Annotated in this window: 56 protein-coding genes (1 of these 56 running past the window's edge); 33 read left to right on the top strand and 23 right to left on the bottom strand. The window is 48.9% G+C overall.

Translation table 11 applies throughout. From position 1 onward, the window contains the following. The 12 genes from yceD to LAT77_RS00225 form a co-directional block, all read left to right on the top strand. On the top strand, nucleotides 1-412 hold the 3' portion of the coding sequence (gene yceD / locus LAT77_RS00280; protein ID WP_290562536.1) for a 23S rRNA accumulation protein YceD. The gene continues 107 nt to the left of window position 1, outside the view; 412 of the gene's 519 nt are visible here — the last part of the coding sequence; its start codon lies off the left edge, out of view; it ends in the stop codon at nucleotides 410-412. A gap of 21 nt (nucleotides 413-433) precedes the next feature. After that, nucleotides 434-601, top strand: a complete 168-nt coding sequence (gene rpmF / locus LAT77_RS00275) for a 50S ribosomal protein L32 (RefSeq protein ID WP_126790799.1) — start codon at nucleotides 434-436, stop codon at nucleotides 599-601. Nucleotides 602-606: 5 nt separating this feature from the next. Then, nucleotides 607-1644, top strand: coding sequence for a phosphate acyltransferase PlsX (gene plsX / locus LAT77_RS00270; RefSeq protein WP_290562535.1), 1038 nt, complete (start codon nucleotides 607-609; stop codon nucleotides 1642-1644). A 45-nt stretch (nucleotides 1645-1689) separates the two neighbouring features. Further along, on the top strand, nucleotides 1690-2682 hold the full coding sequence (locus LAT77_RS00265) for a beta-ketoacyl-ACP synthase III (RefSeq protein ID WP_290562534.1): 993 nt from the start codon (nucleotides 1690-1692) through the stop codon (nucleotides 2680-2682). 35 nt (nucleotides 2683-2717) lie between these two features. Next, the gene (fabD, locus tag LAT77_RS00260) at nucleotides 2718-3644 is read left to right on the top strand and encodes an ACP S-malonyltransferase (protein WP_290562533.1); all 927 of its coding nucleotides are present in this window, start codon (nucleotides 2718-2720) and stop codon (nucleotides 3642-3644) included. A gap of 52 nt (nucleotides 3645-3696) precedes the next feature. Beyond that, on the top strand, nucleotides 3697-4446 hold the full coding sequence (gene fabG, locus LAT77_RS00255; protein WP_290562532.1) for a 3-oxoacyl-ACP reductase FabG: 750 nt from the start codon (nucleotides 3697-3699) through the stop codon (nucleotides 4444-4446). Between the two features lie 132 nt (nucleotides 4447-4578). Continuing rightward, entirely contained in the window at nucleotides 4579-4815 is a 237-nt protein-coding gene (gene acpP / locus LAT77_RS00250; RefSeq protein WP_126790791.1) for an acyl carrier protein, read from the top strand. 164 nt (nucleotides 4816-4979) lie between these two features. After that, a complete protein-coding gene (pabC, locus tag LAT77_RS00245) occupies nucleotides 4980-5813 on the top strand; it encodes an aminodeoxychorismate lyase (RefSeq protein WP_290562531.1) in 834 nt (277 codons plus the stop codon). Next, complete coding sequence (gene mltG, locus LAT77_RS00240; RefSeq protein WP_290562530.1) at nucleotides 5810-6823, top strand: endolytic transglycosylase MltG; 1014 nt, start codon at nucleotides 5810-5812, stop codon at nucleotides 6821-6823. Before pabC ends, mltG begins: the two co-directional genes overlap by 4 nt. After that, entirely contained in the window at nucleotides 6820-7446 is a 627-nt protein-coding gene (gene tmk, locus LAT77_RS00235; protein ID WP_290562529.1) for a dTMP kinase, read from the top strand. The genes mltG and tmk overlap by 4 nt, the downstream gene beginning before the upstream one ends. Next, the gene (locus LAT77_RS00230) at nucleotides 7436-8404 is read left to right on the top strand and encodes a DNA polymerase III subunit delta' (protein ID WP_290562528.1); all 969 of its coding nucleotides are present in this window, start codon (nucleotides 7436-7438) and stop codon (nucleotides 8402-8404) included. Before tmk ends, LAT77_RS00230 begins: the two co-directional genes overlap by 11 nt. Nucleotides 8405-8443: 39 nt before the next feature. Continuing rightward, nucleotides 8444-9229 (top strand): TatD family hydrolase, encoded by a 786-nt coding sequence (locus LAT77_RS00225; protein WP_290562527.1) that lies wholly within the window; start codon nucleotides 8444-8446, stop codon nucleotides 9227-9229. A gap of 317 nt (nucleotides 9230-9546) precedes the next feature. Here the strand turns inward: LAT77_RS00225 and ansA are convergent, their stop codons facing one another. Together ansA and sppA are read right to left on the bottom strand one after the other, a co-directional pair. Further along, nucleotides 9547-10566: an asparaginase gene (gene ansA, locus LAT77_RS00220; protein ID WP_290562526.1), complete on the bottom strand. Its 1020-nt coding sequence runs from the start codon at nucleotides 10564-10566 to the stop codon at nucleotides 9547-9549. Further along, nucleotides 10566-12422 (bottom strand): signal peptide peptidase SppA, encoded by a 1857-nt coding sequence (gene sppA / locus LAT77_RS00215; RefSeq protein ID WP_290562525.1) that lies wholly within the window; start codon nucleotides 12420-12422, stop codon nucleotides 10566-10568. Before sppA ends, ansA begins: the two co-directional genes overlap by 1 nt. Before the next feature lie 162 nt (nucleotides 12423-12584). Between sppA and LAT77_RS00210 the strand changes: the two genes are divergently transcribed. From LAT77_RS00210 to argH, 6 genes are all read left to right on the top strand, one after another. Then, complete coding sequence (locus LAT77_RS00210; RefSeq protein WP_290562524.1) at nucleotides 12585-13130, top strand: nitroreductase family protein; 546 nt, start codon at nucleotides 12585-12587, stop codon at nucleotides 13128-13130. 103 nt (nucleotides 13131-13233) lie between these two features. Further along, nucleotides 13234-14301, top strand: coding sequence for an N-acetyl-gamma-glutamyl-phosphate reductase (gene argC / locus LAT77_RS00205; RefSeq protein WP_290562523.1), 1068 nt, complete (start codon nucleotides 13234-13236; stop codon nucleotides 14299-14301). Further along, nucleotides 14301-15092 carry an acetylglutamate kinase gene (gene argB, locus LAT77_RS00200; RefSeq protein WP_290562522.1) on the top strand — a complete coding sequence of 264 codons (792 nt, stop codon included), beginning with the start codon at nucleotides 14301-14303 and terminating at the stop codon, nucleotides 15090-15092. The genes argC and argB overlap by 1 nt, the downstream gene beginning before the upstream one ends. Nucleotides 15093-15134: 42 nt before the next feature. Next, complete coding sequence (gene argF / locus LAT77_RS00195; RefSeq protein WP_290562826.1) at nucleotides 15135-16049, top strand: ornithine carbamoyltransferase; 915 nt, start codon at nucleotides 15135-15137, stop codon at nucleotides 16047-16049. Beyond that, nucleotides 16046-17269 carry an argininosuccinate synthase gene (locus LAT77_RS00190; protein WP_290562521.1) on the top strand — a complete coding sequence of 408 codons (1224 nt, stop codon included), beginning with the start codon at nucleotides 16046-16048 and terminating at the stop codon, nucleotides 17267-17269. Before argF ends, LAT77_RS00190 begins: the two co-directional genes overlap by 4 nt. Beyond that, entirely contained in the window at nucleotides 17266-19107 is a 1842-nt protein-coding gene (argH, locus tag LAT77_RS00185; RefSeq protein ID WP_290562520.1) for an argininosuccinate lyase, read from the top strand. Before LAT77_RS00190 ends, argH begins: the two co-directional genes overlap by 4 nt. A gap of 64 nt (nucleotides 19108-19171) precedes the next feature. Here argH and asnS read toward each other — a convergent pair whose 3' ends face one another. Both asnS and bioA read right to left on the bottom strand, forming a co-directional pair. Further along, entirely contained in the window at nucleotides 19172-20572 is a 1401-nt protein-coding gene (gene asnS / locus LAT77_RS00180; protein ID WP_290562519.1) for an asparagine--tRNA ligase, read from the bottom strand. A gap of 134 nt (nucleotides 20573-20706) precedes the next feature. Next, a complete protein-coding gene (bioA, locus tag LAT77_RS00175; protein WP_290562518.1) occupies nucleotides 20707-22002 on the bottom strand; it encodes an adenosylmethionine--8-amino-7-oxononanoate transaminase in 1296 nt (431 codons plus the stop codon). Nucleotides 22003-22105: 103 nt separating this feature from the next. On the opposite strand from bioA, the gene bioB reads away from it, so the two are divergent. Genes bioB through bioD form a run of 4 tightly spaced genes read left to right on the top strand, consistent with a single transcriptional unit; the run spans nucleotide 22106 to nucleotide 25892 of the window. Further along, entirely contained in the window at nucleotides 22106-23134 is a 1029-nt protein-coding gene (gene bioB / locus LAT77_RS00170; protein ID WP_290562517.1) for a biotin synthase BioB, read from the top strand. 12 nt (nucleotides 23135-23146) lie between these two features. After that, on the top strand, nucleotides 23147-24292 hold the full coding sequence (locus LAT77_RS00165) for an 8-amino-7-oxononanoate synthase (RefSeq protein WP_290562516.1): 1146 nt from the start codon (nucleotides 23147-23149) through the stop codon (nucleotides 24290-24292). Next, nucleotides 24273-25094, top strand: a complete 822-nt coding sequence (gene bioC, locus LAT77_RS00160; RefSeq protein WP_290562825.1) for a malonyl-ACP O-methyltransferase BioC — start codon at nucleotides 24273-24275, stop codon at nucleotides 25092-25094. Before LAT77_RS00165 ends, bioC begins: the two co-directional genes overlap by 20 nt. Nucleotides 25095-25145: 51 nt before the next feature. After that, on the top strand, nucleotides 25146-25892 hold the full coding sequence (gene bioD / locus LAT77_RS00155) for a dethiobiotin synthase (RefSeq protein ID WP_290562515.1): 747 nt from the start codon (nucleotides 25146-25148) through the stop codon (nucleotides 25890-25892). A gap of 21 nt (nucleotides 25893-25913) precedes the next feature. Here the strand turns inward: bioD and pepE are convergent, their stop codons facing one another. Continuing rightward, entirely contained in the window at nucleotides 25914-26627 is a 714-nt protein-coding gene (pepE, locus tag LAT77_RS00150; protein ID WP_290562514.1) for a dipeptidase PepE, read from the bottom strand. Between the two features lie 102 nt (nucleotides 26628-26729). Between pepE and htpX the strand changes: the two genes are divergently transcribed. The 3 genes from htpX (at nucleotide 26730) to LAT77_RS00135 (ending at nucleotide 29743) form a co-directional block, all read left to right on the top strand. Then, complete coding sequence (htpX, locus tag LAT77_RS00145; protein ID WP_290562513.1) at nucleotides 26730-27608, top strand: protease HtpX; 879 nt, start codon at nucleotides 26730-26732, stop codon at nucleotides 27606-27608. Then, nucleotides 27605-28243 (top strand): flavin reductase family protein, encoded by a 639-nt coding sequence (locus LAT77_RS00140; protein WP_290562512.1) that lies wholly within the window; start codon nucleotides 27605-27607, stop codon nucleotides 28241-28243. Before htpX ends, LAT77_RS00140 begins: the two co-directional genes overlap by 4 nt. A gap of 144 nt (nucleotides 28244-28387) precedes the next feature. Then, the gene (locus tag LAT77_RS00135; RefSeq protein ID WP_290562511.1) at nucleotides 28388-29743 is read left to right on the top strand and encodes a class II 3-deoxy-7-phosphoheptulonate synthase; all 1356 of its coding nucleotides are present in this window, start codon (nucleotides 28388-28390) and stop codon (nucleotides 29741-29743) included. Nucleotides 29744-29781: 38 nt separating this feature from the next. Here the strand turns inward: LAT77_RS00135 and LAT77_RS00130 are convergent, their stop codons facing one another. Further along, nucleotides 29782-30588 carry a pyruvate, water dikinase regulatory protein gene (locus tag LAT77_RS00130; RefSeq protein WP_290562510.1) on the bottom strand — a complete coding sequence of 269 codons (807 nt, stop codon included), beginning with the start codon at nucleotides 30586-30588 and terminating at the stop codon, nucleotides 29782-29784. Between the two features lie 99 nt (nucleotides 30589-30687). On the opposite strand from LAT77_RS00130, the gene ppsA reads away from it, so the two are divergent. Both ppsA and LAT77_RS00120 read left to right on the top strand, forming a co-directional pair. Beyond that, complete coding sequence (gene ppsA, locus LAT77_RS00125; RefSeq protein ID WP_290562509.1) at nucleotides 30688-33066, top strand: phosphoenolpyruvate synthase; 2379 nt, start codon at nucleotides 30688-30690, stop codon at nucleotides 33064-33066. Nucleotides 33067-33088: 22 nt separating this feature from the next. Beyond that, complete coding sequence (locus LAT77_RS00120) at nucleotides 33089-36151, top strand: FAD-binding and (Fe-S)-binding domain-containing protein (RefSeq protein WP_290562508.1); 3063 nt, start codon at nucleotides 33089-33091, stop codon at nucleotides 36149-36151. Nucleotides 36152-36209: 58 nt separating this feature from the next. On the opposite strand, the gene LAT77_RS00115 is transcribed toward LAT77_RS00120, so the two are convergent. Continuing rightward, a complete protein-coding gene (locus LAT77_RS00115; RefSeq protein ID WP_290562507.1) occupies nucleotides 36210-37259 on the bottom strand; it encodes a Glu/Leu/Phe/Val dehydrogenase dimerization domain-containing protein in 1050 nt (349 codons plus the stop codon). Between the two features lie 337 nt (nucleotides 37260-37596). Between LAT77_RS00115 and LAT77_RS00110 the strand changes: the two genes are divergently transcribed. Next, nucleotides 37597-38019, top strand: a complete 423-nt coding sequence (locus LAT77_RS00110; RefSeq protein WP_290562506.1) for a DUF4826 family protein — start codon at nucleotides 37597-37599, stop codon at nucleotides 38017-38019. 58 nt (nucleotides 38020-38077) lie between these two features. Here LAT77_RS00110 and LAT77_RS00105 read toward each other — a convergent pair whose 3' ends face one another. From LAT77_RS00105 to LAT77_RS00085, 5 genes are all read right to left on the bottom strand, one after another. Then, on the bottom strand, nucleotides 38078-39274 hold the full coding sequence (locus LAT77_RS00105) for a cupin domain-containing protein (protein ID WP_290562505.1): 1197 nt from the start codon (nucleotides 39272-39274) through the stop codon (nucleotides 38078-38080). A 21-nt stretch (nucleotides 39275-39295) separates the two neighbouring features. Further along, nucleotides 39296-40690 (bottom strand): adenylosuccinate lyase, encoded by a 1395-nt coding sequence (gene purB / locus LAT77_RS00100; protein ID WP_290562504.1) that lies wholly within the window; start codon nucleotides 40688-40690, stop codon nucleotides 39296-39298. A 79-nt stretch (nucleotides 40691-40769) separates the two neighbouring features. Next, nucleotides 40770-41396 (bottom strand): high frequency lysogenization protein HflD, encoded by a 627-nt coding sequence (hflD, locus tag LAT77_RS00095; RefSeq protein ID WP_290562503.1) that lies wholly within the window; start codon nucleotides 41394-41396, stop codon nucleotides 40770-40772. Beyond that, on the bottom strand, nucleotides 41393-42532 hold the full coding sequence (gene mnmA, locus LAT77_RS00090) for a tRNA 2-thiouridine(34) synthase MnmA (RefSeq protein WP_290562502.1): 1140 nt from the start codon (nucleotides 42530-42532) through the stop codon (nucleotides 41393-41395). Before mnmA ends, hflD begins: the two co-directional genes overlap by 4 nt. A 154-nt stretch (nucleotides 42533-42686) precedes the next feature. After that, nucleotides 42687-43277: a pseudouridine synthase gene (locus LAT77_RS00085; RefSeq protein ID WP_290562824.1), complete on the bottom strand. Its 591-nt coding sequence runs from the start codon at nucleotides 43275-43277 to the stop codon at nucleotides 42687-42689. A gap of 140 nt (nucleotides 43278-43417) precedes the next feature. Here LAT77_RS00085 and LAT77_RS00080 point away from each other — a divergent pair, with 140 nt between their 5' ends. Continuing rightward, nucleotides 43418-44329: a hypothetical protein gene (locus tag LAT77_RS00080; RefSeq protein ID WP_290562501.1), complete on the top strand. Its 912-nt coding sequence runs from the start codon at nucleotides 43418-43420 to the stop codon at nucleotides 44327-44329. Nucleotides 44330-44338: 9 nt separating this feature from the next. Then, entirely contained in the window at nucleotides 44339-45202 is an 864-nt protein-coding gene (locus LAT77_RS00075; RefSeq protein ID WP_290562500.1) for a glucosaminidase domain-containing protein, read from the top strand. A gap of 53 nt (nucleotides 45203-45255) precedes the next feature. Here the strand turns inward: LAT77_RS00075 and ttcA are convergent, their stop codons facing one another. The 11 genes from ttcA to ccoN all read right to left on the bottom strand — a co-directional run bounded on the left by ttcA (nucleotide 45256) and on the right by ccoN (nucleotide 55214). Then, on the bottom strand, nucleotides 45256-46212 hold the full coding sequence (gene ttcA / locus LAT77_RS00070; protein WP_290562499.1) for a tRNA 2-thiocytidine(32) synthetase TtcA: 957 nt from the start codon (nucleotides 46210-46212) through the stop codon (nucleotides 45256-45258). Between the two features lie 84 nt (nucleotides 46213-46296). Beyond that, entirely contained in the window at nucleotides 46297-47220 is a 924-nt protein-coding gene (uspE, locus tag LAT77_RS00065; protein ID WP_290562498.1) for a universal stress protein UspE, read from the bottom strand. Nucleotides 47221-47336: 116 nt separating this feature from the next. Further along, on the bottom strand, nucleotides 47337-48074 hold the full coding sequence (gene fnr, locus LAT77_RS00060) for a fumarate/nitrate reduction transcriptional regulator Fnr (protein ID WP_290562497.1): 738 nt from the start codon (nucleotides 48072-48074) through the stop codon (nucleotides 47337-47339). A 72-nt stretch (nucleotides 48075-48146) separates the two neighbouring features. Further along, entirely contained in the window at nucleotides 48147-48809 is a 663-nt protein-coding gene (locus tag LAT77_RS00055) for a sulfite exporter TauE/SafE family protein (protein ID WP_290562496.1), read from the bottom strand. Further along, entirely contained in the window at nucleotides 48806-49006 is a 201-nt protein-coding gene (ccoS, locus tag LAT77_RS00050; RefSeq protein ID WP_290562495.1) for a cbb3-type cytochrome oxidase assembly protein CcoS, read from the bottom strand. The genes LAT77_RS00055 and ccoS overlap by 4 nt, the downstream gene beginning before the upstream one ends. Before the next feature lie 10 nt (nucleotides 49007-49016). Next, a complete protein-coding gene (locus LAT77_RS00045) occupies nucleotides 49017-51407 on the bottom strand; it encodes a heavy metal translocating P-type ATPase (protein ID WP_290562494.1) in 2391 nt (796 codons plus the stop codon). Between the two features lie 28 nt (nucleotides 51408-51435). Beyond that, on the bottom strand, nucleotides 51436-51966 hold the full coding sequence (locus LAT77_RS00040) for a FixH family protein (RefSeq protein ID WP_290562493.1): 531 nt from the start codon (nucleotides 51964-51966) through the stop codon (nucleotides 51436-51438). 67 nt (nucleotides 51967-52033) lie between these two features. Then, entirely contained in the window at nucleotides 52034-52981 is a 948-nt protein-coding gene (gene ccoP, locus LAT77_RS00035; protein WP_290562492.1) for a cytochrome-c oxidase, cbb3-type subunit III, read from the bottom strand. Further along, a complete protein-coding gene (locus LAT77_RS00030) occupies nucleotides 52974-53156 on the bottom strand; it encodes a cbb3-type cytochrome c oxidase subunit 3 (protein WP_290562491.1) in 183 nt (60 codons plus the stop codon). Before LAT77_RS00030 ends, ccoP begins: the two co-directional genes overlap by 8 nt. A 2-nt stretch (nucleotides 53157-53158) precedes the next feature. Next, a complete protein-coding gene (gene ccoO, locus LAT77_RS00025) occupies nucleotides 53159-53767 on the bottom strand; it encodes a cytochrome-c oxidase, cbb3-type subunit II (RefSeq protein ID WP_290562490.1) in 609 nt (202 codons plus the stop codon). Between the two features lie 13 nt (nucleotides 53768-53780). Continuing rightward, on the bottom strand, nucleotides 53781-55214 hold the full coding sequence (gene ccoN, locus LAT77_RS00020) for a cytochrome-c oxidase, cbb3-type subunit I (RefSeq protein WP_290562489.1): 1434 nt from the start codon (nucleotides 55212-55214) through the stop codon (nucleotides 53781-53783). A gap of 247 nt (nucleotides 55215-55461) precedes the next feature. Between ccoN and LAT77_RS00015 the strand changes: the two genes are divergently transcribed. The 3 genes from LAT77_RS00015 to LAT77_RS00005 all read left to right on the top strand — a co-directional run bounded on the left by LAT77_RS00015 (nucleotide 55462) and on the right by LAT77_RS00005 (nucleotide 57504). After that, a complete protein-coding gene (locus LAT77_RS00015; protein WP_290562488.1) occupies nucleotides 55462-55932 on the top strand; it encodes a hypothetical protein in 471 nt (156 codons plus the stop codon). A 7-nt stretch (nucleotides 55933-55939) separates the two neighbouring features. After that, on the top strand, nucleotides 55940-56821 hold the full coding sequence (locus LAT77_RS00010; RefSeq protein WP_290562487.1) for an ABC transporter substrate-binding protein: 882 nt from the start codon (nucleotides 55940-55942) through the stop codon (nucleotides 56819-56821). Between the two features lie 122 nt (nucleotides 56822-56943). Then, a complete protein-coding gene (locus LAT77_RS00005; protein WP_290562486.1) occupies nucleotides 56944-57504 on the top strand; it encodes a fasciclin domain-containing protein in 561 nt (186 codons plus the stop codon). The last annotated feature ends 167 nt before the right edge of the window (nucleotides 57505-57671 follow it).

The following is a 57671-nucleotide window of genomic DNA, read 5'->3' as shown; positions in this document are numbered from 1 at the left end:
AGTGCTGGCATCACCCTGTACCGATGTAGAGGTCACGCTAACATTCGATACAGATGAGCAAAAGATTCACTATTTTCGTGGTCAGGCGAAAGCATCCGTCGAACTAGTGTGCCAACGTTGTGGCGATGCCATGCCATGGCAACTAGAGACAGAGTTTCAATATGCCCCGGTGACAAAGCGGCGTTCCGCTGAGGATATGCCGGAGCATTACGAAGCAGTCGAATTGAATGAACTAGGCGAGGTACTGCTCCATCCTCTAGTTGAAGACGAACTGCTATTGGCATTGCCGATTGTGGCAAAGCATGTCGAGCAGGACTGTAAGATTAAGAGTGATGCAATGAAATGGGGTGAGCTACCTGCGGAAGCAGAAAAGCAAAATCCGTTCGCTGTATTGCAAAAGCTTAAGAAATAAACGATTCAGGAGACGAGTCAAATGGCTGTACAAAAAAACCGCAAAACCCGTTCTAAGCGCGGTATGCGTCGTTCACATGATGCGTTGAGTGGTGCTGCATTGTCTGTTGATCAGACAAGTGGTGAAACTCACCTTCGTCATCACGTAACCGCTGACGGTTACTACAAAGGTAAGAAAGTCATCGCTTAAGGCGTATGACAAACTTTACTCTTGTAATCGATGCGATGGGTGGTGACCGTGGTCCCTCCATTGTAATTGCAGCGCTCGCCCGAGCGCTGCAGTCGTTTCCGGATGTCAATTTTATTGTCACTGGCGACGAACCGCGACTGAAAGCGCTCTTTGCTCGTGAGTGTAAGGTCGATAAATCCCTCGATAGTAGTCGCGTCCAATTTCATCATACAACGCAAATTGTCCACATGGACGATAAGCCCGGCCAATGTTTGCGAAAAAAAACCGACTCGTCCATGCGTGTCGCCATCGACTATATTGCTGAAGGTCGTGCTGATGCCTGTGTCAGTGCCGGGAATACTGGTGCACTCATGGCGATGGCCTACCTGCACATCAAAACCTTACCTGGAGTGCTACGACCTGCATTAGTCGCCCCTATACCAACCGCTGGTGGTTCTCAAGGATACCTCCTTGACCTTGGCGCAAATCCGGTGTGTGATGCCGAGACTTTATTTCAATTTGGGGTGATGGGTTCGGTACTCGCGCATGAAATGAGCGGTGTTGAAAAGCCAAAAATCGCGCTGTTGAACATGGGCACAGAAGAGATTAAAGGCCCAGACGTAGTCAAGCAAGCGGGCCTATTGCTCGCCCAGTCCGCCTCTCTGAATTACCGTGGTTTTATCGAAGGTTCTGATTTATTTACCGGCAAGGCTGATGTTGTGGTCTGTGATGGTTTTACCGGTAATATCGCTTTAAAAAGCTGTGAGGGCATGGCCAAATTGGTTTATGAGCACTTTCAGGCGAGTATGAAAGACCATTGGTTGAGCAAAGCGCTGGCTTGGTTGCTGGTAAAACGACAACGAAAATCTTGGCAATGGCTGAACCCCGACCAGTATAACGGCGCAAGTTTGATAGGATTGCGCGGAGTTGTCGTGAAGAGCCATGGAAACGCAAGTGCAAATGCATTTTTCAGTGCCATTACTCACGCCATCAAAGAAGCTCAAATTAAACTTCCCGAGCGTATTCAAGCCCAGGTCGAAACAGTATTGAGTGAACAACAATAAGCTCCCGCTCGCGATAGTCGGGAGAACCGGCACATGAGGGGATTTATGTCTGTTCGGCAAACAGCCACAGTACAAACATGCTACGCTCGTTTATCAGGAACGGGGCATTTTCTTCCCGCTACGACGTTAACGAATGCTGAATTAGAACAACGTGTTGATACCACCGACAGCTGGATTCGCGAACGTACAGGCATTCAAACTCGCCATATCGCAAGTACGGATGAGTCGGTGGTTACCATGGGAACAGAAGCAGCCAAGCGCGCGCTCGATGCAGCAGGACTCGGAGCTGCTGACCTCGACTTAATTGTAATGGCGACGACATCGGCAGATCGCGCATTTCCCAGTGCCGCTTGTGAAGTACAGCATGCGTTGGGTGTGACCGATATTCCAGCATTCGACGTTGCCGCAGCTTGCTCTGGTTTTATCTTTGCGCTTTCCGTAGCCGAAAAATATATTATTAGTGGTGCTGCCAAACACGTGTTAGTTATTGGCAGCGATACGTTGTCGCGCTTGTGCCGTCCAGACGATCGCAATACTATCGTGTTATTCGGTGATGGTGCCGGCGCTGCTGTGTTGTCCGCGGCCGACAGCCCAGGTATTTTGTCGACGCATATTTATAGTGCAGGGGAGTTTGCTTCGTTATTGGGTGCGGATCATCCGAATCGCGACGATGAAGCGTTGCAGCAAGAAGCGTGGCTGTACATGCGCGGACGCGAAGTGTTCAAAGTTGCGGTGGAAAAGTTGGCGAGTCTGGTTGAAGATACATTGAGTTTTCACGACATGACGGCGCAGGAATTAGACTGGCTGATCCCTCACCAAGCCAATTTTCGGATCATTCAGGCAACCGCAAAAAAGCTCGGGCTACCCCTTGAGCAAGTGGTGATGACGTTAGCAGAAACCGGCAACACATCAGCTGCGTCAGTGCCGATTGCACTCGATTGGGCGATTCGAGATGGACGTATCCAACGCGGTCAGACACTATTATTAGAAGCATTTGGTGGCGGATTCGCATGGGGCTCAGCCCTGATTCGCTATTAGCCACCCTGATATTGATCAATAGAGAGAGATGACTCATGAGTCAACATGTAGCATTCGTTTTCCCAGGACAAGGCTCACAAGCGGTCGGCATGTTGGCCGACCTAGCAGAACAATTCCCACAAGTCGCGGCGACATTCGCTGAAGCCTCAGAGGTATTGGGCTACGACCTCTGGGATGTTGTCCAATACGACCCTGACGGTCGTTTGAATTCAACCGAAGTGACTCAGCCAGCATTATTGGCAGCGAGCGTCGCTATTTGGCGTTGTCTTGCCGACGGTCCAGCGCCGGCAATTCTAGCTGGACACTCGCTTGGCGAATATTCAGCACTGGTTTGTGCCGGTGCGATTGATTTTGCCGACGCTATTCGTCTCGTTGAACTTCGTGGCAAAGCAATGCAAGAAGCTGTTCCGGCTGGCTTAGGCTCGATGGCCGCAGTCATTGGCCTTGACGATGACAAAATTGCTGCGGCTTGCAAGCAAGCAGCACAGGACGATATTGTTGCGCCGGTTAATTATAATTCACCTGGACAGGTCGTGATTGCCGGTGAGAAAAATGCAGTAGACCGCGCTGCGGTGCTGCTGAAAGAAGCCGGTGCAAAGCGTGTGTTGCCACTGCCAGTGAGTGTACCGTCCCATTGTGCTTTGATGTTACCCGCTGCGGAAGTGCTTGCTGAAGCGTTGGAACATATCGAAATTCAGATGCCACAAATTCCAGTGTTACACAATGTAAACGTAGCCGAAGCGACATCACCGGAGACGTTACGTGAGGCGCTGGTCGCTCAGCTTTATTCGCCGGTTCGCTGGACCGAAACTGTGCTTGAAATGAAATCACGGGGCGTGACCCACATCTACGAGATCGGGCCCGGTAAGGTCTTAACAGGTCTCGCGAAACGAATTGACGGTGATCTTGTCGGTATAGCTGTGAACGATGCCGAGACAGTGCAAAGTATCCGCCAAGTTTAAATGTGATCATGATCGATCACGACAAATAACAGCAAGAACGAAGGAAAAATACATGACACAAGCTTATGCAGGTCAAGTCGCTTTAGTTACCGGCGCAACGCGTGGTATTGGCAGAGCGATCGCCGAGGTTCTCGCCAGTGGTGGGGCTACTGTGATAGGTACAGCCACAAGTGACAGCGGTGCGCAGACCATTTCTGAGTATTTAAACGCACAGGGTAATACCGGCCGTGGACTGGTATTGAATGTCACGACTGACGGCGCGATTGATGAATTGGTGAGTCAGGTACAGGCTGAATTCGGCAAAATTGATATTCTCGTGAATAATGCCGGAATTACCCGTGACAACTTATTGATGCGAATGAAAGACGATGAGTGGCAAAGTGTCCTCGACACTAACCTGACTGCCGTGTATAAGATGTGTAAGGCAGTCATGCGCGGTATGATGAAGAATCGCTACGGACGCATTATTAATATCGGATCGGTCGTCGGTACAACAGGTAACCCGGGTCAAGCAAACTATTGTGCAGCAAAAGCAGGGCTGATTGGTTTCACCAAGGCATTAGCGAAAGAAATCGCGTCACGGGGTGTCACAGTCAATGCAGTCGCTCCAGGGTTTATTGATACGGATATGACCAAAGCATTAACCGACGACCAACGCGCTCGAATTTTTGAAACCATTCCAGCTGCGCGTTTGGGTAAACCGGAAGAAATTGCCGCAGCTGTTGGCTTTTTGGCTTCAGAACAGGCAGGATATATCACCGGTGAAACAATTCACGTCAACGGTGGCATGAGCATGGTGTAAACGTTTTTGCCGAAATTAGCAGCAATACGAGGTAAGACCTCATATAAATCTGCAATTTTTGCTTTAATCGTGTCGGCTGATTGACTACACTACACGCAAATTAATAAAGATACCTTGAATTGAGGGTTAGACATGAGCACTATCGAAGAACGCGTAAAGAAAATTATCATTGAACAACTAGGTGTTAAAGAAGAAGAAGTAAAGCCAGAAGCTTCTTTTGAAAATGACCTTGGTGCTGACTCGTTGGATACCGTTGAGTTAGTTATGGCGCTGGAAGAAGAGTTTGAAACTGAGATTCCAGACGAAGAAGCGGAAAAAATCCGTACTGTTCAAGCAGCGATTGATTATATCAACAAGCACTCTGCTTAATCGCTTAAAAACAGGTTAGTCTTTTCGAAAGGCGGAATGAAAATTCCGCCTTTTTCTATATGTGCGGATGACTAACGTATCGTTGGCAGGATGAGAGACCGGTTTTCGTGCTGGAAATTTTCAGGCACAATGGTTGGACAATCAGTAAGCCATGATGGAATAACGTGACCAAGCAAAACCTTCCAATTCAAAGTGTCGACGGGAACATTACTGACACATTGGCGTTAACTGACCGCAGTTGGCAGTTTGCCGATGGTTGCTTTACGACGATTGCGATGAGCCAAGGTCAATTGCAGCTATGGCCACTGCACTGGTCTCGTTTGCAGCAGTGCGCGCAGCGTTTAGGCTTGGGCCAGATTTCAGAGTCCGAAATAATTGCCGATTGGGAAGAGCTACGTCAGTCGTTGGCGCCCGAGTATTTAACCAAAGCAGTGGTTAAAATCGTGCTGACTCGAGGTGACGGCGGCAGGGGATATACGCCACCGGCATCTACGATAGTTCGTCGTATCCTGACCGTTTCTGAGTTCCCGTCACACTATGAGGCTTGGCAAGAAGAGGGCATCGCGATGGGCCGGGCCCAACTTAAGCTCGGCCGCCAACCTGCCTTAGCCGGTTTGAAAACCCTGAATCGCCTTGAGCAAGTTCTGTTGAAACAAGAGCTTGCACAAGACGAAACACTCGATGATCTTGTCGTTTTCGATAGCGATGATTATATTGTCGAAGCGACGGCCGCAAACTTGTTTTGGCGGCAGGGCGACAAGTGGTATACGCCTGCGCTTGATCAAGCAGGAGTCGCTGGTGTTGCCCGCGAACAATTATTGAAGGTAAACCCGCAGGTTAAGATTGGTCACTATCGTTGGCAATCGCTGCAACAAGCGGATGAACTATTGATCTGTAACGCCTTGATGGGGCTTGTGCCTGTGCGCCAATTGGACGGCAAACCATTGGCACAATGTCGACACTATCCGCAACAACTGCAAAGCGTATTACAACCATGATCAAATTAGTCCTTCGTATCGGTCTTATTTTAGCGCTGCTTTGTGCCGTAACTCTGGGTAGTGCCTATGGTGGTTTGTACTATTGGTTTCATCATGGCGGGCAGCTGAGCAACCTCGAACAACCGACGCTTTTTGAAGTGCCGCGTGGCAGTCATGCACGGCGATTGGCAGTTGTGCTGCATGAGCAAGGCTTTCTCGAGCAGCCACAGCTGTTCGCATGGTCGTTACGACTGTTTCATCGAGGTGAAACCATTCAAGCAGGGGTCTATGAGTTACGTCCGAATGAGCACTTAGTTGATCTCTGGGGACGTTTTCATCGCGGTGAACAACATCTATTTTCGATCACTTTTGTCGAAGGAACTGAATTTCGTCAATGGCAACAGCAACTGGCTGTCCATCCGTATGTACGCAGTGGCCTTGCCGCCGAGGAACCTGCAGAGCTAATGGCGCAACTCGGTAGTGAGTTTACTCATCCAGAAGGATTACTCTTTCCAGATACCTACCGATTTTATGCAGGTACGAGCGATCTACAGCTTTATCGCCAAGCGTATCAACGCATGCAGCGTGTTGTTACTGAACTCTGGTCGCAACGCGATCGCTCGGTGCCATTGACCGACTGGTATCAGGCACTGATTCTGGCATCGATCGTGGAGAAAGAAACGGGCGCTGAACATGAACGCGACTTAGTCGCTTCCGTTTTCGTTAACCGTTTGCACACAGGAATGCGCTTGCAATCGGATCCGACCATCATTTACGGTTTGGGTGAGCGTTATCGTGGCGTTATCTATCGGTCTGACATTCGAGAGCATACACCGTATAATACGTATCGAATTGATGGCCTTCCGCCAACGCCAATCGCTATGCCAGGGCGAGCCGCGATTGCTGCCACATTAATGCCAGCATCGTCTGAATACTTTTATTTTGTTAGCCGTAACGATGGCACACACGTGTTTTCGCGCACACTGGAAGAGCATAATCGAGCGGTAAACCGCTATCAGAGGAATCGATGAAAGGTCAGTTTATTGTCATAGAAGGGCTCGAAGGTGCAGGGAAAAGCACCGCGGTGCAAACAGTCAGCGACTGGATTGCCGCACAACAACAGTCCTATATTCAGGTACGAGAACCCGGTGGCACACCATTCGCCGAAGCCTTGCGGGATCTTGTTAAACGCGACTGGGACGAAAGGGTTACAGCAGAGGCAGAACTGTTGTTAATGTATGCGGCGCGGGTTCAACTGGTCGAAAATGTGATTAAACCAGCATTAGCGACTGGCCAGTGGGTCGTCGGTGACCGCCATGACTTGTCGTCGCGCGCTTATCAAGGCGGCGGCCGCGAGTTAGGCGATGAAATGCTACAAACCCTGCGGGGAATTACACTCAAAGACTTTCAGCCAGATTTAACGCTTTATCTTGATATTGATCCAGTACTCGGCCTTCAACGTGCACAAACACGAGGCTCGCTGGATAGGATTGAGAAGCAAGCGATCGCATTTTTTCAACGCACACGCGCCCGTTATTTAGACATTGCCCGTCAAGATCCGAATATAGTGATCATCAATGCAGGAAATGAACTAAGCGACGTTCAACAACAAATTCAGCGTGCCTTAGCAATCCGGTGGCCGCATGACGACTGAACAATTTCCGCAGGGCAGTTTTCCTTGGCTGCGACGGCTCTGGTTGCAACTGCTGACGAGTTTCAAACAACAGCGCCTTGCCCATGGCCTCGGTTTTAGTGATGCTGCGGAATTAGGCAGTGAAGTTCTACGCTTACGCTTAGAACAGTTTTTACTTTGTGAGCAAAACCAAATACGCAACCAAGCGTGCGGTGAATGTAAGAGCTGTAAGCTTTACCTTGCGGGTACTCATCCGGATCTGATTGTTTTGCAGCCTGAGGGACAAAAGCAAATTGGCGTCGATGCGGTCCGACAGGCAGTTCAACAAGTTCAGAAGACGGCAGGGCAAGGTGGCAACAAAGTCATTAGCATTTTGTCTGCAGACCAGATGTCGTTGCAAGCAGCCAATGCGTTGTTAAAAACGTTAGAAGAGCCACCGCAAGCAACTTATTTCTGTTTGTATGCGAAACAATACAGTCAACTATTGCCGACGATTCGTAGCCGCATCGCTAGCTACCCTTTACCTCGGCCCAGCGTAGATGAGTTAAACGATTGGCTGACACCTTTGAGCCAAATCCCGTTATCTCCCGACCAACTTGAGCGCGCGCAGCGCCAGCCCCTCTCTGTTTTAGCGGAGTTGCAAACAGGGCAAATTGCCGAAGACAAAGAATTAAAGGGGCTTCTGCGTGGTCAGCTGCCAACGAGTTCTGACCCTATCGAGCTCCAGTCGTGGCTTGAACGCGTGCTCGCGAGTCTCCAACAAGTTTGTCGTGATGCGGCGGAGAATAAGGTACATCCTCTTTTTGCGGCCGTCGCACCGGCGAATATCAGCGCTCAACGTTGCTATGAGATTGCCAATGCGAGCTATCGTCGCGCCTTGGAAATACGCCAACAAGCGCGTCAGTCGGGCATTAACTTACCGTTATTGTTGCAAGCCTGGAACAGTGAGCTCATGTTGCAGATTTATCGTAAGGTCTAATCGCGGGCACTGTATACAGCAAGTAAGGTAAAATCGAATATGTTTGTAGATTCACATTGTCATCTTGATAAACTGAAAGTTACCGCTGAACTTGGTGTTGAGCAGGTCATCCAAGATGCCCAAGCCGCCGGCGTCGAGCATTTGCTCTGTATTGGTGTTGCCCTCGATGATTTCGAGCAGATGCAAGGTATTGTCGGCCGCCACGAACGGGTTAGCTATTCCTGTGGCATTCATCCTTTATATGTCGCCAAACATGGCTTTAACGCTCCTTTGCTCGCAACCATGTGCGCACGCGACGATGTCGTTGCGGTCGGTGAAACCGGGCTTGATTATTACTATGACAAGGAGCACATTGCTGAACAACAAGCGAGTTTTGCGAAGCACATTGAGATTGCCAATCAGGTCGACAAACCGCTGATTATTCATACCCGTGACGCGCGCGAAGACACAATTGCGATGTTACGTGAAGGTCAAGCAGATCGTTGCCGTGGCGTTATGCACTGCTTTACAGAGTCATTGGAAATGGCGGAGCAGGCACTTGATTTGGGTTTCTATATCTCGATATCCGGCATTGTTACTTTCCGCTCCGCGACCGAATTGCGTGAGGTCGTTGAACGTGTGCCTATCGAACGTTTGTTAATCGAAACTGATGCACCTTGGCTTGCACCCGTTCCTCATCGTGGCGAAGAAAACCATCCACAATATGTGAAGCACGTGGCGGAAACGGTCGCCCGCTTAAAAGGATTAGATGTAGAAGAAGTCGCGGCGAAAACACGAGAAAATTTCTACAATTTATTTCGTATTGAACGCACCGCTTTAGTTTAATTCGAAATAAAGAAAAGCTCGAAACTAAGGGGGGCGTTTCGAGCTTAGGGGAAGTGTCTAGCAAAGGGTGTTCGCTAAACATTGCGCAAAGCATCTGTTCGTTGCTGGCCGCAAGAGAAATTGTTCCTGTTCGTCATCGTCAGGGACAACAAAAATCGAGCTTGCCGAACACAGACGATTTAACCAAACTGCGAACAGTGTGCCCAAAAAACAATCAAGGGTTAATTTAAGAATAGACAATTTGCCAAGGTTGTCCAGTTTTACCTCATAAAATTAGAGATTCCGACTATTCAAGCTCCTAAATCTTTGATTGTTAGTTAGTTATTACTAAGTTCGCCACGAATATTTTTAGCCAGTTGCGCTTTAACTTCGGCCAAATTTGCCTGTGTGCTCAAGAGATAATGTAATTTCGTAAGCGCAGCTTCAATCGTCATATCGTGACCGCTAATGACACCAATGTCGGCGAGGCCATTGCCCGTCGCATAGCCTTGCATGTTGACAGTGCCTTTGAAGCATTGAGTGCAATTTAAGACGATGATGTTGGCCTCAATTGCTCGTTTTAATGCTTTAATTAGCGCACCAGACTGCGGTGCGTTACCAACCCCATAACTCTGTAAAATAATCGCTTTCACCGGGTGCTGTACGAGATTATCAATCAGTTCCGCACGCATTCCTGGATACAAGGTTACGACACCAATTTCTTGGGCCGTAATTGGCGATAAGACTAAGGGTTGGTTGCGGATGGGTTCAACATCGCCGGCGATTAATTCAATCTCGATACCCGCAGCAAGTAGCGGCGGAAAATTCGGCGATGCGAAGGCATCGAAGCCATCAGCATCGGCTTTGGTGGCTCGATTACCACGGAACAGTCGATTATTAAAGAATAATGTCACCTCATGAATGGGGTAATGTGCTGCCAAAAACAATGCATTCAGCAGATTTGTTTGACCGTCAGAACGCAATGCAGCAAGCGGGATTTGCGAGCCTGTCACGATGACAGGCTTGCCAAGGTTCTCAAACATAAAGGATAGCGCTGACGCTGTGTAAGCCATGGTATCCGTACCATGGAGTACAACAAAACCGTCGTAATCATCGTAATGCCGATGAATGTCTTCAGCGATTCGCTGCCAATCTGCCGGCGTCATGTCCGACGAGTCCATCAGAGGCGAGTATTCGCATAACGTAAACTCTGGCATTTCCGGTCGATAAAACTCCGGCATACCTTGCATACTTTCAGCAAGGAAGCCCGGCGCCGGCACATATCCATGTGCCGAACGCATCATGCCAATGGTTCCGCCTGTATAGGCGATATAAATTCTCTTTTTTCGTTCTGCCACTAATAGACCTTACACTCTAAACAACGTGCATAAATATAATTAGGGTCGTTAAACTCGTTTAACGCCTCAACCTCGCGGCGTAATTCTAACACTTTTTGCTCGAGCAACGTCGGCGATTTCGTTTTAAACAGGTTTGGCGCAAACTTCACGCTGGTGTCGAAAATCTGAGCCAACAAGGCTTCCATCCCCGTGAGCTCGACCGTCGGGAAGGTGACCTGGTAATCCTCAAGCTCGGCGCGCGCAGCGACGGCGATGACCGCATCCTCTAATTCACCTAAGGCGTCGACAAGACCTAATTCAAGAGCACGACTACCTGTCCAGACACGACCTTGCGCGACCTCATGGACTTCCGCCACGGTCATATTGCGAGCCTCAGCAACTAGACTTAAGAATTCGTCATAAATCCGGTCAACGCCACGTTGAATCGCTTCCTGCGCGGCATCATTGAGATCGCGTTCGATGCTTATGTAGGGGAACTCAGTGGAGGATACGCCATCGGTATACACACCCACTTGCGCTAATGTTTCCTGCAACGACAAGAACATGCCAAAGACACCAATTGAACCCGTGATTGTTGCAGGCGTTGCATAAATCTCATCGGCACCAGCAGCAATCCAATAGCCACCTGAGGCAGCGACAGAACTCATAGAAGCGACCACAGGTTTCCCGGCTTCGCGTAACTGGAGGACTTCCTGACGAATTTGCTCTGACGCAAATGCACTGCCGCCTGGGCTATCAATCCGTAAGACAACGGCTTTTACATTGTCATCAAGGCGTGCGCGGCGAAGTTCCGCCGAGAGGCTTTCTCCGCCAACCGTGCCACGTGGCTGGCGACCATCTAAAATAGTACCGGCAGCAAATACGACACGAACTTCTGGGCGAGTGTCCGGCTTCTTGATAACGTTCTCGCGATCGATCACGCGCATATAATCACGCCAAGTAATATGCCGATAGCTGTTACCATTGCCATTATCATTCGCGCCACCGATTTCGATCAGCGCGTTGCGGATTGCTTCTGCATGCGCTAATTCATCCACTAAACCAGCATCCAATGCCATTTGTGCCTGGCTATTGTCAGCTGCTGCAAACAAACGCAGGTAGTCGTCCATTTGGCCACTTAGCAATTCAGGAGCGATGTCACGATGACGGGTGATGCCAGCAAGGTAAAGTTGCCATTGACCGTCAATCCACTCTTGATTGGCTTCCTTTGCTTCTTCTGACATATCCATACGGCTGTAGGGTTCAACTGCAGATTTAAAATCACCGACGCGGAAGATGTACGGTTTTACATGGAGCTTGTCAAACAAGCCTTTGAAGTAAGTTTGATAGGCGTGAAAACCTTCCACACTGACAGCACCTTGCGGATTTAGATATATCGTATCGGCCTGACTTGCAAGAAAGTACTGCGACTGACCAAAGGAATTGCCGTGGGCAATAATGGGTTTACCGGCCGCGCGAACGAGTTCAAGTTGTTCCGCCACTTTTTCCATCTTGCTAATACCACCGCCCCAGAAATAGCGCAGGTCGAGGACAACACCGGCCACGCGGTCGTCGTTGGCGGCGTGTTCAATTACCGCAAGAAAATCATGCAGACTGGTTTCTGGAATTGGTGAATTGCCGAGTGCTTCGGCTAAAAAGCGATCACTCGGTGACAAATAGGACGCTTCTTCAACGAGGATGCCAAATGGATTGAGCACCAACAAGCCACCATCGGGAACTGTTGGTTCTTTGTCACCACTGAAGAGGGCGACACCAATGATGATGACCAGAACAAAGAAAATAAAGTTAAGAATAATACGGCGCACCGTATTGATGAAGTTCCAAATAGGGCGAAGTATGCGGGCTAGAAATTTCATTTTTATGGGTCCACGCTGTTGTTGTTTGGTGATAGTTTAACCATTTAAACGCTTTATGCGAAGCGGTCTTTTGTAACAATTCTATTCCAATGCTAATGTATCGATGCTGTGATAGCCGACGTTGCTAACAGCAACTCTATTTTGTTAGTTGTGGAACTGATTATGAAAGCAGTAGAACTTCTGTTAAACCGTTCGTCTATGCCGCGTCTGGTCGCACCTGGACCCACTCAAGATCAGCTTGCCTTGCTTGAGGCGGCTGCTTTACGTGTGCCCGATCATATGAATCTAACGCCGTATGAATGTCATGTATTTCAGCACGAAGCATTACACACACTCAGTGAGATTTTCGTTGCCGTGGCGAATCTGGAAGGATTAAGTGAAGCCGAGCAGACGAGGGCAGCGCAATTACCGTTGCGATCGCCGTGCTTAATTGTTGTCACAACACGTTATTGTGATGAGCCGAAAGTACCAAGACAGGAACAATATGCCAGTGCGGCTTGTGCAACCATGGCGATGCAGCAAATGGCGTTTGCGCAAGGACTTGGTGCAATTTGGCGAACTGGAGTTTATGCTGAATCTGATCACATGAAACAAGCACTCGGAATTTCAATCGACAACGATATTGTTGGCTTTCTTTATGTCGGCACACCTGCGGTACCGACTCCGATTAAACCGAAGAAAGATAAAAGCATCTTCATTCAACGCTAATAATGAATAAATAATCATTTTATACGCATAACTATATTGACTAATTCGACTCGCTTACGATATTCTAAGCGGGTCGTTAGTTATCGTAGTTGAATGATTATTCATGTATAAAGCAGAGTCCTCGCAGCAATTCAATACTAAACCGGAGTCTCCATTACGCGTCGCTGTATTTGGCGCCAGTGGCTATAGCGGTTCCGAATTGTTGGCATTATTACAACATCATGAACACTTTACGGTGGTCAAAGCTTACGCCTCTGAACGTGCACAAACGGTTGCTTGGGCAGCGCTTGCACCACAACTCGCTGGGCGTTCAAACCTGCTCATCGAGCCTTTTCTCGGCGACTTTACCGCATTGAACGACATCGATGTTGCCTTTTTAGCGCTCCCACATGAAGCCAGTGCAGAACTTGCCAAAGTGCTGATTGGACAAAATATAAAGGTATTCGATCTATCCGGCGCTTTTCGCTTCAAAGACGCGGCACAGTTTGCGGCAACCTATGGTTTTACGCATCCGGCACCAGAACTTCTACCATTGGCGAATTATATGCTCGCCGAGTTTCCGCAAGAACTCAGTCAGCTACCGCTCTTTAGCATTCCCGGATGCTACCCAACAGCAGCGAGTTTAGCCTTATTACCCGTCTGTGAGAGCGGTCTGCTTGCACCAGCATCTGTGCCCGTGATCACTGCGATCAGTGGCGTATCAGGTGCTGGTCGAGCGGCCAACTTACGCACGTCATTTTGCGAAGTGAGTGTGCAACCTTATGGTGTGTTTCAACATCGCCACCGGCCGGAAATTGCCAATAACTTAGAGCGAGATGTGGTTTTTACCCCCCTAATTGGTCCATACCCACGTGGAATTGTTGCAACGTGCGTGGCGCAGTTACGCCCGCAGGTCAACGCCGAGCAAGTTCATGCGGTTTATCAAAAAGCTTATGCGCAACAGCCTTTCGTTCGTCTTGTCGCGCAACCTCCGGCTGTACAGCATGTGGCACACACACCGTTTTGCGATATTTTTGTCGCCGTTGAGGAGCAACAACTGATTGTCATCGCGGCCTTAGACAATCTATTGAAAGGTGCGGCAAGTCAGGCGGTGCAGGCGGCAAACCGGGTATGTGGCTTAGCTGTCAATGCCGGCTTTGAACGCCACCTTGGCTTGAGTGGAGGTGCCTGATGTTATCGTCCTCTAAAGCCGTTAAGGTGATTAAAGTTGGCGGTGCGATTCTTGAAAATCAAACCGCATTGGCGAACTTTTTAGCGGCCGTAAAAGCCAGTGGAGAATTGGTTGTGATCGTTCATGGCGGTGGCAATGCTGTCGATCAGCAGTTACACCAAGCCGGACTCAGCAGCACTAAGATTGATGGTCAGCGCGTCACTTCAGCCGAGCAAATCGATCTTATTGTTGGTGCCCTTGCCGGTACTACCAATAAAGCCTTGGTTGCCGCGGCGCAGAAAGCAGGTATTTCTGCTGTTGGTTTGAGCCTCGCTGACGGTCCATTGTGTGGGTTAGAGCCGGTACCGAGCCTCGGTTTAGTAGGTGAACCGAAAACAGAAGCCACTGAGAACACGACCGGTGAGGCGTTAATCCATTGTCTTTTAACCCAAGGCTTTTGCCCGGTCATCAGCTCGATTGGCATCGATGATCAGTTTCAACTGCGTAACGTTAATGCAGATTATGCAGCAGCGGCTATTGCCATGTTGTTGCAAGCTGAACTGTTCTTATTCAGTGACGTACCCGCAATTCTTGATCTTCAGCAGAATCCGATCAACGAACTATCACTCGTTGAAGCACGCGTCCTGTTGACTGAACCCTTCATAAAAGGTGGTATGCAGGTGAAACTGAAAGCTGCCATTCTTGCGGCCGAGCGTTCACGACGAAGCACCGCGATTGCTGGGTGGGCTGATGCTCAGACTGTAATCGCTTTGTTGCGGGGTGAGCGTTTAGGCACCCATATACGCGTTTAAACTCATTCTAAATCTATCGTTCGAACCCATTCGAAGAGAACTATTATGCATTTATTGTCTTTATTTGATCTGACGGCCGAGCAGATCCGCCACGCATTGACCTTAGCAGGCTATATGAAAGCGCATCCCGCAAGTTTTCAATATAGTTTGAAGAGCAAGTCAATCGCCATGTTGTTTGAAAAACCGAGCTTGCGCACACGGGTGAGTTTTGAGGTGGGAATTAATCAACTCGGTGCACAACCCTTGTATCTTGATGCGCAAATGGTGCAGCCGGGGCAACGTGAATCAGTGGAAGATATTGCCCGCAATTTAGCCTGCTGGACACACGGTATTGTTGCGCGTGTATTCAAGCACGAAACGCTGCATGCGTTAACCGCCGCAAATATTCCAGTCATTAACGCACTATGTGACCAACACCACCCGTGCCAAAGTTTAGCGGACTTGTTAACTATTCAGGAGCGTTACCCGATAGACATGAAAGTCGTCGATATTCTCTACGTTGGCGAAGGAAATAACGTCTGCCAAAGCTTCATGGTCGGCGCGGCCGCACTGGATTTGAAACTCACGGTCATCTGCCCGCAAGGGTTTGGCCCGCAAGCTGAGTTTTTAAGCGAACTTAATCAGCGCTATCCAGCACATAAAATTCAGCTGGGTACTGATCTGAATGCCGTTCCACACGCTGATGTTATTTACACCGATACCTGGCTATCGATGGGCGATAGTCGCGACTATGCGGAGACAAAGCGCATTTTTAGTGCCTATCAAGTGAATCAACAATTAGTCGAACGATTACAAGCAACAACCGTGATGCATTGTCTACCGGCTCATCGCAATGACGAGATTACCGATGAAGTTATGGACGGTCCTATCAGTGCCGTGTTGCAGCAAGCAGAAAATCGGTTATATGTACAAAAAGCAGTTATTCATCATCTATTCGAGGAGTCTAGCCACTCATGAGCAAATTAAATACTAGCGTTAAAAAAGTTGTTTTGGCCTATTCAGGTGGGCTCGACACCTCGGCAATTATTCCTTGGTTGAAAGAGAATTACGATTGCGAAGTCGTCGCCTTTGTCGCTGACGTCGGACAAGGTGACGAAGAACTCGTAGGCATTGAAGAAAAAGCCTTAAAGTCAGGTGCGTCGGCGTGTTATGTCGTCGATTTAAAAGATAAGTTCGTCAATGAATTGATCTCTCCGGCGATGCAGGCTGGTGCGATTTATGAAGAACAATACCTTCTCGGCACTGCCTTGGCGCGTCCAGTCATTGCTGAAGCACAAGTGCAAGTCGCGCTTGAGGTTGGCGCCGATGCTGTGTGTCACGGCTGTACCGGCAAGGGCAACGACCAAGTCCGTTTTGAAAGCACGTTTGCTGCCTTAGCGCCGCACCTGACAATTATTGCACCGTGGCGGGAATGGCACATGCGCTCGCGCCAAGAACTATTGGATTACCTTGCAGAACGCGATATTAAAACATCGGCGTCGGCGACAAAAATCTATAGCCGTGATGCGAATTTATGGCACATCTCCCATGAAGGCGGCGAGCTAGAAGATCCATGGCAACAACCGAGTGAGCAAGTGTGGACGTTAAGTAATTCACCGCAACAGGCGCCGGATAAAGAAGAAGTTGTTGAACTTAAATTTAACTCTGGAGAACTTGTCGCGATTAATGGCACTGGCGTCTCACAAACGGAAGCGCTGATCGTGCTCAATACCATCGGTGCTGAGCATGGTGTCGGCCGAATCGACATTGTTGAAAACCGTCTTGTTGGCATGAAATCACGTGGCTGCTATGAAACACCCGGTGGTGCAATTTGGTATCAGGCATTGCGTGGCCTTGAAGAATTAGTCCATGACCGTCCCTGTCAACGCTTACGTCATCAGCTCGGTCAGCAACTTGCAGATTTACTTTATGATGGCCAGTGGTTCACACCCGTGCGCGAAGCCTTGCTTGCATCTGTCGCCGTGCTCGCGAGTAAATTGACCGGTACGGTGCGCGTTGGACTGTATAAAGGCAATATTACCGTCTTGGGGCGTCAATCACCTTATAGCCTATATTCAGAAGCATTTGCGACCTTTGAACAAGATGAAGTCTACCAACAAAAAGATGCGGCAGGTTTCATCCGGCTGTTTAGCTTAGCTAGCCGGATCCGTGCATTGAAACAAGGGGGTTTAGCATGAGTATGTGGGGCGGCCGCTTCGAGCAGGGCAGTGCTGCTGAGTTTCGTGACTTTAACGATTCACTAAAATTTGACTATGTGCTTGCACCTTATGACATTCAAGCCAGTCAGGCGTGGGTGAATGCGTTAGCAGGTGAGGGGTTGTTGTCGTCGGAAGAACAGCAGCATTTACTGCATGGCCTTGATGAACTGGCGAAGGACGTGGCGCTGAATCCAAAATTGCCGCTTCAATCTAACGCAGAAGATATTCATAGCTGGGTAGAGGCGGAGCTGCAGGAGCGAATTGGACGCGTGGCGAGAAAGTTACATACCGGACGATCGCGCAACGATCTTGTGGCGACAGATTTACGCTTATGGGCGATCGCCAAAGCAAAATTAATCGGTGAACAGATCCTTGCAGCGATCAATACCTTGATCGAGTTTGCTGAGCGCTATGAAAATGCGGTGATGCCAGGGTACACCCATTTACAGCGGGCTCAGCCGGTATTGATTGCCCATTGGGCGTTAGCCTATGTTGAAATGCTTGAGCGTGATTTTGATCGCCTATCGCAAGCAAGCGATCGCGCCATGATCGCGCCGTTGGGTTGTGGCGCGTTAGCGGGATCCGGAATTGCGATCGATCGATCAGCGATTGCGAAAGAGCTTGATCTTCGTGAACCCGCAAGAAACAGTTTAGATGCGGTTTCTGATCGTGACTTTGTACTTGAATTGCTGTCGGTTGCGAGTATCGGCATGGTGCATCTATCACGTTTGTCCGAGGATATCGTCTTTTATACGTCGGGCGAAGCCGGATTCTTTTTGTTAGGTGACCAGATCTCCAGTGGCTCCTCGCTCATGCCACAAAAGAAAAACCCCGATGTGTTTGAGCTGATTCGCGGTAAAACTGGGCGTGTAGCGGGTCATTTACAAGCGATGTTAATGACGGTCAAAGGCCTGCCATTGGCGTACAACAAAGACATGCAAGAAGACAAAGAAGGCTTTTTCGATGCACTTGAGCAATGGCAACGCTGCTTAGCGATTGCCGCGTACGCCATTCCCTATTTAAGTGTTGATTTGGCCAAAGCTGAAGCGGCCGCGATGCTTGGTTATAGTAACGCTACCGATCTTGCCGATTACATGGTGAGTAAAGGGATTCCGTTTCGTGATGCGCATGATTTGAGTGGTCAACTCGTGTTACGGGCGATCAGTCAGCAATGCGCGCTGGAAGCACTGCCACTGGCCACCATGCAGGCGGTTTGTCAGGCGATTGATGAGGATGTTTATCCGGCACTCGCATTGACTGCGGGGATGAATCGTCGCAGTGCGTTAGGCGGCACAGCACCGGTTCGTGTCCAAGGTGCAATACGACGCGCTCGTTTGCGCTATCAAGCGCATGCAGCGGCGCTGACCCATATCCGCCAAGCTCGCTTAACTGATGTTCCAGCGATTGCAGATCTGATTCGCTATTGGGCGGGCAAAGGCGAGCATTTACCGCGCCAAGAACAAGACATTATGCAAGCGATTCATACCTTCGCAGTTGCGGAGATCGATGGCAACGTCGTCGGTTGTGGTGCACTGTACGTGTATGGCACAGGTTTAGCTGAAGTGCGATCCTTAGGATTGCGAGAAGGGTTGCAGGGCAAGGGCCTCGGTGCTGAAATTGTTCAGTTCTTGCTCGACCAAGCGCGTAATCTCGGTATTGCGCGAGTGATTGCGTTAACCCGTTCACCGGCTTTCTTCGCTAAACTTGGCTTTGAAATTGCGGATAAAAGTCGCTGGCCAGAAAAAGTCATGAAAGACTGCGAATTCTGCCCACGGAAACATGCCTGCGACGAGACGGGTTTAGAAATTCGTCTGTAAAATGGTTACCCGATCAAAAAAAATCCCCGGTGCTAAGCCGGGGATTTTTTTTGATAGGTGCCTATTAGAATTCTGCGTTGTTCGGCGAACGCGGGAATGGAATCACGTCACGAATATTCTGAACACCGGTCACATATGCGACCAAACGTTCGAAACCTAAACCAAAACCAGCATGCGGCACGGTGCCGTAGCGGCGTAAATCGCGATACCAGCTATATTCTTCTTTCGGCAATTGCATTTCTTCAAGGCGTCGATCAAGTAAGTCTAAACGTTCTTCCCGAGCGCTACCGCCAATGATTTCACCAATTCCGGGGGCGAGCACGTCCATCGCGGCAACGGTTTTACCATCACTATTCTGACGCATGTAGAAGGCTTTGATGTCACGCGGGTAGTTCTTCAAGATAACCGGTGCACCAACGTGTTCTTCTGCTAAATAACGTTCGTGTTCAGATTGCAAATCAGTACCCCATTCCACGGGATAGTTGAAGGTTTTCCCACAGTTTTTCAAGATTTCTACCGCGTCGGTGTAATCCATGTGGACGAAATCATTGTCGATCACGTGTTGCAGACGATTCATTGCTTCTTTGTCAATGCGCTCAGCAAAGAATGCCATGTCGTCAGCTCGTTCGGCTAAAACGGCTTTGAACACGTATTTGAGCATTTCTTCAGCCAGCTTAGCGACATCTTCCAAATCGGCAAATGCGACTTCCGGTTCAATCATCCAGAATTCCGCTAAATGACGACTGGTATTCGAGTTCTCAGCACGAAACGTAGGGCCGAAGGTATACACGTTGGACAGGGCGCAGGCATAAGTTTCAACGTTTAACTGACCACTCACGGTCAAGAACGCTTCTTTACCAAAGAAGTCTTCTTTAAAGTTGACGCGGCCTTCATCAGTTAAAGGCAAATTCATCAAATCGAGCGTCGACACACGGAATAACTCACCCGCGCCTTCAGCGTCGCTGGTGGTAATAATTGGCGTGCTAATCCAATAGAAGCCGCGTTCATGGAAGAAACGGTGAACTGCTTGCGCTAAACAGTGACGAACCCGGGTTACGGCGCCGGTGATATTGGTCCGCGCACGCAGATGAGCAAACTCGCGCAAATATTCCATACTGTGACGCTTTGGTGCCATCGGATAGGTGTCCGGATCTTCGACCCAGCCGACCACTTCAACGTTGTCAGCTTGCAGTTCAAACGCTTGCCCTTGACCCGCCGACTCGGCAACTTGCCCTGAGATAATCACAGAACAACCCGTCGTCAATTTCACCACTTCCGCACTATAATTCGGTAAATTGTTAGGGACAACTGCTTGGACAGCATCAAAACATGAACCATCATGCACGTTAATAAAGGAAATTCCTGCTTTCGAGTCGCGCCGGGTACGCACCCAGCCGCGGACTGTCACTGTGTCGCCGACCGCATAGTTGCCGCCGAGAACATCTTTAATCACCGCAATTGTCATGTAACAAATTCTCCGAAACGAGCCTGTGAGGCTAAACAGTGCGAAAAAAGCTTCGCAAACGTCGCCTTTATTAAAGATAAAATCAGCCGCTAATCTTACTTGCTTGCGGCAATCAGCGCAACGGCTGCAGACGATTAATCGAGCTCGCATTGATCGACAAATGCGGCCATCGCAGCGGTCAATTGGCTGAGTTCGTTAGGTTCGATGCAGTAGGGCGGCATGATATATAAAAGCTTGCCGAATGGTCGGATCCAAACGCCGCGTTGGACAAATCCGAGTTGTGCTTTGGCAACATCAATCGTGTCTTCCATTTCGACGACGCCAATTGCGCCAAATACACGGGCATTGCGCACGCCAACGCGACCGTTGAGCGGTAAGAGCTCAGCGCGCAGCTGCTGCTCTATGCGACTCACTTGTTGCTGCCACGCGCCGCCGGCCACTAGCTGTAAACTTGCATGGGCGACTGCGCAGGCGAGGGGATTGGCCATAAATGTTGGGCCGTGCATTAAATGACCACCACCGGGGCCTTGTCCTATGGTATTTGCTACATGGCGTGTGGTCAGCGTTGCCGCAAGCGTCATATACCCGCCGGTGAGTGCTTTGCCGACACACAAAATGTCCGGTGCGATGTTGGCGTGGTCACACGCGAACAGCTTGCCGGTGCGACCAAATCCAGTTGCAATCTCATCAGCTATCAAAAGTATATCGTAGCGATCACAAAGCTCGCGGATACCACGCAAATAATTCGGGTGGTAAAAGCGCATGCCACCGGCGCCTTGCACGCAGGGTTCGAGAATAAACGCAGCTATTGTTTGGTGTTGAGTGGATAACAATTGGCGAGCAGCATCAAGTTCACGATCACACCAATCTTGGTCGGGCCGAATTTCGGGGCTAGGAAGAAAATAATGTTCGGCGAGAATGCCACGAAACAATTCGTGCATGCCGTTGATCGGATCACAAACCGACATGGCAGCGAAGGTATCGCCGTGATAGCCCTGACGTATGGTGGCAAGTTTTGTTTTTTTCGGCAAACCACGACTGACCTGAAATTGAATCGCCATTTTAATTGCGACTTCGACCGCAATTGAACCTGAGTCAGCAAGAAATACAGCATCGAGTGGCTCAGGTGTTAACGCAACTAACGCTTTGCCGAGCTCGACTGCTGGCGCATGGGTGAGGCCACCAAACATCACGTGCGCGAGTGTGTCCACTTGCTGATGTAACGCGGCATTCAAATGCGGATGATTGTAGCCATGAATCGTTGACCACCACGAAGCCATGCCATCAATCAGCTGTTCACCTGTTTCGAGGTACAGATAAACGCCAGAAGCGCTCGTTACCGGATAGGTGGGTAGAGGGTTCGTCAATGAGGTGTAAGGATGCCATAAATGACGTTGGTCAAATTCGAGATCAACTGAAGCGGTGTTCATATAATAGCCAAATGTAAACTTTGTAATTGAATTTATATTGACAGTTTACGTGGCCGAATTAAGCTAGTCGACATCTTTTCAGGCAAATGTTGGACTTTAGCTCATGACTTCTGCGCAAAACTCAATCAAAAAATGGCAACGACAAGAAATTGAAGCGCTTTTTGCGTTGCCATTATTCGCGCTTCTTCACCAAGCGCATACCACCCATCGCAAGCATTTTGACCCGACACAGGTGCAAGTCAGTACCTTGCTGTCGATTAAAACCGGAGCCTGTCCTGAAGATTGTAAATATTGCCCGCAAAGCGCTCGCTATGACACGGGTTTAGAAAAAGAAGCGCTGGCTGAGGTTGAGCAGGTATTAAGCGCCGCTCAGCAAGCGAAAGAAACTGGTGCCACGCGCTTTTGCATGGGCGCGGCATGGCGGAATCCGAAAGCGCGTGACATGCCGAAGCTCAATGCCATGATTCAAGGCGTTCGAGCGCTTGGTATGGAAACCTGCATGACGCTTGGCATGCTTTCTTCAGAGCAAGCAGCTGAACTTGCAGCTGCAGGATTAGACTATTACAACCATAACCTCGATACCTCCGCTGAATTCTACGGCGATATCATTACCACGCGCACTTACCAAGATCGATTGGACACGCTTCAGCATGTTCGCTCGGCGGGTATGAAAGTATGCTCTGGTGGGATTGTTGGCATGGGTGAAGAACAATCGGATCGCGTAGGACTATTGCAACAGTTGGCCAATTTACCAATTCCGCCGGAAAGTGTTCCGATCAATCAGTTAGTCAAAGTCGACGGAACACCGTTAGCTGAAGTTGATGATTTAGACCCGTTTGAGTTTGTTCGTTGTATCGCCGTTGCACGGATTTTAATGCCCACCTCCTATGTTCGACTATCGGCCGGGCGCGAGACCATGAACGATGAGCTACAAGCACTCTGTTTTTATGCCGGTGCCAACTCTATTTTTCACGGTGAAAAGCTCCTGACTACTGGAAATCCCGAAGCAAACCATGATTTAGCGCTTTTTGCCCGTTTAGGTTTGCGGCCAGAAGCAGCCAAGCCGCTCTATTATGATGCGACAGCAAAAGAGTCACAGGCGGCTCTGGCTGATGCGAATTTGCACGTGTAGGTGTTGAGTCAAATGTATCGTGAAGCTATTCGGCAAACACTTGAGCAGGCTGATATACAGCAGCGGCGTCGACAATTGCAACAAGTCGACAGGGGGCGGTTGGACTTTTGCAGCAACGATTATTTGGGATTGAGCCAAGATACAGAGGTACTTGCAGCATATCAGCAGGGCTTAAAACAATGGGGTTGTGGCGCAACTGCGAGCCCCTTGGTGCGGGGTTATAGCACCGCACATCATGCCTTAGCAGAGTATCTTGCGGATTGGCTGGATATGGAGCGTGTGCTTTTATTTAATTCAGGGTTTGCAGCGAATAGTGGCGTATTACAAGCACTACAAACGGTAAATTTGTACCCGGTACTCGATCGTCTTGCTCATGCATCGCTCTATGATGCGGTACAGGCGGGGCGCTCGAGTCGTTTTCGTCATAACGACTACGCCCATTTGCAATCGCTACTTGCACAGCAAGCTGAAGCAACCGTCGTCGTGACGGAAAGCGTTTTTAGTATGGACGGCGATGGTGTTTCTCTCGCCGAAATCACCCCAATTACAAAGCGGTTTGGCAGCGTCTTATTGGTTGATGACGCTCATGGCTTTGGTATTCTCGGCGACGGTGGTCGTGGCGTGCGCGATGACGTCCATGGCCAACACATCGATATACTGACAGCAACGTTCGGCAAGGCATGCGGCATCGGCGGCGCTTTTATTGGAGCGAGCGCAGACGTAGCGAATTTGTGCCTGCAGCGTTGTTCGCATTTCATCTACAGCACTGCGTTTTCTGCCGCGCAAGCGGTCGCAATCCTGGCTGCAATTGAGCGTTTCAGGTCTACTCCGGAACTGCGCCTGCAGCTGCAAAAAAACGTGAGCGAGTATCAACGCATGTTACGAGACGCTGGACTCACGCCTTGTACCCATAATCATCCTATTCAACCCTTGATTGTTGGGCAAAATGACCATGCGCTGCGTTTAGCCGTGGCTTTGCAACAACAGGGGATTGACTGCATCGCTATTCGACCGCCCACCGTGCCGCAGGGCACCGCCCGTCTGCGGGTATCCATTCGGGCAAATCACAGCAGTTCTGACTTAGATCGATTTATCAGCTGTTTGGTTAACTGTTTGCACAACGATCGAGAACTTGCTGATGTTATGTATCGACAATAAAACGGCAGTGGCAAACCGCTTTAGTCGCGCTGCCGCACGCTACCAAAACCATTGTCAGGTGCAGGATCAGGTGGCAGAGCGCTTGTTGACGTTGGCCGCTCGCCACGGCACCTTGCAGCAGCCGCTGCGATTGCTGGACTTAGGTTGTGGTCCAGGCAGCCAGCAACATCGTCTGCACGAGCATTTTGGTTTCGGACCAACAAGTCATTATATTGGCGTCGACATAGCCGCTGCTATGCTGGACGTCGCTCAACAGCGAATCGAGAACATTGCTCCGCCATGTTCGCGGGACTTTATTTGCGCGGATGCTGAGCAATTGCCACTTGCGGCGGCGCAGGTTGATGTTATTTACTCCAATATGGCGTTGCAATGGTGCCAAAACCCTGATGCGGTGTTGCGCGAATGTGCCCGTGTCTTATCTCCAAATGGGTATGCTTTGGTATCGGTTGTGTTACCGCAAAGTCTACAGCCCTTGCGTCAACTCATGGGGCGTGAACAGAGCCGCCATCCCGAGTTTGCAACGTGGCAGCGAGCGGTTTCGAATTGCGGATTAAAGTCGTTAGCGTGCACGGTAGAGCAGGTGACCAGCTATTATCCCGATGTGAACGCCGTGGTAAAAAGCATCAGCGGCGTCGGTGCTGACGCTCATGCGCAGCCGGTAACGAACAATGCTCATGGGCAAAGTTCGCGGCTTAATCGCAGTAATCTGATGAAATTGCGTCAGGATTACGAAGGCTTTCGAACCTCTAAGGGATTACCCCTTCATTATCATATCGGTTTCTTCGTTCTTACCGCAGAATAAGAATGTCGGCACAGCGCTATTCATCGGCCTGTTCATAAGTGAGTTAATGTTATGTCAAGATGCTTTTTTATCACCGGGACCGATACCGATTGCGGGAAAACATCGGTCACCGAGCTATTACTCGAACTGTTTGCACGTGCGGGCTTGCAAACTATTGCGATGAAACCCGTGGCTGCCGGATGTGAAATTACCGCAGAAGGACTGCGCAATAGTGATGCCTTAAAGTTACAAGCCGCTGCGACCATAAAGCTTCCGTATGAAGAAGTGAATCCAGTAGCCCTAGCGCCCGCAATAGCACCGCATATTGCCGCGGAACAGTTCGGCGTGAATGTTACTGTGGCGGAACTTGCTAAGCACTGGCATGCGCTTAAAAAACAAAAAAGTGACGTATTTTTGACCGAAGGCGCAGGAGGTTGGTGTGTTCCGTTGAATGCAACTGAGTCATTTCCTGATTTTGTGCAACAAACCCAGCAAGAAGTAATCCTTGTCGTGGGTATGAAGCTTGGGTGCCTCAATCACGCTTTGCTGACTGAGCAAGCCATTCGCGCAGCGGGTTTAAAGTTACGTGGCTGGATAGCAAACAAACCGACGTCTGCACCCATGATGGCCTACCGCGCGAACCTAAAAGCACTTGAACAACGGATACAAGCGCCGTTATTAGCCGAGTTGCCTTATTTAACCTGTTTGGGTGACCGCGAAGTTTGGTTACGACAATCAAATTTAGTCCAATTGTTGAATTTAACGCCTGCAGACCTACACAATTCTGCCGAACGGACTGTGCAGGTCGCAGGCAGCTGATTGACCAGCGCGAGTACGCTATCACAACATAAAGCTGCAATCGGACTGGCTGTTGAGTTCCCTTGCGCGGCTATCACGAAAATACATTGCCGGAGCATCGCCAAGTAGCTGTGCTCGCGAACCTTCGACCGCCAGTGCAGTTCCTTCGCGCAAACCGAGAATACTTGTTGCTGGGTGCAGTTGCATAAACTCGGCTAGTCTTTGCGCGCGCGTTTCACCATGAAAACCTAGTGGATGTTGATCGAAGTAGTGCGGGTTCAATTGCATATTGACGAGACGCAGGGCCGTAAACGAGGGTGGTTGGACAATCGGCATGTCATTTGTAGTTTTAATGGATAAACCTGCGATATTTGCGCCCGCGCTCCAGCCAGCATAGGGCGTTCCGTTTATGACCTGTTTGCGAATCAAATCGAGCAAGCCAAGTTCATAGAGTTTTTGCAGTAACACAAACGTATTGCCGCCGCCGACTAAAATGCCCTTAGCATTGCGTATCGCAGCGCGAGGGTCCGCATAACCTTCAATACCGCGAATGGTTAATCCAGCTGGCGCAAGTGCGTGGCTGACTTTTTCGCTGTAAGCCTGTGCTGTCATGGTGACACCAGCATAAGGAAGGAATAGTATTTCAGAACCAGATGACGTCTGCTCACGAAAATGCTCCAAAAGCCACGGGCGACTGTGCTCCAAATAGCCCGTATCTGCGTATTTTGAACTACTCATCAATAATAATTTGCGCATGATCGCGTTTTTCCCTCTAATGTCGTGGTAAAGCGCTTGAATTACTAAGCCTTTCTCCCCATATCATAACGTAAATCGTGGCAGTCTGTTGAGAGGTAATGTATGAAACGAGTGGTTCTTTTTTTGGCGACAAACTTAGCAGTGATTGTCGTCCTCAGCATTGTGCTGAATATTATTATGGCCGTGTTTGGCGTTGATTTCGGCAGCTATCAAGGTTTACTCATCTTTGCTGCGCTATTTGGATTTGGCGGGGCGTTTATTTCGTTGTGGATTTCGAAATGGATGGCCAAACGCTCGACAGGTGCGCAAGTGATTACCCAACCGCGTAATGATGCAGAACGTTGGTTAGTGGAAACGGTGGCACGCCAAGCCAAACAAGCGGGTATTAAAATGCCGGAAGTTGCTATCTACGATTCACCGGAACCGAACGCGTTCGCCACTGGGCCGAGCAAGAGTGATTCACTCGTCGCGGTTTCCACCGGATTGCTGCGGAATATGACTAAAGACGAAGTCGAAGCCGTGCTTGCTCATGAAGTGAGCCATGTTGCAAATGGCGATATGGTGACCCTCACCTTGATACAAGGTGTCGTCAATACCTTTGTTATTTTCCTTGCTCGGGTAGTTGCTGGGTTAGTTAACAATGCCTTACGGGGTAATCAACAGGGTGGTGCAGGTCGTGGCTTTGCCTATTTTGGTTTAGTGATTCTCTTTGAAATTATTTTTGGTGCATTAGCGAGCCTCATTGTCTTTTATTTCTCACGCCAACGCGAATATCGCGCTGACGCAGGAGCTGCTCGCCTTGTCGGCGCGCCGAAAATGATTGCTGCGCTGCAACGATTATCGCAAGGGCGCGAGTCGCAACTGGATGATCGGCTGCTCGCATTTGGGATTAAAGGCAAATTAGCGAAAGGTGAACTCATGATGACGCATCCACCTTTAGAAAAACGCATTCAAGCGCTAAGAGAAGGTAAGTTTAAATGATTATTCCGTTTGCTGAGGAAAGTGGCACCGCAATTTATCATCTAATGACACAAACCTTGATCCCACGCCCTGTGGCGTGGGTATTGTCGAAACATGCGCATGGGCACTTCAACCTTGCGCCGTTTTCCTATTTCACCGCAGTGTCGTCAAAGCCACCTTTAATCATGTTTTCAGTCGGTGACAAAGCGCCAGGTTTAGGCAAAGACACCAAGGTCAACATTGATCAAGAACCATACTTCGTGGTGCATATTGCTTCAGCCGCACAGGCTACAGACGTAACAGAGAGTTCGCGCAGTTTACCTGCTGAAGAATCAGAGTTAACGACCGCTAATTTAGTTACCGTTCCGTTTGGTGATTTTCCATTACCACGCTTACGCGACTGCAAAATCGCTTTCGGTTGTAAGCTCCATGCACTGCAGCAAATTCCCGGTGCACCGCAAACGTTAGTGTTTGGCGAAGTCGTACAACTCTATGTCGATGATTCCGCTGTCTCTGTCGAAGAACGCGTAAAAGCCGATGGTCAGCGTTCGAAACGAGTCACAATTTCGGCTGAAGCGATCGACCCATTGGCACGCCTCGGTGCGGATCAATATGGAACGTTAGGCACTATTTTGACCGTTCCACGGCCAAAATAAGAATACCTTAAATAAAGCATTGCAATCACCGCTAGCTGCAGCTAAATTGAAGGCTTCCGAGCTTTTTTAGACAACGCCGAAGTGCTTGTATATGGCAGTTTAATGAGTTTTTTTCAGTAGAAAAGCAGTAAAGAGGTAGTAGTAATGACGTGGAGTCCTGAAAGTTGGCGTAATTTCCCAATTGAGCAGCAACCGAACTATCCAGATCTGGATGTGTTGCGTGACGTGGAAGGTCAACTCAAGCGCTATCCACCTTTAGTCTTTGCTGAAGAAATTCGACGCTTAGAAGGGCATTTAGGTCAGGTCTGCCAAGGTAATGGTTTTTTGCTGCAAGGTGGCGATTGTGCGGAGTCATTCCGCGATTTTACCGCGCCGAAGATTCGGGACACCTTCAAGGTTATGCTGCAAATGGCTATCGTTCTCACGTTCGCAGGTTCCGTTCCAGTCACTAAAGTTGCGCGCATGGCGGGGCAGTTTGCTAAACCGCGTTCGAGCGACACTGAAATCCTCGATGGTCTTGAATTGCCGAGTTACCGAGGTGACATTATTAATGGCGCGGCGTTCACTGCGGAGGCTCGCATTCCTGATCCGCAACGGATGTTGACAGCCTACCATCATTCCGCCGCGAGCTTGAATTTGCTTCGCGCTTTTGCGCAAGGTGGTTTTGCTGATCTGCACAAAGTACATAAATGGAACATGGGTTTTGTTAATGCGAACCCGATGAAGGAAAAATATCAAGCCATCGCTGAACGTATCCAGGAGTCCTTGCACTTCATGGAGGTACTCGGAATTACCGCAGAAACCCATCCGACCATTCATGAGACGGAGTTATTTACGTCTCATGAAGCATTGTTGTTACCGTACGAAGAAGCATTAACCCGCACCGACAGTTTGACCGGTTTACCGTATAACTGTTCGGCGCACATGGTGTGGATGGGCGAACGAACACGACAGCTTGATCATGCACACATGGAGTTCTTCAGCGGCATTAAGAATCCGGTAGGCGTCAAGATCGGTCCGACTGCATCAGAAGATAATGTAATGGCGATCATTGATAAGTTAAATCCAGAAAACATCCCTGGACGCTTGACCTTTATTACCCGCATGGGCGCGGACAACCTAGGTGAAAACTTACCGAAATTAATTCGCCGCATACAAAGCGAAGGGCGCTTAGTCGTATGGTCAAGCGATCCGATGCATGGAAACACAGTGAAAGCGTCCAATGGGTATAAGACCCGTGACTTTTCCGCGATTATCCGAGAGCTTCGCCAGTTCTTTGCCGTTCATCAGGCAGAGGGAAGCTACGCTGGCGGTATTCACTTAGAAATGACCGGAGAAGACGTGACAGAGTGCACCGGTGGTGCGTATCGTATTTCGCAAGATGATCTCGCGGATCGGTACTTAACCCAATGTGACCCACGCTTAAACGCCGACCAAGTACTTGAACTCGCTTTCTTGGTTTCTGAGTCCTTAGCGAAAGCACGCCAAGGCCAAGCCTAACGTATCGTGTCGAGAAAAGGAGTGCTTTGCACTCCTTTTTAATAGCGATGTCGCTTCAATCGCGCAGCAGTCATAATTTTAGCAGCGAGTTCCTCGACCGATGCGTGGGTTGAATTTAAAAAAGGAATCGCTTCACGTCGATAAAGCCCCTCAATTTCGTTAATTTCAAATTGGCACTGCTCTAATGACGAATAACGGCTGCCTGCACGGCGCGCTTCGCGAATGCTTTGTAAGCGGTCAACGTCGATGGTTAGTCCAAACAATTTGTGACGATGCATTTTTAGGTCATAGGGCAGTTCAAGATTATCCATATCCTCTTCGGTCAACGGATAATTTGCGGCTTTAATGCCATATTGCAAGGCTAAGTAAATACAGGTGGGGGTTTTACCTGTGCGCGACGCGCCAACTAAAATAATATCTGCTTCAGCATAATTGCGAGTGGTGACGCCATCATCGTTTTCCAAGGTGTAATTGATGGCATCGATGCGAAAGTTATAGTCTTGATTAAGGCCGTGCGTGCGATTGGTTTTGGGTTGTGCCGCAACGCCGAGCTCAGCTTGAACCGGCGCTACATAATGGTCGAGGAAGTCATAACAAACCCCTTCACTTTGGGTAATGATTTTCTTAATGCTGGGGTCGACAAAGGTATGAAAAATGAGCGGGCGTTCACCATTCTCTGCGTAGGCTAAGTTAATTTCGTCGACTGCTCGATGTGCTTTTTCAGCTTCATCGATAAATGGAAAGGTTTTGTGTTGAAACTCGACAGGAAACAGCGACAAAATGGCATGGCCAAAGGTTTCTGATGTCAGCGCCGTACCATCGGAAATGTAGAAAGCTGTACGCATAGAAAAAACATCCCAGTGAATAGAATTCAGATGTTAACTTGTTGCGACCTAATGTGTAAAATGATTGCAACTTTATCCCACTGCGAAAAGGAACACACCGTGCAAGATTACGTGCTTTGGTATCAAGACTTAGGTATGGGCGACGTTAACCGAGTTGGCGGCAAAAATGCCTCACTCGGGGAGATGATTAGTAATCTGGCAGGAGCTGGAGTTACAGTCCCCGGTGGTTTCGCCACTACCTCACACGCCTTTAACACCTTCCTTGAACAAAGCGGCCTCAACGCCCGAATCTACGAAATCCTTGACTCCCTCGACATTGACGACGTTAAAGCCCTCGCTGAAGCTGGGAAGAAAATCCGTCAGTGGATTATTGATACGCCATTTACGCCTGAACTTGAAGAGGCGATTCGCAGTAGTTATGCGCAACTCAGCGGCGAAGTAGAAGACGCGAGTTTTGCTGTGCGCAGCTCGGCGACTGCCGAAGACATGCCTGATGCATCGTTTGCTGGGCAGCAAGAAACCTTTTTAAACGTCAAAGGTATCGACGCTGTCATGGAAGCGATTAAGCACGTTTTCGCGTCCTTATTTAATGATCGGGCTATTTCGTACCGGGTCCATCAAGGTTACGACCACCGTGGCGTCGCCTTATCCGCTGGCGTACAACGCATGGTACGCAGCGATCTCGCCGCGTCGGGCGTGATGTTTTCAATTGATACTGAATCTGGTTTTGACCAAGTGGTCTTTATCACCTCGTCTTACGGTTTAGGCGAAATGGTGGTGCAAGGTGCGGTCAACCCGGACGAGTTCCATGTCCATAAGCCAACGCTTGCTGCCGGCCGACCGGCAGTCATTCGTCGCACCATGGGAAGTAAAAAAATCGAAATGGTGTACTCAGCCAGTCAAGAGCATGGTAAACAAGTCGTCGTTCAAGACGTTGATGCAGAGCGTCAAAAGCAGTTTTCTTTAGAACACGATGAAATTATGGAGCTGGCCAAACAAGCAGTGATTATTGAGAAGCACTATGGTCGACCGATGGATATCGAATGGGCGAAGGATGGTCAGGACGGTAAGCTCTATATTGTTCAAGCTCGTCCAGAAACCGTTCGTTCTAACGAGATCACCAACCAAATTGAACGCTTTGCGCTGAAAGCACAATCGGACATCGTCGTCACAGGTCGCGCGATAGGTCAGAAAATTGGCAGTGGTAAAGCACGCGTATTGTCCTCAATCGCCGATATGGATCAAGTCAAGCCAGGTGATGTTCTGGTCACCGATATGACCGACCCAGATTGGGAACCGATTATGAAGCGTGCAGCGGCAATCGTGACCAACCGTGGCGGACGCACTTGCCACGCAGCAATTATTGCTCGCGAGCTTGGTATTCCTGCCGTTGTCGGTTGTGGCGATGCCACGGATAAAATTGTTGACGGAATGGAAGTCACTGTATCGTGCGCAGAAGGTGATACCGGACATATCTATCAAGGCATTCTTGAGTTTGAAGTGAGTCATTCGGAAGTCGGCAATATGCCGCCATTACCACTGAAAATCATGCAGAATGTGGGCAATCCAGATCGTGCTTTTGATTTTGCCCGCTTGCCTCATGCTGGTGTAGGGCTAGCGCGCCTTGAGTTTATTATTAATCGTATGATTGGTGTTCATCCGAAAGCCCTCTTGCACTTCGATGAGCAAACTCCGGAGCTACAAGCGTTAATTAAAGACATCATCAGCGGCTATGAAAGCCCACGAGAATTTTATATTCAACGTTTGGTCGAAGGTATTGCAACCATTGGTGCGTCGTTCGCGCCAGAGCGGGTCATTGTGCGCATGTCCGACTTCAAGTCGAACGAATATGCAAACTTGATTGGCGGTCGCCAGTATGAGCCGGAAGAAGAGAACCCAATGTTGGGATTCCGCGGCGCTGCGCGTTATTTAGCGCCTGATTTCACCGCCTGTTTTGCGCTCGAGTGTGAAGCGATTAAGCGAGTACGCAACGACATGGGCTTAACCAACGTTGAGGTCATGATTCCATTTGTGCGTACCGTCGAGGAAGGCCGGAAAGTCATCGAATTATTGGCTAAACACGGACTGAGGCAGGGCGAGAATGGTCTGCGCGTGATCATGATGTGCGAGTTACCATCGAATGCGGTATTAGCGGATAAATTCTTGGATATTTTCGATGGCTTTTCGATTGGCTCGAACGACTTAACTCAGCTTACCCTCGGTTTAGACCGTGATTCAGGCTTGATTGCACACTTATTCGATGAACGTAATGAAGCGGTTAAAGCCTTACTAGCGATGGCGATTCAGACTGCAAAACGCCGCGGTAAATACGTCGGTATTTGTGGTCAAGGTCCATCGGATCATCCGGACTTTGCACAATGGTTAGTGGAACAGGGTATTGACTCGGTTTCATTGAATCCTGATACCGTGGTGGATACGTGGCTGTATTTAGCTGAACATTTACATGTACAGAAGTGAGTTGAGTGGTTAGGATGCGTCAATGAGCGCGGTAATTCCGTCGTTAGATTTAACCTTGAAATTGCCCGAGGACACTCGGGCTTTTCTCGTGGAATTAAGAAAAGCCGGGTTTATTGGCGACATTGACGCCAGTGAAAGTGCTCGCATTGTTGCGTCCACCGATAACAGCATCTATCAACTAGTTCCCCAAGCGATTCTTTACCCGAAAGGCACTCAGGATGTTCGCTGCATTCTCCGAACTGCAAACAGCGAGCGTTTTCAACCTATTCGTTTTACTGCTCGCGGCGGTGGCACCGGTACTAACGGTCAATCGTTAACTGACGGCGTCGTCATTGATCTGAGCCGCCACATGAATCGTGTACTTGAGATCAACCTTCAGGAAGGATGGGTGCGGGTCGAAGCCGGAGTGGTAAAAGATCAATTAAACCAAGCGTTAGCGAATCACGGCTATTTTTTTGCACCGGATACGTCAACCAGTAATCGCTGTACTGTCGGTGGCATGATAGCAACCGACGCGTCGGGACAAGGGAGTCTGGTCTATGGCAAAACGAGTGACCATGTACTCGGACTCAAAAGTGTTCTCGCCTCGGGGGAGGTCATCACAACTCAGCCGATCAGTGTGGCCGACGCGCAACGAGAAAGTGAAAAGGGTGGTACTTTAGGCAAGATCTACCAACAAGTATTGGCGACTTGCGTCGGTTTGCGTGCAGAAATCGAACAGCGTTTTCCGCCGTTAAACCGATTTTTAACCGGTTATGACCTCCGGCATACCTATCAGCCCGCATCTGCGATTATTGATATTAGCCGTTTGATTGCCGGTGCTGAGGGTACCTTAGCCTTGGTTACTGAAGCGAAGCTCAATATTACCCCGACACCCCAATATAAAGTCCTCGTTAATATAAAGTATCTCGATTTTCAAGATGCATTGCGCCATGCACCCGAACTCGTCAAAGCGCAAGCAACCTCGGTCGAAACTGTTGACAGTAATGTGTTAGATCTCGCTCGCAAGGATGTGATTTGGCATGACGTCAGTGACTTACTCACCGATGTTCCACCATACCGGATGGATGGCATTAATATTCTTGAGTTCACAGCTACGGATCAAAGTGAACTTGGGGATAAAATTAAAGCATTAATTACCCAGCTTAAAGGGCTCGATCCGCATAAGTCTGGTGTGATCGGTTATCAAATTTGCCGCGAAGCAGACAGTATTCAACGTATTTATGCGATGCGTAAGAAGGCTGTCGGACTTTTAGGTGCAACCGTGGGGCGCGCTAAGCCCGTGGCCTTTGTCGAAGATACCGCTGTGCCACCAGACCGTTTGGCCGATTACATCCTCGAATTTCGCGCGCTGCTTGACAGCTACGGCCTTCATTATGGCATGTTTGGCCATGTTGACGCCGGCGTTCTACACGTTCGTCCGGCGCTTGATATGCAAGATCCGGCGAGCGAGTCGCTGGTGCGCGAAATTAGCGATCAGGTCGTGGCATTAACCGCCAAGTATGGTGGTTTGATGTGGGGCGAGCATGGCAAAGGTTTTCGCTCAGAATATGGTCCAGAATTTTTTGGCGAGCAATTGTTTACCGAACTGCGCAGAATTAAGACCGTGTTTGATCCACGTAATCGCTTTAATCCAGGAAAGATCTGCACGCCGCTAGGCTCAGAACGCAAGGGCGATAAGCTTGTTTCGGTGGATAGTCGGAAACGTGGCTGGTACGACCGACAGATACCTGCGGTCAGTCAGGAGCTGCTCTCAGGCGCAATGGACTGCAATGGCAATGGTCTCTGTTTTAACTTTGATTCCAGTGCACCCATGTGTCCATCGTATCGCGCGAGCAAAGAAAAACGATTTTCACCAAAAGGTCGCGCGAGTTTACTCCGAGAATGGGCTCGTCGCGCTGGTCAAGTCGGTTTTATCTTACGGCCTACCATTCAAGAGCCGAGTATCTGGCAAAACCAACGGCTGCCGAAGGCAACGGGGCAGGATTTTAGTGACCAAGTTCGGGAAAGTCTTGATACCTGCTTAGCCTGTAAAGCGTGTTCGACTCAATGTCCGGTAAAAGTTGATATTCCACGCCAACGTGCGGTGTTTTATGGGCATTATCACGAACGCTATCGACGGCCGATGCGTGATTACTTGATTCGTAGTAGCGAGACCAGTATTGCGCGCCTTGCGCGGTTTCCACGGATTGCCAATTTGCTGACGCAGAACCCAGTCGCACGTGGACTGCAGAAAGCGTTATTTGCCTATGTGGATACACCCAAGTTCTCGGTTCCCCGATTAGAAAACCGTTTACCGAAAGCCGTACTGACATTTGCTCAATTTCGTCAACAGGCCGAAACACTGATCGATGCAGATATCGCCGAACGATATGTTTTTATTCTTCAGGACACCTTTACCTCGAGCTTTAATGCAGGCGTTGTTGCCGCGTTTGCGCGAGTGGCCTTGGCATTAAACATTGTTCCGGTATTGTTACCCTTGCAAGCGAATGGTAAACCCGCACACGTCAAAGGCTTTTTGCAAACATTCCGGCGGCAAGCTTCATTGGCTGCAGAAACTTTAAGTGACTTGAGCCGTCAATACCCAACGGCGATTGTTGGTATGGATGCTGCGACGGCACTGATTTATCGCGACGAGTACCGGCACGAAGAGATTCCCGGTAGCGATGATTTTGAGGTTTTGACCATCGACGAATGGTTGCAAAATGTACTGCATGATCGCCAACACGAGTTATCCAAGTCCAGGCAAGAAGAGGGAGTCGCGGCGACGTTGTTACCACACTGCACCGAGCAAACAGCGTTACCGCAGGTTCGACAGCGTTGGCAGCAGATTTACCAGTCTTTCGGCGTCTCGTTATCGAGTCCCGCAGTGGGCTGTTGCGGCATGGCAGGTACGTTTGGCCACGAAAGTGAGCAGCAGGGTTTAAGTGAGGAAATTTATCAACTCAGTTGGCTACCCGCGCTGGCAAATAGTCAAGGGCCAGTGGTCGCGTCTGGTTTTTCCTGTCGCTGTCAGGTTGAGCGACACAGTGGCGTAAAACCACCGCATCCCATTGAATGGCTGTCTGAACAATTAGAAGTCTAATTTTTAATAAAAAAAAAGAGCTTCACGAATGAAGCTCTTTTTATTTTGTCTGCGGTGACTAGGCTTGTTTTTCTGCTAATTTCTTAGCCAAAATTTCACGTGCCATTTCATCAGCAATTTCACCCGTCGGACGATCTTCAGCACTTGCGCGGGTAAAGATTTTATCTAAAGTGCCATAAATAGCTTTCACACGAGCTGCGGTATCTTCGCGGCTAAAGTTTGCCGCTTCAGAACAGACGTGAATAACGCCGCCAGCATTGATCACATAGTCTGGAGCATAAAGAATGCCCATATCTTTGACAATTTTGTCATGTGCTGGCGTCGCCAACTGGTTGTTGGCACTACCGGCGATGACTTTCGCCTTGATACGCTTCAAGGTTTCGTCATTAATGGTTGCACCGAGTGCACACGGTGCATAGACATCTACATCTGCGTCGTAGATGGCATCAATACTAACGGCTTCAGCACCCAATTCGGCAACAGCACGGTCGACTGACTCTTGATTGACGTCACAAACGATAAGTTTAGCGCCTTCATTTGCACAATATTTTGCGAAGTCATAACCGACAGCGCCAAGGCCTTGGATGGCAATCTTTAAGCCAGACAAGTCTTCATTACCGAAAGCGTGTTTCGCAGCCGCTTTCAGGCCTAAATAGGTGCCTTCTGCTGTATGCGGAGACGGATCGCCAGCTTTGCCTTCGGTGCCAGCAACGTAAGCTGTTTCAGTGGCCACGATGGCAATATCGCTGGTACGGATGTTGACGTCTTCAGCGGTAATATACTTACCACCAAGCGCATTCACAAAGCGGCCATAAGCTTTGAAGAAGGCTTCGCTTTTATCTTTTTTCGCGTCGCCGATGATGACAGCTTTACCACCGCCAAGTGGCAAGCCGGCGAGGGCACTTTTGTACGTCATACCACGAGACAAACGCAACACGTCGGTTAGGGCTTCTTCCGAGTTTGCGTAGCTCCACATCCGGGTACCGCCAAGTGCAGGGCCCATGGTGGTGTCATGCACTGCAATAATTGCTTTTAAACCTGTGACCTTGTCGTGACAGAAAACCACTTGTTCGTGGTTATCAAATTCCTTGTGCTCGAATAGCGCCATTTCCGCTAACCTCATTGTTGGTTTCAGAACGATTACACGACCGAAAAGGTCATCGTTCAGGATAGAAATTTGTGGCGTAAACTAACACTTTACGTAAACTGTTACTAGTTTCTTAAGCGTAAAAAATTACGTTTTGTCGCAGCAAACTATCAACTTGTCTTTACACTTGCAGAGGTCTGTCCAGTCTATAGAAGATAAGGCCTGTAGCCGCTCTAACAAGCCTTTGCAAGGCGACGCAAGCCTGTTAATATGCTGTCAAATGCTACAAAGCTTTAACAATTTTGTTAGCTTCTAATCCATTCCAATGTAATTTATTCAAAGTAGTAGTGAGACCACCATGAGTGACCAACAAGAACAAGCAAATCAAGAACAAGCAGCATGGGTACGCGAGCACTTTCAAAAGGCAAATGGTTACCTGGTTGAAAAAGGTTTAATTACCGATAAAGTATTAACCAAGGAATGTCGGTATTTGATTCCACATATTGCGTTATGGAAATTCACCTTAAGTGGTTCAACCGATAAAGTGTGGGCCATTACTGGTGTCTGTCCAAGTGACTATGTCGACGCTAAAGTTGCTGATAACGCACGTGATGCACTGCGGCATTTCTCATTGCGTTGGCAGCTGCGCGCAGACAACATCCTCAACGATGAAAAAGCAGACGAAACGCAACAAAAGTTTGCGCAGCTGTTGATTAACCATGCTGAAGCCTGCTACGACATCGTCGAGAACGATGAGTTATGGGTTGACCAACATATCTAGATATGACCAACTAAAATAACGCGCCCATCACTCGGCGCGTTTTTTATTATCAAGAATACTAACTCTCGTCGTGGTCGAGCATGAACAGGCCTTCGTTTAGAAGACCGAGTAACAACTGACGTGCTTGTGATGAGTTGAGATAGGGATGGACCTGCTCAAGTGCCAAGTAGTCGGTACTTTCTAAAAGCAACACAAATAAAGCTTCTGCATCGTCTTCATCGAGCGCGTACCAATGGCCCTGAATCACCGCGAAGCGCTGCTCATTGAGCACAGTCGTCACCATTCTCACACCGACAGCTTTGATCAAAATATCATAGCGTTGCAATGTATAGATTAAGGCTGACTCGGTATACGGCTGTTGCGGCCACTCCGGTAGTGGCGGTCGTGGGTTACGTGATAATAAGCTGACGATCGACCGATGTAGCTGTCCTTCATCGGCAAGTGCTGATTGTAATAATTCACGAAAGTTACTCACGACACTAGGTGAAATATGCCATGGTTCACAGTCGTTGAGTTCATTTTCATTACCCGCAAGAAGATCTGAAGTCCGATCACGAAAACGTTGTTGCAGCTTATTTTGGTCAAGCGCATCGTCAGCGAATGCTGACAATAACTCAGCCTGACTCGGCGCTCTCAAACCCACAGAGTAATTTAATGCCGCCTCAAGACTCTCGCCCGCATGTGGAAAACCGGCAGGAATATAAAGAATATCACCGGGCTCGAGGACAACGTCAATCGTCGCTTCGAATCCTTCGATCTGCTTTAAGTCTTCATGCGGGCAATGCTCGATATAAAGACCCGGCTCACCGACTTGCCAGCGGCGCTTGCCCTGACCTTGAATAATAAAGACGTCATATTGGTCTAGATGCGGCCCAACACCGCCACCGGGCGTTGAATAACTGACCATAAGGTCATCAACGCGCCAATCCGGCAAAAACCGAAAGGCGCGCAACAATTCTTGTGCCGGCGGATAATGCTCGTTCACGGCTTGGACTAAAAGACTCCAGTCCGTTTCTCCAAATTGTTCATAGTCATCGACTGGACCATGTACGAGATCCCATTGCTGGTTCTTGCAACTGACTACGCGTGAATCCACACCCGGTTCTAATGCGAGTCCAGCAAGCTCTTCCGCTTCAATCGGATCGTGAAAATCGATAAATCCTTGACGGATGACGAGCGGCTTTTGTTGCCAATAGTCGCGTAAAAATGCAACGGCATCAAAAGCGTAATGGTTCAATACGTAGTCGGTTGTCATTTACTAGCTCTCACGAGTGTCTTACGCGTTATGCAAATGCTGAGGAAGTTCTGCAACAAATGCCTCAGCACGGCCAACGTAGTTCGCTGGGGTCAAGGCTTTTAGTTCAACTTTGACACTGTCAGGTAACGTGAGGGAATCAATAAACGTGGCCAAGTCGGCAGCCGTAATACGCTTCCCACGGGTCAACTCTTTCAGTTTTTCGTAAGGTTTTTCAATGCCATATCGGCGCATCACGGTCTGCACCGGCTCAGCGAGCAACTCCCAGTTTTGATCCAGTTCATTGCGCAGATTCGCTTCGTTGACTTCCAACTTCGACAGTCCCTTCAATGTTGCTTGGTAAGCGATCACCGCATAACCCAGCCCCACACCTAAGTTGCGCAGGACGGTTGAGTCGGTGAGGTCACGCTGCCAACGTGAAACCGGCAGTTTTGCGGAAAGATGGCCGAGTATCGCATTAGCTATACCTAGATTACCTTCCGAGTTTTCAAAATCGATCGGATTGACCTTGTGCGGCATGGTAGAAGAGCCAACTTCGCCAGCAATGGTTTTTTGTTTAAAGTGATTGAGCGCGATATAACCCCACATGTCACGGTCTAGATCGATGAGGATGGTATTAATACGGCAAAGGGCATCAAACCATTCAGCGATGTAATCGTGTGGTTCAATTTGTGTGGTGTAAGGGTTCCAGGTCAAGCCTAGTGAGGTCACAAACTCTTCAGCAACGCGATGCCAGTCAACATCTGGGTAGGCCGCAAGGTGGGCATTATAGTTACCCACTGCACCGTTTATTTTCCCGAGAAACTGGACTTGCTTAAGTGCGGTTAGTTGGCGATCTAAACGCACGGCAACGTTCGCGAACTCTTTGCCCATGGTGCTCGGTGTTGCTGGTTGTCCGTGGGTTCTTGCCATCATTGGAATGGATTTATAACGTTGCGCATGAGTAACCAAGGATTGCAGAATTTCCTGTAACAGCGGACTGACGACTTGCTGATGTGCAGCAGTCAGCATCAGTGCATGAGAGAGGTTATTGATATCTTCTGAGGTACAGGCAAAATGAATAAACTCGCTGACAGCCGCAAGCTCAGCATGATCCGCGACTTTTTCTTTAAGAAAATATTCCACCGCTTTGACGTCATGATTCGTTTCGCGCTCAATTTCTTTCACACGTGCGGCATCACCTTCAGAAAACTCACGAATAATCTGGTCGAGTAATTGATTCGCCTCGTCAGACAAAGCAGGGACTTCAGTGATCTGCGAAATCGTTGCGAGTTTCTGCAACCAACGAACTTCGACGAGGACACGTTGGTGAATAAGACCAAACTCGCTGACATACGGGCGTAAATCCGCAGTTTTATTACCATAGCGACCGTCAACAGGGCTAATTGCGGTTAATTCTGAAAGGGCTAGCTGCATGTCATGCTCCGTTTAAAATAGGCTGGACAGGACTAATAATCATAAACCTTAGGTCGAGTCACCTGAGGTTCAGCGAAATCTATCGTTTTAAGAGTGAGTCGATCGCATCGACCATGCGTCGGCGGCTAAAGATCACTTGCCGACGTTTACCACCAAGCTGACGCCATAATACCGCACTGCGAATACCTGCAAGTAACATGGTACGGATGTGATACTGCACTTCCACTCGGCGCAAGTAATCAGGATTCCCGCTAATTTGGATACGCGGGCCTAACGGACTAATGACGTCCATGTAGAGTTTGCCAGCGTTTTCAATGATTAGACTTGGTTCAAAGGCAAAGTCATTCTGTTGGCGTTCGATTTGTTGCAAGCTCCGGCCCAAGTTAGCCAGCGCCTTTTGATTATTCATGAGACGCCGTTCAAGTGCTAACATACCCACGACGTAGCGTGTTTGCTCGACGTCTTTGGCACCTTCACCGCTGAGTTGGCCGCGAAGCAGACGCAGCGCTGGCTTTAACGACTCGAGATCACCAAAAACAGCTTCTGTGCTTTCTGGGTTCATCGACAAGAGCGCATGAATCAGGACGTCTGAGTGCTCCGCCGGTTGTATTTCACCACGACGGGCCAGTTGTTGTGCGCACACGGCGGCAAGGCAGACGCCGCCAAGCGCAATCATGCGTTCTTCCCAAACACTGAAATGGCTCACAAAGCGACCTCGAAGTCTGTTATGCGTTGTTCGATGATACCACCACCGAGGCAAACGTCACCTTGATAAAAAACGGCTGACTGTCCCGGAGTGACCGCAGCAACTGGTTCGTCAAACAAAACTTCAATCTGCTCAGCATTACGGCGAATGACTCGACAAGGGATGTCTTCTTGACGATAACGTGTTTTAACAACGCAGCGAAATTCTTCAGCTGGCACTTCGCGATTCACCCAGTGCAGCTGACCGGCAACTAAACCTTGAGAAAACAGGCGAGGGTGGTGCTTGCCTTGAGCGACAATTAAGTGATTGTTGGCGACGTCTTTATCGACAACATACCAAGGTTGATCGGACGCATCTGCCAGTCCACCAATATGCAGGCCTTTACGTTGACCGATCGTGTGGTACATCAAACCTTCATGCTCTCCGACCTGCTGACCATCAACGGTCAGGATAGGGCCTGGTTGAGCAGGAAGGTACTGTTGCAGAAAATCTTTAAACTTGCGTTCGCCGATAAAACAAATGCCTGTCGAGTCTTTTTTTCCCGCAGTGACCAGCCCTTGCTCTTCGGCAATGCGGCGCACTTCTGGTTTAGCAATATCACCGACCGGAAATAATGTTTGCGCAATATGTTCGTGGCTTAAGGTATACAGAAAATAGCTCTGGTCTTTGTTGCTATCGAGTCCCCGCAGCAGCTGCCAATTACCATCACTGAACTGCCGACGGCAATAGTGCCCGGTAGCAATATAGTCTGCACCGAGAGCCTCTGCAGCGAACTCAAGAAAGGCTTTAAATTTGATTTCCTTGTTGCACATGATGTCGGGATTTGGCGTTCGCCCCAGTTTGTATTCACTCAAGAAGTGTTCAAATACATTGTCCCAGTATTCGGCAGCGAAATTGACGGTGTGCAGGGGGATTCCGAGGGTTTCACAGACGACTTCAGCATCGGCAAGATCCGTTGCTGCAGCACAATATTCGTCGGTATCATCCTCTTCCCAATTCTTCATGAACAGGCCTTCAACCTGATAGCCTTGCTGAATAAGCAGGTAAGCGGATACGGATGAGTCGACACCACCGGACATACCGACGATGACACGCTTGTTCGCATTAGGGTTGTCTAAATTTTCATCTTGATTCACGCAAATCATACCTATTTATCTTGCAGCCATGGCGTTATCAGACACCTTCGAGCCCATGATGAAAAACTGGCTTGTGCCTTTAAAGGCGCAGAATTTTAGCATTTTTTGCTACCTGATGCCTAGCAAAAAGGGCGAGTCAATGCAGGAACCGCTGCTATTCTGTTGCTTCGAGCTGGCGATACTCGCCGCTGGCCAAACTTGCAATTGTCCATGCACCGACTTGGAAGCGAATTAAACGCAATGTTGGATGACCGATCGCGGCGGTCATCCGTCGAACTTGCCGATTGCGGCCTTCTTTCAAGGTTAATTTCAGCCACGTATCTCGAATTGTTTTGCGCACACGCACGGGTGGGTTGCGCGGCCACAACCACTCTGGTTCCGAAACGATTTCCGCTTCAATCGGCAGGGTGAGACCATCATTAAGCTCAAGACCCGCACGCAGTGAGCGCAACTTCTCCGCGCTTGGTTCACCCTCAACGAGCACATAATAGACTTTGCTTTGCTTGAATTTTGGTGAGGAGATCTTCGCTTGCAGCTGACCATCGTTGGTCAAGACAACGAGACCTTCACTGTCTTTGTCGAGTCGGCCAGCGGGATAGACGTCTTTAATGGGCACGAAATCCGCTAGCGTGGTTTCGCCGGGGTTACCGGTGAATTGACACAAAACATTCATTGGCTTGTTGAGCAAGACAACGACAGAACGAGACGGACGTGGCCGTGGTTTACCGCTTTTGGGGCTGTGCATGCGCTTAGCAAAAGGCTTATGCGTTGAGTCTCGCTGCATGAGTATCCTTATCTCGTTGTACACTAGCATTTTCTGACTTGAGCAGGGATAATGGCTGGCAATTGAACCATTTAAAACAATAACCAATGGACTAGTTTACCATGAACCAAACACCGTCACAGCCACGTTGGAATACGGATTTAAAAAAGGGTCTTGCCAGCGGCAACAAACCTGATGCAAACAAAGTACTTTTTGAAGCTTGGCAATTGACCAAAGAAAAACGTACTGGCATCGGCTTTGGTATTATTTGGTCGTTTCTTGTCGTTTTACTCGCCGTGATGTTTGTCACTATACTGGTCTCAGCATTGGGGATCGACATTGAAGAAAACGCAGCGGCTGAAATCTTAATCTCGGCAATTGCATCGATTATATGGGCGCCACTGATGGCAGGGCTTATTTTGATGGCTTTGCGCAATGTGAGCGGTGAAAATGTCGGCGGAAGCCATGTATTTACATTACTGCAGCAACCGTGGGTCTTTATCGGGATTAGTGTCGTGTCCATGTTGATCGGTCAAATACCGAGCCTAATTCCGGGCGTCCCTGAATTGCTTGCCTTATTTATTTCACTGGTTATTTTATTCTTTTTCTCATTTGCGTTAACGATCGCGGTTGGCACTCGCTGCAACGTGGGTAATGCCTTGTATGCATCCGTCATCATCGTTAAGCAAAGAATGGCCGCCTTTTTTGTCTTCTATCTAGCACTTGTATTCTTGGCGTTTGTGATGGTTATCCCTGCGGTAATGTTTGTTGCCGGTTTCGCTGCTGCAGGCAGCGTCGGCCAGTTTATCGCCATTATGCTGTCGTTAGCGGTAATTTATGGCTTAGCATTTTGGCTCGCTCCGCTGTTCTATCATGGTTTGGCCGTATTCTATCGCGAGATATTCGGCCAAGTCGCAGCAGAAACGCCAACCAGCGTCTATAGTGCAGATGAGACGTCGGAAGTAGTGGAAACCTCAGACGAAGAAGCGTCGAGCTCTGATAAGAATTCTGATCGTGATAACTTTCAAGCCTAACGGAAATTTATGCAAACGATTGTAACTCAGATCATTAAGCAAAAAGGTGAGGTGCTCCGGCATGTCACCTTTTCTGTCGCTGTGGTTTTTATCATCTTAGCGATTGCCTATCCGTTTATTTCTGGCGATTACACGAGTGACGTCACTGACGACGAATCCTATGGTTCATTGCCCAGTGTTTCACGTCATTTATCGAATGTGACCGTCGAAGTGCCAGATTTTTCGCAGATTAGCGATGTCAATGACCGTAAAACTGCATTTTTTGCTTACCTTTTACCTGCAATCGACGCTGAAAATGAGCATATTCTCAAGGTCCGCCAAGACGTGTTAAGACTGCATGCTCAGTACCAAGCCGGTGAATCATTGACGCGCACAGAACGACGCTGGGTACGCGCAGTCGCTGAGCACTACCGTGTTGAACATGACGATCTCAGTGCAATATTTACGACCCTGAAACGTCGGGTCGATGAAGTGCCCGATACCCTCGTCTTAATTCAAGCTGCCAATGAGTCAGGCTGGGGCACCTCGCGGTTTGCCCAAGATGCGCGTAATTTCTTTGGCCAATGGTGTTGGAACGAGGGCTGTGGCATCGTGCCATCGTCGCGACCTGCCGGCGCAAGTCATGAGGTGCAGTATTTTGCGAGTATCGAGGCATCGGTACAAAGCTATATTCGTAATCTTAATACCCACGTTGCGTATCAAGAGCTACGTGAAATTCGTGCGGATCTGCGCGCACGGAATATACCGATTACCGCTCAGCCATTAACGCTTGGTCTAATGGCTTATTCTGAACGTGGTGAAGAGTATATTGTTGAGTTAAACCAAATGATTCGCGTTAATCGAGAGATTATTCGCCAAGCAAGAACTCAATAATGATTGGAGTCCTTGCGGTCAGTTTTTTAAGAACCGACCGCAAGCTTAACGCTTTAAGAGAGCTGTATAACCTGAACGGGTGTGCGGCTGTCATCTTCATCAAATTCAATGAATTGACTGGCATCGCCAACCGGCGCTTGGTCAAATGCAGTATCGCCCAATTCATTTTCTTCGCCATCGGCAACCAGCGCTTTAAAGTTAAATAGACTCGTATCGGCAAGGTGACTGGGTACAACATTCGTAATCGCTTTAAACATGCTTTCAATGCGCCCTGGGTATTGACGATCCCATGTTTTCAGCAGGTCTTTAATGACCTTGCGTTGGAGATTTTCTTGCGAACCACACAGGTTGCACGGAATAATCGGATAGTCCATGGCTGCCGCGTATTTCGCGATGTCTTTTTCGCGTACGTACGCTAACGGACGAATGACAACGTGCTCACCATTATCACTGACCAACTTGGGTGGCATCGACTTCAAAGAACCACCATAAAACATGTTGAGCATGAGTGTTTCAATGATGTCATCGCGATGATGTCCCAGTGCGATCTTGGTTGCCCCTAATTCACGCGCAGTCCGATAAAGAATGCCGCGACGTAAACGCGAACACAGTGAACATGTGGTTTTCCCTTCGGGAATTTTGTCTTTTACGATGGCATAGGTGTCTTCTTCAATAATGCGATAATCAACGCCTTCAGCTTGTAAATACGCAGGAAGAATATGCTCAGGAAACCCAGGTTGTTTTTGATCTAAGTTGACGGCGATAATTTCAAATTGAATCGGCGCAACTTTTTGCAGATAACGCAAGGTTGTCAGCAAGGTGTAACTATCTTTACCACCGCTCAAGCACACCATGACGCGGTCACCATCGTTGATCATGGCAAAATCGTCAATCGCTTTACCCGCCGCGCGGCGAATACGCTTTTCCAGTTTATTAAAACTGTATTTATGGCGCTTATCGTCGCTTGCGGAGACGTTTGCTGTAGTTGCTAGCGGGGTAGAGTGAGTCATGACTGTTTCCTGAACGACCACAAAATTTAGGGCGGCTAGTATACCTGCCGCCCTATCTGCAACGCAATCCTTGCACTGGCGCAATTAATTAACGACGGGGGATTTGAAGCCTTCCGGTTTCACTGCAAGTAAGTCGCAATTGAGCTGTTCAATCACATGCTCGGCGGTATTCCCGAGCAGTGCCGCGGTTATTCCAGTACGGCCAATCGTACCCAAGACCACTAATTCGGCGTCTAATTCATCGGCTACCCGTGGTATTTCATCATCGGGTATACCTTCGCGAAGATGCAAACCGCTAAACTCAACTTCGGCATGACGAGCAACTTCTGCTAACGCATTCTCATGATGTTCGCGCACATTTAACTGGTACTGATGCGTATCAAACTCAGGTATTTCAACGGCTATCGAAGCAGGCGCGCCGGGGTAGCAGTTTACTAAATGTAAATGTGAGTTGAGTTTTTTGCTGATATAACCCGCCGCTTTTAGGATTTTATTATTTAGTTGCTGATGGACTTCACTATCACTACCTGCATTCACGGCGGCTAATACAGAGCTATGTTGGGGCCAGTCGTGGTCTTTCACCAATAACACGGGCTGTGGTGCTTTACGTAAAAGGTGCCAGTCGGTCGGCGTAAAAATAACGCTCTGCAATGTGTCGTGTTTACGTGTGCCTTTAATGATGAGATCGTAATCACCTTCAACGGCCGTTCGAATGATGGCTTCAAAAGGCCGATGGTGCCATTGCACTAAAAAGTCGACTTGATGTTGTTCGGCAGCATATTGTTCGAGAATGCCACGCATCCATTGTTCACGCTCACTGACCAAACCTTGACGCATTTGCTCGCGTTCTTCACCGGAAAGCATAGTTGTCATTTCATAGGCAAAGTCATAGATTGATAAGAAAAGCGTTAACCGCGCAGGCTGAAGGCGAGCGATGTGTAATGCTCGGGCTAGAGCTTTCTGTTGTTCTTGATTCGGGTCGAGTACAACAAGAATGTTCTTAAACATGGTAAATCCTCGCGCTAAAATCACTTCTTCAAGCATAGCGCAAGCATTTAAAAACGCACGTGTTTTTGCGGTAAAATTAAGCCGTTATTGCGCTTAATCAAAAACAGTTAACGGGATTAATCGTCGCAGGGCAGTGCTGGTAAACCAGCAAGTTCACACAACGCGTTGAGCTGTTGCAAACGCACAAGTCGGCCGTCGACTGCAATTAAGTCTGCTTTTTGGAATTTACCAAGCAGTCGGCTGACGGTTTCAACAGTCAAGCCCAAGTAATTGCCGATTTCTGCGCGTGTCATGGTCAAACGAAACTCTTTCGAGGAAAGGCCGCGCGTGCGAAAACGAGTCGAAAGCTCAATTAAAAAGGTGGCTAATCGTTGTTCGGCTGTGCGCGTGTTGAGTAACGTCAACATCCGTTTATCGGCGTTAATTTCGTCACTCATGAGCCGCATTAATTGCCGCCGCAGTTCAGGAATTTGGCCACTTAGAGACTCGAGGTTGTGATAGGGGATTTCACAGATCATGGATGTTTCCATCGCTTCTGCATAGCCATGATGCTGACCCGTACCAATTGCTTCGAAGCCGACCAAATCACCAGGTAGATGAAAAGCCGTAATCTGCATTTCGCCAGCATCATTTAACGAATAACCTTTAATGCTGCCAGAGCGAACCGCATAGAGCGCTTGCAGCGGCTGACCCGCACGGAAGAGGGTGTCACCGCGCTGATAGGGGCGCTTGCGCTCGATCATGGAGTCGAGTCGTTCTAATGAATTTGAATCGAGCGTAAACGGCAAGCACAACTGACTGATACTGCAGTTTTGACAGTTAATGTGGTTGTTTAGCTTTAATTCACCGGCCATGTTGACTCCTTTAACGATTTCGCGAGCATTCTAACGCAAAACCGTGTCAACTACACGTTGCGTCGATGGATATTATGCGATTCGTTGCAGTTGCTGAAGAGCAATAAATAATGTCGCTATACCGTACCCCAAAAGCAGTAGTCCTGCAATCCAGCGAAAGCCTTTCGAGGCAATAATATAAGCCAATTTATGGCTGAAAATACCAGTCAAGAACATGGCGGGAAAGGTACCAAGGCCAAAGATCATCATGAAGGTTGCGCCGCTGATAGGGTTTGCGCTGAGTGCTGCCCACGCCAGTGCACTGTAAACCAATCCGCATGGCAGCCACCCCCAGAGCATGCCGGCAAGAAAGATATGCCCACCGTGCTTGTTGGTTTTGGGTAATTTACGCGTTAATGGTTGCAGACGACGCCATAACACAGCGCCGATTTTTTCCAGCCATAACAATGCGGCATTCCAACGCACCAGATACAGGGCCAATAAAATCATCATGATGCCGGCAATGGCGCGCAAATAAATCAATGCATTGGGATAGAGGCTGGTGACCGAAAATAAGGCACCGCTGACCAGCGCCCCGGCTATACCATAACTGGTGATGCGACCAAGGTTGTACCAAAGCAGTCTTAATGGCGATTGGTTCATGCCCATTGCGGCGGCTAAACCGCCACACATCGCGAGACAATGACCGCTGCCCGCTAATCCCATAATGAGTGCGGCAAGCCAATCGACCGTCACTTCGTTTCCTCGTTCTGATCAGGTGTCGGTGATTTTTGTGGGGCTTTTTTCTTCTTCTGAGCGTCATCGAGAAGGATGTTGTAACCTTGCCGCTCAAGGTCATCGAACTGACCGCTGCGAACGGCCCAAAAGAAAATCACGATGGCAATGACGACAAGAATGATGGCAATAGGTACCATTAAGTGCAAAATTTCCACAAGCCCCTCCCTAACGTGCGTCGCGCATGAGTCGCAATGAATTAGTCATCACGATTAATGAGCTCGCCGACATGCCGAGCATAGCAAGTAAAGGGCCAACTTGACCAGTTACGGCGAGTGGTAAAATGACTAGATTATAACCAATCGCCCAAGTGAAGTTTTGGCGGATAATTCGACGCGTTAAGGTCGCAGTTTCATACATGCGCCGAAGTCCGGCAAGTTCACCGTTAAGAATGACAACATCACTGCTGGTTTGTGCGAGGTCGGAACCGGTTGCAAACGTCACCGAGCCGTCAGCGCCGGCAAGGACAGGGCCGTCATTAATGCCATCGCCGACCATTAACACCGGTCCGTCCTTGCGCAAAGATTGCAAACGTGAAAGTTTATCCTCGGGTTTCAGTCCCGCGTAAACCTGATCAATAGGCAGTGATGCGGCCAGTTGCTCAGCGCGTTCAGCAGAATCGCCGGTCAACATGACAATATTGAAACCACGGTTCTTGTACCACTGCAAGGTAGTAGCAGTGTCGGCACGTAGTTCGTCATCCACTTGCCATGCCGCTAAAATCTGTTTCTCGCTCGCGAGAATCACGTTTGCGTGCTCCATCGGCGACGTCGCATCGGGGTGCCACTGCTGAATAAATGCAAGGCTACCAATACGATAGCGTTCACCTTGGTAACATCCGCTGATCCCAAACCCTTGGTGGATTTCTACAGCATCCAGTGGTTGATGTGCACTGAGGCGTTGTATTGGGCGAGCAATCGGATGCTCTGAGTAACTCTCTAAACTAGCCGCGATATGCTCTATGTCTGCTGCCGACAACGTGTCATTGTAGACACAGTCAACAATCGAGAATTGACCACGTGTAAGTGTACCTGTCTTATCGACGCACAGGGTCTTCATTTTCGGTAATGCTTCCATGAGTACCGCATGTTTAATCAATATACCACTACGATTAAGACGACTAACCGCGCCACTCATGGCCGTTGGCGCAGCTAAGGATAACGCGCAAGGGCAGGTCGCAACTAACACCGCGAGCATCACCCAAAAGGCTTTGGACGGATCAATAAACGTCCAGGCAACATAGGTTAACGTGGTGACAATGAGTGTCATTAAAACAAAATAACGACTGACAATATCCGCTAAGCGCACGAACCGAGGTTTCTGTTCAAGCGCACTGTCTTGTAAGGAAATAATGCCTGACAACAAGGTTTCCTGGTGTGTCGCTTGGATACGAATCGAAATTGGATGCTCTTGGTTGATCGAACCTGCATAAACCGTATCTAATTGTTTTTTAGCGACGGGTCGACTTTCGCCAGTCAGTAATGACTCGTCACACCAAGCATCAGCATCCATCAGTTGGCCGTCAGCGGGAATTGTTTCACCTGCTTTCACGCGAATCACATCTCCAGGCTCAAGGTATTTGACCATGACTTGTTGCCAACCCTCATCCGTTTTGCGTTCAGCAATGGCCGGAATCAACTTCATCAGGTTTGCTGCGTTGGCAACCGCCTTGTGCTTGGCTTGCATTTCGAGAAAGCGGCCTGATAATAAGAAAAAAGCAAACATCGACACGCATTCGTAATAAATTTCTCCGGTGTCGGTTACCGTTGCGTAAAAGCTTGCCACAAAAGCAATAGCCATCGCTAACGCCACGGGGACATCCATATTCAGCGTGCGAGCTTTCAATGCTTTTAGCGCATTCACAAAGAACGGCTGACAGCTGTAGACAATCACAGGCGCGGTGAATAACAAGGAAACCCACCAAAAGTACAAGCGGGTCGTGTCATCGATATCGTCGAAATAGAGCCCGAATGCAACCATCATGGTTTGCATTGAGGCAATGCCGGCAACACCGAGGCGACGAATATAGCCTCGGCGCTTTTTCTCGTAACTGGCTTCTAAGTCAGCCTGCTGAAACGGCAGCGCTTTGTACCCGACCTGATGGATGGCGCGGAGAATGTCACTTAAACGCGTTTGATCAGCTTGCCATTCGACTTGCAGGCGTTCTGTTGCGGAGTTCACCACAACTTTACTAACACCTGACGTGTTCATTAATTGTCGCTCAATTAACCAAGCACAGGCTGCGCAAGTCATGCCTTCAAGGGCAAGGGTAGCTGCCTGACGTTCACCCTGACGACTGACAAATTCACGTTGAATGTCAGGATCATCATAGCGTTCGAGTTCGCTTTGCAGCTGTTGCAATTCATCCGGAACGAGAATGAGTTCCCCAGGCTTAGTTTCCCGATATTTATAAAAATGGGTAAGCCCCTGATCTACGATCGTTTCGGCAACGGACTGACAACCAAAACAACACATCGGCTGTTGTTGTCCTTCGATCTCAACGGTAAGGTCAATACCGCGCGGAACCGGCTGGTGGCAATGAAAACAACTAGAGCTCACAGTAACCTACACAATGCATTGGCTATCATTAAATTCCGTAATTGACCGGCAATAGTGTGATTGTATTGCTAATCGGTAAATGAATGTTCTGGCTGACGCGCCATTCGCGGTCAAAGGGTTCGATGTCAACCCGCCAATGACCATATAATTCACGTGGCAGCATTTGACGGTACACACCATCTGCTCCCTGAGTCATGCGCAACTCGAAGTCATTGTTGTGGGTAGTAGGGTGGAAGAAGGTCACGATCAACGCCGATGCATCATTCGGTTCACCTGAGCGAAATGTGAGCTCGAAATTATTGCTCGCAGAGAAATTAGCATAGAAGGAAATATTTCGCTCCTCGGCGATAGCAACGCGCGTCAGTTGTAAATTGATACTGCGCCCTTCGTTGTAATAGTCGTCGACGACCATTGAAATTGGGTTTCGATAGATAAGGACGGCGGTGACAATACACGCTGTAATAACCGCGAACTTCATAAAGATAATGTACCAAACCCAACTCACTTTGTACCAAGGGGTTTTCACTGAGTTAGTAGGCGTTGTCGTGTTTGTCGTCATAATCGTCTCTTTTAATAACAGAAAGCCCCGATGACCGGGGCTTCCATGCCGAACATAGCAATGAACGTTACTGTGAGAGGCTGAGAATATAGCCTGATAAAATTTTCACTTTATCTTCACCTAGAATGTCTTTAAACGCTGGCATAACGCCATTGCGACCATACATCAAGGTTTCATTGATTGCACGCTCTGAGCCACCGTAAGTCCAAACATTATTGGTCAGATCAGGTGCACCTAACGCCGGGTTGCCTTTACCGTCTTGTCCATGACAAGCGGCACAAACCATCCATTGTTGCTCACCTGCGCGAGCTAAGTCACGGTCTACTGTACGACCACTCAGGCTCAACACATAGGCGGTCATTTCGGCGATGCCTTGACTACCCAATTGGTCGCCAAATGCAGGCATTGCCGCTTGGCGTCCTTCCATAATGGTGGTGTAGATATGTTGCGGCGAAGAGCCCCAGTTAAATACACCGTCCGTTAGGTTAGGAAAGCCTTGCGAGCCGCGCGCATCGGAACCATGACACTGTGCACAGTTTTGCAAGAACAGACGCTGCCCAATTCGAAGTGCATCACGGTCTTGTGCAATTTCAGCAATTTCCAAGCTCGCATATTGCTGAAAGATAGGACCAAAGACTTCGTCAGCGCGAACGCGTTCACGGTCATATTGAACATTAAAGCCGGCTTCACGCGCGTCAATCTTCGCTTGTTGCGACTCTTCGAGCGACAAGACGAATTGGTTCGCACTCTGCCATTTCAATAAGCCTGGGAAATTACCTAAACCCGGGTAGAGAAGTAGGTACAGAAGGCCCCACGCCAAGCAGATCCAGAACAGCACGGTCCACCAGGTTGGCAATGGGTTATTCAGTTCGATAATGCCATCGAACTCGTGGCCCATGCTTTCGCCTTCTTCCACATCTGTGAAATTCTTCATGTTCCACCACAGCAATAGGCCAATTGCGACCAGTGAGCCGAGGGTGAGAACGATAATCCACCAACTCCAGAAGCTACTCATTATTATCTGACTCCTGTTGAGAGCGTTTGACGTTCTTATCCTTGTCTTCTTCGAAGATGGAATTCGCGTCTTGCTCAAATTTGCCTTTGTTCTTCGGCCAGAATGCCCAGACGATCACGATAATGATGACGCCGAACACTAAAGCCGTATGAATTGCTTGAAAACCTGCACCCATGATTACCTCAATGCTGTGCCGAGCGACTGTAAGTAAGCGATCAACGCTTCCATTTCGGTCTTGCCTTGGACAGCAGCTTGGGCGCCTTCAATATCCTCATCGGTATAAGGCACACCAAGGGTACGGAATGCTCGCATCTTCCGAGCCGTCAAGTTGCCATCCAAGGTGCGTTCGGCAAGCCAAGGGTAGGCTGGCATATTTGACTCTGGAACGACCGCACGCGGGTTGACCAAATGAACATAGTGCCATTCATCACTGTAACGGCCGCCAACGCGAGCGAGATCAGGACCGGTACGTTTTGAGCCCCATAAATGTGGGAATTCCCAAACGTGCTCACCCGCGACTGAGTAGTGACCATAACGCTCGGTCTCAGCTCGGAACGGACGAATCATTTGTGAGTGGCAGCCAACACAGCCTTCTCGAATATAGATATCGCGACCTTCAAGTTCTAAAGCGGTGTAAGGGCGCAAGTTTTTTACTGGCTCTTGCAGTTGCTTTTGGAACAATAGGGGGGTGATCTCTACGAGACCACCGATAGAAATTGCGATAATTGCGAAAACCGCGAACCAGCCGACGTGCTTCTCGACCTTCTCATGTTTATTTTTGCTCATGATTTAGCCTCCTTTACGCCGGTTGAGCAGCTAATGGCTCGCTGCTACGGACTTGGTTAGTACGGATAGTTTTCCAGACGTTGTAGCCCATGATCAACATACCTGCGACCACAAATACACCGCCGATGAAGCGCACGAAATAGAACGGATACGACGCTTCTAAGCTTTCAACAAAGCTGTAGGTTAAGGTGCCATCAGAGTTGACAGCACGCCACATTAAGCCTTGCATAACACCGGAGATCCACATCGCAACAATATAAAGAACAACGCCAATCGTATGCAGCCAGAAGTGGGTGTTAATCAATTTAATGCTGTACATCCGCTCGCGATCAAAAAGAATCGGGATCAGATGGTAAATTGCACCAATTGAAATCATCGCAACCCAACCTAACGCACCTGAGTGGACGTGACCAACTGTCCAGTCTGTGTAATGCGACAGCGCGTTTACCGACTTGATTGCCATCATTGGACCTTCAAACGTCGACATGCCGTAGAAGGATAAGGACACAATGAGGAAGCGTAGAATCGGATCGGTACGCAGCTTATGCCAAGCACCCGACAAAGTCATAATACCGTTGATCATACCGCCCCAAGAAGGAACGAATAGGATAACTGACATCACCATACCGACTGACTGTGCCCAGTCAGGCAACGCAGTGTAGTGAAGGTGATGAGGACCGGCCCAAATGTAAATCGTGATCAGCGCCCAAAAGTGAACGATCGACAGGCGATACGAATAGACCGGACGTTCGGCTTGCTTCGGTACGAAGTAATACATCATACCTAAGAAACCGGCCGTTAAGAGGAAACCGACGGCGTTATGGCCATACCACCATTGCATCATCGCATCGACGGCACCGGAATAAATGGAGTATGACTTCCAGAAGGAGACTGGAATCACCAAATTATTGCCGATATGCAACATGGCGACAGCGATCATAAAAGCACCGTAGAACCAGTTGGCCACATAAATATGGGACGTCCGGCGAATCGCGAGGGTACCGAAGAAGACGATAATGAACGCAACCCAAACAATCGCGATCAAAATTGAAATCGGCCATTCTAATTCTGCATATTCTTTCGTCGTCGTAATACCCAATGGCAAGGTAATCACTGCCGACACGATGACGGCTTGCCAGCCCCAAAACGTGAACGCAGCGAGTCGGTCAGAAAACAACCGAACTTGACATGTTTTTTGCACAACGTAATACGCTGTGGCAAAAAGGGCACTCGTGCCGAAAGCAAAGATCACTGCATTGGTATGCAGTGGACGAAGACGAGAGTAGGTCAGCCATGGGGTGTCAAAATTAAGTGCTGGCCAAACGAGTTGGGCAGCAATTAAAACACCGACGACCATCCCGATAATTCCCCAAATAATCGTCATCACAGTAAACTGCTTAACGACTTTTAGGTTATAGTCGACAGGTTGATTCGAAGTTGTGCTCATTATTATTAATCCGCTGTAGTTTGCAGAACAGACAGTGAGTATGAACCATAACCAGCAAAAAAAGTAATTTGCATGGCTATGCATTTCAACTCGGATTGTAAGGGTTTTCAGGTGGAAAATACAGCCAATCAATACCCCGAAAGCATGATAAAGATCAAACTATCACTGATTGAGTATCGCGTTTGTATAAAAACTTATAGGTCGCATTAACAAGACTTATTCTATTGCTGGAAAAGAGAACATTATTATGAAGTTAGACAGCGTGCGAAACTTAACCACTGGGGTAATAGTATTGCTCCTATTGAGTAGCTGCTCCGACTCCAAAATGCCGTTGACTGATGTCCAGCAACCTTGCGCCTACCAACTACGTGACACATCGACGCATGAGCATTGTACCTATGTACTGCCTGAATCATTTAGCGCAGGCCCAATCGTGTGGTTCAGTAGCGATCCGGCAATGCCAGTCGAAACCCTGTTAGAGCTGCACTTGTCGATTCCTGAAGATTTGACGATTGTGCATAGTGATGTCGTTGGTGTGAGCATGTATATGGGCCGAATTCCGCTGCAGTGGTCGCCAGTTACCAATCAAGTATGGCAAGCTGACCTTCTGATAGGCGCTTGCACCGACCCAAATATGTTGTGGATGCTGCGGATAGAGTTTGAAAATCCGCAAGGTGCACGGCAGACTACAGAAATTCCATTTCATTCAAGTTGGTAACTCGTTTATGTCTAGTAAAAAAATTTGGCTGCTGGTATTGGCGGCATTCATGGCTTTAACCGCATGCAGCCCGAACCAACAAATTCAGGCGGACGACGCTGGTCCATTGCGCGCAGATGTCTCGGGAAATATGCAAGCTACATTGCGGGTCCTGTATGTCGAGGCTGATGGCTTTGCCTACCGTAATTCCGCGGGTGAGTTAACCGGCGTCACGGTTGAAATAATGCAAGAGTTCAAGCAATGGTTTGAGCGCTATCACTCGGTTTCTCTCGAGTTAGAGTTTGTCGAAGAAGCCAATTGGTCGGTTTTTTATCGCCGCATTCAACATGCACACGGTGGCGTATTTGGTTTGGGGAATGTCACCATTACTGAAGCCCGCCGTGACGAACTACAATTCTCTCCACCTTATATGACGAACGTAGCCGTTCTCATTACACCAAAAAACACACCTGAACTGAGCAACTTTTCCGAATTCGGCACCGTGTTCGCCGACTTGCAGCCGATGGCATTTGCCGGCACCTTGCATGAAACTCGGATCACCGCATTGCGTGACCAGTATCAGCCAGGCAGGGATATCCGCCCAGCGACAAGTAATCCCGAAATTATCACTGCCGTAGCTGAGGGTGGCTACTATAGCTATATTGACGCTTACAATTATTGGCGAGCGGTTGCTGAGGGTGCTGCGATTCGCCATCACTCAGTGGGGGATGAAGTAGGTGAAACATTCGGTATCATCATGCCTCATAGCAATGACTGGGCACCTGTGTTAACCGCATTTTTCGCCGCCGACGGTGGCTTTATCTATACCGAGCGTTATCGCGAGATTATGACCGAGCATCTTGGTGAAGCGTTGGCACAGCTTTTACTTGAGGCAGCGCAATCGTCTTAATTTTGTAAAGATTGTGTGAAGTTTAATCTATTTTCCATGCTTGTTTCGTTAATGGGGGGCAACAACTTAAATTCGGCCGCAACATGTTAGCGGCTACCCCCCTAGGAATGAGGAGTTTAAACATGAAAAAGTTAAATCTATTAACCTTAGCTGTTACCTTTGCGTCAGGTTTAGCGCTGACCGGAATGGCGGTCGCTGACCATCACGGTGGCGATCGCAATAAAGAAGGCTCGAGCTACAGCGCAGATAAGTCTTACGGTGACAAGAGTAAAGGAACGATTGCTGAGATCGCAGCAAGTAACGGTAGTTTTGAAACGCTTGTCGCCGCTCTGGGCGCAGCAGATTTAGTTGACGTGCTTGCTGGCGAAGGTCCGTTTACCGTATTTGCTCCAACGGACGAAGCCTTTGCTAAATTACCTGAAGGCACGGTTGAAAGTCTCTTGCAACCGGAAAACCGCGATCAATTAATCGCCGTGTTAACCTATCATGTGGTGCCTGGCAAGGTCATGAGTGCAGATATCAATGGTGATACGCAGGCTGACACAGTGCAAGGTTCTGCACTGAACATTCGTGCCAACAGTTATGGCGTACGCATTAATGATGCACGTGTGGTCACAGCAGATATCGAAGCTGATAATGGTGTAATCCACGTCATCGATAGCGTGTTGATTCCTGGTCAGTAACCTGTGTAGACAGACAACTAACGAAAAGGGGCACTGACGAGTGTAATGCCAGTCAGTTAAGCTGACTGGCATTTTTTCTTTTAAGGGGGTATTTCCTTGTTTTCGGCTTCACCCACCTCGGATAACATCTATCCTCGCGGCGTTCCGGTAGTTTAAAGTACCCCATC

Origin of the sequence: Aliidiomarina sp., from assembly GCF_022565475.1 — a bacterium.
Classification (GTDB): Bacteria; Pseudomonadota; Gammaproteobacteria; order Enterobacterales; family Alteromonadaceae; genus Aliidiomarina.
Note: the sequence above shows the minus strand (reverse complement) of the source record. Positions and strands in the feature narration are given on the sequence as shown.

Bases quoted from the DNA above. Each gene is read 5' to 3' on its own strand.
- sppA (WP_290562525.1), bottom strand. From the start codon at position 12,422: ATGAAATTTCTAGCCCGCATACTTCGCCCTATTTGGAACTTCATCAAT.
- LAT77_RS00120 (WP_290562508.1), top strand. From the start codon at position 33,089: ATGAGCGCGGTAATTCCGTCGTTAGATTTAACCTTGAAATTGCCCGAG.
- bioC (WP_290562825.1), top strand. From the start codon at position 24,273: ATGTTATGTATCGACAATAAAACGGCAGTGGCAAACCGCTTTAGTCGC.
- fabD (WP_290562533.1), top strand. From the start codon at position 2,718: ATGAGTCAACATGTAGCATTCGTTTTCCCAGGACAAGGCTCACAAGCG.
- rpmF (WP_126790799.1), top strand. From the start codon at position 434: ATGGCTGTACAAAAAAACCGCAAAACCCGTTCTAAGCGCGGTATGCGT.
- LAT77_RS00225 (WP_290562527.1), top strand. From the start codon at position 8,444: ATGTTTGTAGATTCACATTGTCATCTTGATAAACTGAAAGTTACCGCT.
- bioB (WP_290562517.1), top strand. From the start codon at position 22,106: ATGACTTCTGCGCAAAACTCAATCAAAAAATGGCAACGACAAGAAATT.
- LAT77_RS00015 (WP_290562488.1), top strand. From the start codon at position 55,462: ATGAAGTTAGACAGCGTGCGAAACTTAACCACTGGGGTAATAGTATTG.
- plsX (WP_290562535.1), top strand. From the start codon at position 607: ATGACAAACTTTACTCTTGTAATCGATGCGATGGGTGGTGACCGTGGT.
- LAT77_RS00030 (WP_290562491.1), bottom strand. From the start codon at position 53,156: ATGGGTGCAGGTTTTCAAGCAATTCATACGGCTTTAGTGTTCGGCGTC.
- LAT77_RS00130 (WP_290562510.1), bottom strand. From the start codon at position 30,588: ATGCGTACAGCTTTCTACATTTCCGATGGTACGGCGCTGACATCAGAA.
- purB (WP_290562504.1), bottom strand. From the start codon at position 40,690: ATGCAGCTAGCCCTTTCAGAATTAACCGCAATTAGCCCTGTTGACGGT.
- asnS (WP_290562519.1), bottom strand. From the start codon at position 20,572: ATGACAATTGCGGTGATTAAAGATGTTCTCGGCGGCAACTATGCGGTC.
- bioA (WP_290562518.1), bottom strand. From the start codon at position 22,002: ATGAACACCGCTTCAGTTGATCTCGAATTTGACCAACGTCATTTATGG.
- ccoP (WP_290562492.1), bottom strand. From the start codon at position 52,981: ATGAGTAGCTTCTGGAGTTGGTGGATTATCGTTCTCACCCTCGGCTCA.
- LAT77_RS00210 (WP_290562524.1), top strand. From the start codon at position 12,585: ATGAAAGCAGTAGAACTTCTGTTAAACCGTTCGTCTATGCCGCGTCTG.
- fabG (WP_290562532.1), top strand. From the start codon at position 3,697: ATGACACAAGCTTATGCAGGTCAAGTCGCTTTAGTTACCGGCGCAACG.
- ccoO (WP_290562490.1), bottom strand. From the start codon at position 53,767: ATGAGCAAAAATAAACATGAGAAGGTCGAGAAGCACGTCGGCTGGTTC.
- LAT77_RS00230 (WP_290562528.1), top strand. From the start codon at position 7,436: ATGACGACTGAACAATTTCCGCAGGGCAGTTTTCCTTGGCTGCGACGG.
- LAT77_RS00265 (WP_290562534.1), top strand. From the start codon at position 1,690: ATGTCTGTTCGGCAAACAGCCACAGTACAAACATGCTACGCTCGTTTA.
- LAT77_RS00040 (WP_290562493.1), bottom strand. From the start codon at position 51,966: ATGACGACAAACACGACAACGCCTACTAACTCAGTGAAAACCCCTTGG.
- ttcA (WP_290562499.1), bottom strand. From the start codon at position 46,212: ATGACTCACTCTACCCCGCTAGCAACTACAGCAAACGTCTCCGCAAGC.
- LAT77_RS00005 (WP_290562486.1), top strand. From the start codon at position 56,944: ATGAAAAAGTTAAATCTATTAACCTTAGCTGTTACCTTTGCGTCAGGT.
- LAT77_RS00135 (WP_290562511.1), top strand. From the start codon at position 28,388: ATGACGTGGAGTCCTGAAAGTTGGCGTAATTTCCCAATTGAGCAGCAA.
- htpX (WP_290562513.1), top strand. From the start codon at position 26,730: ATGAAACGAGTGGTTCTTTTTTTGGCGACAAACTTAGCAGTGATTGTC.
- LAT77_RS00110 (WP_290562506.1), top strand. From the start codon at position 37,597: ATGAGTGACCAACAAGAACAAGCAAATCAAGAACAAGCAGCATGGGTA.
- LAT77_RS00075 (WP_290562500.1), top strand. From the start codon at position 44,339: ATGCAAACGATTGTAACTCAGATCATTAAGCAAAAAGGTGAGGTGCTC.
- LAT77_RS00105 (WP_290562505.1), bottom strand. From the start codon at position 39,274: ATGACAACCGACTACGTATTGAACCATTACGCTTTTGATGCCGTTGCA.
- LAT77_RS00165 (WP_290562516.1), top strand. From the start codon at position 23,147: ATGTATCGTGAAGCTATTCGGCAAACACTTGAGCAGGCTGATATACAG.
- LAT77_RS00080 (WP_290562501.1), top strand. From the start codon at position 43,418: ATGAACCAAACACCGTCACAGCCACGTTGGAATACGGATTTAAAAAAG.
- LAT77_RS00115 (WP_290562507.1), bottom strand. From the start codon at position 37,259: ATGGCGCTATTCGAGCACAAGGAATTTGATAACCACGAACAAGTGGTT.
- argC (WP_290562523.1), top strand. From the start codon at position 13,234: ATGTATAAAGCAGAGTCCTCGCAGCAATTCAATACTAAACCGGAGTCT.
- argB (WP_290562522.1), top strand. From the start codon at position 14,301: ATGTTATCGTCCTCTAAAGCCGTTAAGGTGATTAAAGTTGGCGGTGCG.
- fnr (WP_290562497.1), bottom strand. From the start codon at position 48,074: ATGGCCGGTGAATTAAAGCTAAACAACCACATTAACTGTCAAAACTGC.
- ccoN (WP_290562489.1), bottom strand. From the start codon at position 55,214: ATGAGCACAACTTCGAATCAACCTGTCGACTATAACCTAAAAGTCGTT.
- bioD (WP_290562515.1), top strand. From the start codon at position 25,146: ATGTCAAGATGCTTTTTTATCACCGGGACCGATACCGATTGCGGGAAA.
- LAT77_RS00085 (WP_290562824.1), bottom strand. From the start codon at position 43,277: ATGCACAGCCCCAAAAGCGGTAAACCACGGCCACGTCCGTCTCGTTCT.
- argH (WP_290562520.1), top strand. From the start codon at position 17,266: ATGAGTATGTGGGGCGGCCGCTTCGAGCAGGGCAGTGCTGCTGAGTTT.
- uspE (WP_290562498.1), bottom strand. From the start codon at position 47,220: ATGTTTAAGAACATTCTTGTTGTACTCGACCCGAATCAAGAACAACAG.
- mltG (WP_290562530.1), top strand. From the start codon at position 5,810: ATGATCAAATTAGTCCTTCGTATCGGTCTTATTTTAGCGCTGCTTTGT.
- tmk (WP_290562529.1), top strand. From the start codon at position 6,820: ATGAAAGGTCAGTTTATTGTCATAGAAGGGCTCGAAGGTGCAGGGAAA.
- acpP (WP_126790791.1), top strand. From the start codon at position 4,579: ATGAGCACTATCGAAGAACGCGTAAAGAAAATTATCATTGAACAACTA.
- pepE (WP_290562514.1), bottom strand. From the start codon at position 26,627: ATGCGCAAATTATTATTGATGAGTAGTTCAAAATACGCAGATACGGGC.
- LAT77_RS00010 (WP_290562487.1), top strand. From the start codon at position 55,940: ATGTCTAGTAAAAAAATTTGGCTGCTGGTATTGGCGGCATTCATGGCT.
- LAT77_RS00140 (WP_290562512.1), top strand. From the start codon at position 27,605: ATGATTATTCCGTTTGCTGAGGAAAGTGGCACCGCAATTTATCATCTA.
- LAT77_RS00190 (WP_290562521.1), top strand. From the start codon at position 16,046: ATGAGCAAATTAAATACTAGCGTTAAAAAAGTTGTTTTGGCCTATTCA.